The organism is Streptomyces sp. NPDC047117 (genome assembly GCF_040643545.1).
Classification (GTDB): Bacteria; Actinomycetota; Actinomycetes; order Streptomycetales; family Streptomycetaceae; genus Streptomyces.
This window is the reverse complement of the sequence record NZ_JBEYUN010000003.1, coordinates 456,414-511,177: the sequence shown is the minus strand read 5'-3', so window position 1 is coordinate 511,177 and position 54,764 is coordinate 456,414. Positions and strand designations below refer to the sequence as shown.

Here is a 54,764-nt window from a genome sequence, read left to right as displayed (position 1 = left end):
CGATCAGCGAACCATGAGCCTGTGGCACCGGAAGGGTGCGCGGTAGCTCATGGGCGCTCTCCGGGTCGACGCTGTCGGGGGCCTTGAGATTCGCGGGGAAGACCACGCGACCTCCTGGCAGTTGCGGACACCTCCCGTCTCCACTCCCCCGACCTCGGCGGCTACCGGCGGAATCGGCGGTACTGGCCGCGCAGCTTGGGCATCCAGCGCGGCAGCCAGGTCATGAGGGCCGCCGTCGCGGCCAGGCTGCCGAAGACTACGAGGAAGCTCCCCGGATGGACATGGTTGATCCAGCACGGTTCCCACTCTCCGGTGCAGGCCTTCGAGGAATTCCTCCCTCCGGGGATCGCGCGGGCGACGGCCAATCCGCTCACCACGGCCACGGCCGCGTACCCGAGGCCGATCACGGTCCACTTGGTCGACCGCGTGTTCTCCGCTGAGTTGGCCCGGCGGAAAGAGTGTTTGGCGGCCGTGAAAGAGAGCGGAAGCAGCACGCCGACGGTGATACCGAATCCGATGCCGGTCGCCGGCCAGTACGCGGCCAGACCCCACACCTCGTCACCGAGCCACAGCGCCACTCCAAGGAAGCCGACGAGGGCCACGAGTGCGGCGACCTGCTTGGCGTTCTTCTTCCGGCTGACCTTGGAACGGTTCATCCGCGGATCCTCTCGGTGGTCCTGTTCTTGTGCGTGCGGCCGGTGCGTGGTCGCGGCCGCGAGCCCGCCCGTCCGCGAGGCGCAGGGGGTAGACGGGCACGTGGCGGCGCCTGCGGCGGCCGTAGTGCCGGGGCAGCCGCAACGGCTGCGATGAGGCCCCTGTCACCTGGGGGCCGGCGTCGAGGAACGGACACCCCAGCACGCGGCGCGAGGCCGTCGAACCTGTACGCCGTATCCAAAGAACCCCAGGTCAAAGCCCACAAAGTCCGGAACTGCGGACACTCCCGCGAGCTCCCCCACTGCCACCCCCGACGACCCAGCACCTCGCGTCACTCACATTCCGATGACACAACCTAATGATCATCAAGGCTCGCTGGCAAAGATCAATTGATTGAGAGCTTCCTGATCGCCGGCATCGGCGCACCACAGCAGCCGGACTCTGCCCCCCCCAGACGGATCCTTCCGGCCACCCGCCGCGGCCTGGGACACCTTGGACATCAAGTCAGCAAACCGGACAGTCCGCGAGAACGACCCGACCGTGGCGATGGGGCGCATTCCAGTAACGATGAAGCTTGGCGACTCGGCGAACGAATAAGGGGTTGCCTATGGGCGATGGTGGTGGATCCAATGACCGTCGTGATCACACGGGCGCGCCCGCCGCGACGAGACGCGTTGGAGACGTACCGCCGACCCGGCCAGCACGTGCTCAGGGCGTACGGCGACCGCATCGTCCAGGGGAGACACCATCCTATGAACACGTCATCATCACTGTCCGAAGCGGAGCACACGGACGGTTCATCCGTCCGTCTGGGCGCTCTCGTTCCGCTGACGCGGCCAGGCTGGGCCGAGGCGGGCCGGCACCTGCTCGCAGGACTCGAGCTGGCCGCCGGCGAGGTCAACGACGCCGGTGGGATCGGCAGCCAGCCTCTTGAGCTGGTGGTCCGGGACACCGCGGCCGATCCGGAGCGGGCCAAGACGGCCATGAACGAACTGGCCGACCTGGGCGTGGCCGCCGTGGCGGGCGAGTACCACAGCGTCGTCGCCCGCGCCGCTGCCGTCCGGGCCGACGCCCTCGGCGTGCCCTTCCTCTGCTCGTCCGCCGTCCTCGACGCGCTCACCGAACAGCCGACGGAGTGGGTCGCGCGCCTGGCCCCGGCCCAGTCCCATGGCTGGCGGACCTACGCGGACTTCCTCCTCAGCGCGGGTCAGCGGCGGATCGCCGTAGCGACTCAGCCGAGCGTCTACTGGGCGTCCGGGGCCCGCGTCCTGCGGGATCACCTCGCTCCCCGCGGCGGCACCGTCGTCGAACTCGACACGAACGCGCTCACCCCCGAGTCCCTGTGCGACGCACTCGTCGACTACGGCGCTACGGCGCTCCTCCTGCTGGTCGGCCATCCGGAACCGGCGGTGCCGATCGTCAGGGCCGTCCGGGGTGACCGGCGGCTCGCGGAGATCCTGATCGGCGCTCCGGCCGGGCAGCCGGAGTTCGCCGAATGGGCTGCGGCGCTGGGCGAGGACGGCGCCGGGATCCCCTTCCTGCGCTACCTGCCCGAGCGCTTCGGTCCGTTGGGCGAGCGCGTCGGGAAGGAGCTTCACAAGCGGCTGGGCGAAGCGCCGTCGTTCGTCGCCTTCGAGGGCTGGGACACCGTCGCCGTCCTTGCCGAGGTGCTGCGTTCCCACGGCACGGAACGGGCGGCTATCGCCGAGTCGTGGCCACGCGTGGCAGTCGAGGGCACCCGCGGGCCGATCCGGTTCTCGCGTATGCCAGGCATCGGTGTTCGGCAATGGGCCTGGGCGCCGATCCAAGTCGTTGATCGGGACCCGGCGGAACCCGATCGGCTTCGAGTCCTGCACGCCGGCTGAAGGTATGTGGTCCTCGTCTTCGAGCGTACGGGTTGCGGCTCGCCCGGAGTTCCTGAAGGACCGGGCATGGGGCCGGGTCGTGGATCGCCTCGGTCTTCTCCTGCACGGTCTGCGGTGTGTCCGCTTGCCGGCCCGGCCGACGCTTGGCGGCATCGCGGGTCCACCACGCCTCCCCGCTCCGCAGGCCCTCTGGCGGGGCCAGGATGCGCTCGAAGCGGTCGGCGAGCTTCTCCAGGACGCAGTGGGCCTCGAAGGCGTCCCCGTCCGCCCGGTGGTCAGCCATCGTCGCAATCCGCAGGATCACCGACGTGGTCAACCAGGACACCCGCACCTGGCGTGAATCCTGGCTATCAGACTGACCACCGCGAGACGGGCCCCACGGGGTTCCCTGGCGCGGACTTCTGGTGCCAACCGACTTGCGATGCCGCCAAATGAATCACTCGGTCAGGCATCCGTTCACGACGCTGCGTGGACGCCGGCGGGTGCGACGTACTCGGCGACCCGAGCCGCCTCCAACAAGCGTCTCCACGAGCGGACCGTCGGCCGGCGGCGCAGGAGGGCGCGGCGTTCGCGCTCTGTCATGCCGCCCCACACGCCCCACTCGATCCGCTCGTCGAGTGCTTGAGCCAGGCACTCCAAGCGCACCGGACAGCCGCTGCATATCGACTTCACTCGATTCTGCGCTGTTCCTTGTACGAACAGCAGGTCCGGGTCCGCACCTCGGCATACACCGCGCTCGGTCCAGGCGTTCGTCATGGCGCACCCCTCTGTCGTCATCGATCACCGTGTGCATGCGACCGTAAACGCTTTGTGGCCCCTGCATGCATCACCCATACGAGTGGAGTTGGCATGTGCCAGCGGCGCGATCTCCAGGTCGCTCCAGCTCGGGGCAGTGCTGCACCATGAACTCGAACAGGAATTCGCCAGGCAGGCCCTCGGCGTGGCCGACGCGCTTGCCGGCGCCTGCCTCGACCGGAGCCAACTGCGCCCCGGGGGCACAGATTGGACCGGCCGCGACCGGTTCTCGCTCGCCACCGGGCACTACATGATCGTCCTGTACGCCGCACTCGCCGAGGCCGGTACCCACCATCCCCAGCTCAGCTCAGCTCAGTTCGGCTCGGAACGCAGTGACCGCGTCACCCATGATCGAGACCCAGTGGGAGCCGTCTGCTGCCGTCTCGACGGTGGCCTGGACATTTCCTGGCCACCGCATCGCCTCGCCTTGCCGGCCCGTGAACTCCGGCGCCCCCAGAGGCGGGAGCCGGCCGTGTCGCACCGGATAGGCGCCGAGCGGGCCGTGCCCGTTGCCCGTGACCGGGTCTTCCGCGATGCCGACGGCCGGGGCGAAGTTGAAGTTCCGTGCCCAGGTGAGGAGACGGCCCTCGCCCGTGGCGCTGCGTGAAGACCAAGAATCCGTTGCTGCCCACTTCGTGGCTGAGTGCGGTGAGAGCCACCGGGTCCGGGCTCAGCCCATCCACCACGTCGCGTCCGCTCAACTCCACCAGGACCTTCGAGTGGCCGGTCGAGACGATCTGCACCGGTCCGTCGTGCACGAGGTCCGCCCGTGCCGCTCTCGGGGACCGAATCAGCCCGTCGACCTGATCCGGCTTCAGCTCCGGCCGAATTCCGCCCGGTCCTGCCGTATTCCGATCCGGACCCGGTCGGCACGCTGGATTTCCACGTGTTGCCGAAGCTCGGCGCCCGTCTTCTGTACCAGCGGACCCGTCGGCAGACCGTACTCGACGGCCTGGGCGCAGTGGGTCCCGATCGTGGCGTGTCCGCAGGTCGGGACCTCTGCCGTCGGAGTGAAGAAGCGAACCCGCACATCATGGTGGTCCGGTCCGTCCGGCGGCAGCACGAACGCGGTCTCGGAGTTGTTGGGCTCGCCTGCGACGGCAAGTATCTCCCCGCCCTACATCCCGTTCGCGTCCCACACGACTCCCGCCGCATTGCCCGCGAACGGGACGGCAGTGAATGCATCGACACGATAAAGGGGCCTCACAAGCTCGACACCATTTATCAGGTCGGTGGCCGGCGGGGGTCAGAAGTCGTAGGGCTTTTCGGTGCTCCAGTTCAGCACGTCGGCCTCGTTCCAGCTGAACTGCGGCTTCGCGCCCTTGAGAGCGACCGAGTAGAAGGGCCCGTCGTGCCCGTCCGCGCCGCGCAGCGCAAGGGAGAACGACTGCTCCGTGTGATGCCCCGAACCGTAGTCGAAGAGGTTCACCGCGCTGTACACCTTGCCCCCGGGCCGGAGCGTGAGGTGCTTGGTCCCGCCCTCCTTGTCCTTCTTCGAATGCGGAAGCGCGGCCACGTCGACGTCGCCGAGCTTCACGGACGGGTAGGAGGTCACCCAGCACGGCTTGGCACCCTCGTTCGAGGCGGTGACCAGCAGATGGTCGCCCTGCTCGCCGGCGAACCGGTGCACCGCGGTCAGCAGCAGTTCATCACCCCGGCACTGCTGGGCCCCGGCCGCCTGACCCTTGCTCGCGGCCTCCTCCGTCCCGCCCGAGGCGGCCTTCGAGCGCACGTCCTCCTTGGCGCCACCCCCGGTTGCCTGCTCCCCGCCGCTCTTGCCGTCGTCCTTGGACGCGGACGGGCTCTGCGTGGTGCCGGCGGCGCTGTCGCCGCCCGCCGCCGCCTTCGAGCCGCTGTCGTCGGCACCCCCGCAGGCCGTCAGGCCCAGCGCCAGCGCGGCAGTGACTCCGGCCAGAGCGGCGGCACGAATCCGGGAAGTACGCATCATCAGGTTCCCCCTGCTTCTAAAGTGCGGGAGCCTTCTACGTCGTCCCCGCGGTGTGGACACGACTTTTCCCGGAGCCGCTGACGTTCTGGAAACGTCTCACTCACGTCCCGCAAACACACCGCGCACGAACCGGTGGGCCCCAGCCGCAGGCAGCCTGCAATTCCACACCGCCCGGCCCGGGGCTGGGGTTGGGCCGGGCCGGGCGGTCCAAAGACGGGCGACGGCCGAATGCTTGGCTCCGCAAGCGGGACCGCGACGGCAGGGCCTGGGCGTGCGTCAGCGGGCAACGGGTTGGCTGTCCACCTCCTTCCGTGGCTGAGCGTTTCAGTTGCCCTGTGAGCGCTGTAGCGGGTCGGTCGAGCGGCAGTTGCGTCGCTTGCGTCTGAGGAGGAGCGGACGGCGTCAGCCAAGGAGATCCGTCTCAACGGCGGCTTCGTGCCCGGTCGGTGGCATCTGCTCCGAGTGCGGGCGGACGGATGATGGTTGTGGCGGCATGCCGCTGACGCCCAGGTGCCGGGTACTGGACGTCACGGGAGGGCGTCAGAGAATGATGACAGTGCGTTCGCCCGGGGCGTCCTCGTTCGCCCATGCCTTCTCAATGTCGACGAGTGGCATCGGGCGTGGGCGAACCGCCATCGCACCCGAGGTGATCGCGGCGGCGAGCCCGGGAAAGTCCGTGCGGTAGAAGTCGGGTGACACGTTGGCGAATCCGCTTCCCAGGACGCGGATTGCATTGGAGATCAGCGCGAACCCTCGCAATGTGATCTCCGGACCGCCGCCTCCTCCGATCTGTACCCAGTCGAGCGGGCGTGTGTGCTCCGTGCGTGCCCCGAGGACAGCTTGCATGGCGAGCTCCGTGGGCGGTCCCCACACGTAGTCGAGCACCACATCGACTTCCGCCGCGGCCTTGGCGTATGCCGCCGCAGTGGCGTCCCCATCTGGAGTGAGTGCAACCACCTCGTCCGCCCCTTCGGACAGCAGCTCGGTCAGGCGGGCGCGGTTCCGGCCGGCTGCGATCACCCGTCCCGCGCCGAGATGCCGTGCGACCTTGACCGCCATGGAGCCGGCGTTTCCGGTGGCACCGATCACCAGTACCGACTGCCCGGCCGTGAAAGGCACTCGCGCGCGGAGTGCCACCCATGAGGACAGGGCCGGGTTCATGGTGGCTGCGATGACCGCAGGGTCCGCGTCGGCGGGCAGCGGGATCGCGTCGGCGGGGTTGATGACGATGCGTTGCGCGAGCGTGCCGGTGGCGGGAGCCATGACGAAGGCGAGGTCTCCGTCGGGTCTGCGCACGACGGCGTCGACGCCTGCGAGGAACGGCAGCCGGGTGGCGCTTGCGTAGTGCTTCCCCGCCGCGATGCCACGGGTCGCCGGGTGCACTCCCACGGCGATCACGTCGGCTATCTCTTGGCCGGCGGCGGCCTGTGGTTCAGGGATGGCGCGGTAGTGCGGCGGTTCGTCGAAGGATTCCACGAGTGCGGCCTTCATGGTGGTCACGACCCCTCCTTAAGATACAGATGTGTACCTACGCGAAAGCTAGACGGTCGCGGTAAGATACGCAAATGAATCTAAAGTCGGGGCAGCTGACGGGCGCCGGCAGTATGGGCGCGAAGGGCGAGGTGCCGACGGACGGGCATCGTGCCCGCGGCGCCGGCCGCCGCCGCGGGGCCGAGCTGGAGAACGCAATCCTCGACGCCGCGTGGGACGTCCTGGTCGAGCACGGGTACTCCGGCTTCACCTACGAGGCGATCGCGGCTCGCGCCGGCACGAGCCGCCCGGTCCTCTACCGGCGCTGGCCGCAGCGTGAGGACCTGCTGCTGGCCACACTCGCCCGGCACTGGCAGCCCATCGAGGTACCCGACACCGGCAGCCTCCGCGACGACGCGATCGGCTTTCTGCGCAACGCCAGCACAGATCGCGCACAAACGGTGATACTGATGAACATCCAGCTCGGGGACTACTTCCGCGACACGGGGACCAGCGCGAGCGATCTGCGCGAAGCCCTTGGCGGCTCGGACCGGCCGGCGCCCTTCGAGCAGATCGTCGCCCGCGCCGTCGCACGCGGCGAACTGCCCGACGAACAGCGCCCCTCCCGCATCATCAATCTGCCCTTCGACCTGCTCCGCCACGACATGCTGACGACGCTTCGCCCGGTACCGGACGAAGCCGTCACCGAGATCGTGGACCAGGTCTGGCTGCCCTTGCTGAAGCCGTCAGAGCCCCGCTGACCGACTCAACGGTCGATCACCCTGCGCTCGCAGCCACCCGCAACGCTCAACGGGCCAACCGAAGCGCTCAGTCACACCTTCTACAGCTTCCGCTTCTCCCCTGTGCGCGGAGCCCTGGATCCGCGCGGCCGCGCCCACCGCGGTTGCGCGTTTCGCACCCCTCCCACCTCGCCCTGAGTCAGCCCATGCCCGTGGTGGAAAACCAGCGCCTCAGTCATGTCACCCCCTCGTGCCGCGGTACCCAGGTGGCGCCGCAGCACGAATGGCCCGCACCACCGACCCCTGCGGGGTGCAGCCGGACGGATCAGATCGTTGAAGCCGGATCGGTGAGGCGGGATTCGACGTCGGCGACTCGCCGGCCTCGGAAGCGGAGGTTGGAGCGTGCGGCGAGCTTTGGGCGTTCGAGCGGGGCATTGTGGTTCTTGGCTCACTACACGGTCCGCACCGGCTTTGTGTCCGCCTCCGGACCGCACGTAGAGATCCTGACGGAGGGCTGGGATGCCGGCGTCGACGAGGCTGCCGAGGTCCGGCTGGGCGTGCTGCTGCCCAGCACCAAGAGCCGGCGCACCAAGCTCAGCGCGGCCTTCGAGTCCTGCTCGTGTCCCGAAGGATCACTGTCCGGGTGAACCTGTGACCGTTCCGGCTCACACATGCCTGCCTGGCACGTTGCCGGGCCTGCTGCGCTTGCGTCCACACCTCTTCGAACCGCATGCAGGCGCCTTGCGGACCAGTCGGTCAACCGGAGAGAGCGCTGGAGCGCCTCATGGGCCATGAGCCACAGCGAGGCACTGCGTTCGCTCCGTCTTGATGCCGGCTGGGGAACGCTGGCCACCACCGAAGGAGAGCTCGTCACGCGGTCGGGGCCACCGAGGTCGGCCATGGGGAGGGGCGTTCAGGCGCCCGGCAGAAAGAGGCAGAACGGGTGGCCGTGAGGGTCGCGGAGGACGCGTACGTCCTCCTGGGGCTGATGTCCCTCCAGCGTCGCGCCCAAGGCGCAAGCCCGCTCGGTCTCCGCCTCCAGGTCATCGACCCTCAGGTCCAGGTGCGCCTGCATCTGCTGCGCACCCGGACGCTGCGGCCATACCGGAGGCGTGTGGTCGGCCTCCAGCTGGAAGCTGAGGCCGGTGCCTTCCTGTCCTGGGGCCCGCAGACGTACCCACGCCGGATGGCGTTCCACTTCCCTCCAGCCCAGCAGGGCCCGGTAGAAGTCGGCCAACGCAGGCGGATCGGGAGTCCCGAGAACAATGGCACTCAGCGTCGTCGTCATACCCTCACCGTGCCCCCAGCTCTCACCCTCACGCATCAGTCTGGACGCAGGGGCCTACGCCGACGCCGCTGCGACCCTCTCGTCCCCGCCGGGCGTGGAAGGCCTCGGACTTGCCCCGGCGACGTAGCCGCGATGGAGACCATGAGGGCCCGCGCCAGAGGCAGCTGATGCGCGAGTCTTGTACGCGATAGCGCGTTCTGGCACCCACTCGGTGAAAAGTCGTGCTGGTCCTCCTGGCGGCCGCGTGGGGCGCCGGGTGGCACGGTGAGCCTGAAGAAGGGTGCTGGGCGGGCCCCAGTCGGGACGCTCGAAGGCATCCCGCCACCTCTGTCGGGCAAAGCCCCCCGAAGAGGAGTCGGTTGCCGGCCCTGGGCAACTACGGCCTGGCCAGCCAGCGCCCATCGCATCCGGCCCTGCCCCGCGAAGACCGTGCGCATTTTTTCCGGACTAACGGATTTCTGATGCACTTTTGACGTGCATAGGTGATCATCAGCTCACCTGAAGTTCCATCACGGAGGCATGCATCCATGAGACCTGGACCCACACGTGCCGTGCTGCTCGTCCTGGCCACCGCCCTGACGCCAGCGCTCCTCTTCACCGCGCCGGCGTTCGGCGAGAGCCCGGCGGCGTCTGCCCCGGCCACGACCACCACGGCGACCGTGCTCGACACACCGGTGGACGAGATGTCGGAGGCCGAACTGCGTGCCGCGATCGCCGCCATCCTGGCGGACGAGGACAGCGGCCGCGGGGTCGTGCGAGAGGCCAATGAGGCCCTCAACGGCACCGTGGAGGACATGAGGAACTTCTTGAGGACCGGCTATCGGCTGGCCCAGGCCGAGGATGACCGGGTGAGCATCGCTCGCATCCTCCACGTAGCAACACAGAACAAGGACAAGCGAGTCATCGAGGAAGCAAACAAGCTCCTCGACAACAACTCCCCCGAGGAGATGCGCGCCTGGCTCGAGACCGGATACCGGCTGGCCCAGGCCGAGGACGACGCCGTCTATATAGCTCGCATGCTCGCGGACCCGAACATCAGCGACGCCCTCCGCGCCGCTGTCAACGCTGCGCTGGACGACGGCTCGCCCGAGACCCTGCGCTACTTCCGCGAAGTGGGGCAGTACGAGGTGGACGGCTAAGCCGAGCGGGCGCACTCACTCAAGGCGACATGCTGCCCGGGCCCCGCTCCGAAGGCGCCGCCGGCCGGCCAGCAACAGCTCGGGGTACAGCGCGCGGAAGTCCACCGCAGTTTGGGCAGCCTCAGCAGAAGGTCCCGGAGGGGCCCAGCTGGGACCCAATGTCCCGGCGGCATCATCCCGCGTGGCCTGCGCAAGTGACCAACGCGCAGGCACCTCGTCCTCTCCCCTCGCTGTGGTTACAGGTTCGCCCGCATCAACAGCGCGGGCGAACCTGGCTGCTCGGCCGCCCCCGGACTCGATCCGGTTCGCATTTAGCAGCCGGTCGTCGTCGGTCGGCCCCCGCACAAGCGCCGAAACCAGCCTGTCCGGCTCCGGTTCACTCACGGGGATGATCCTCCCCCATGCTGGATTGTCGATCACTCGCCAAGTGCAAGTGTCCCGTCACAACGCAATGCCCACCCTGGACAAAGGGAGTCACGTGCAGCGACGACGACACATGGCCGCCACCCTGGGCACGCTCGCCATGGCGGGAGCCCTGGCCCTCACCGTGCCAAGTTCTGCGTACGCGGCCACCGGAACACTGACCGTGCAAAACCTGCTCACGGGTGCGCAGACCCCTTACGAAAACCCCGGCGACTGCTACACCCTCGGAGTCACCGAGGCCCTTTCCCGCATCAACAACGCAACAGACATGCCTGTCTGGGTCTACGAAGGGCCTGACTGCCAAGGTCCGTCCATTCTGACCCTTGGCCCCGGAGAGTCGAACGTCACCGTGGGTCTCAGCTTCGCCATTCCCTAACGCCTTCACACGCTGACCGCACCGGTTCCAGCAGCCTTTGACGGCAACGGACCCGCCCTGTCGCGCCTGCTGACTGGGCGGGTTCGGCTCCGCCTCGCGCCCCGGGGCTCCGATCGGTGCGCATCGATCAGACGGTGCTTGGCCCTCGACGGGTCCGCGGACCGGTCGGCCGCCCCCGCCCCCAGCCCGACACAGTCTCCGGGGACAAGGCCCAATCATCTCGCAGCAACCGCGTCCACCTGCGTCAACGCGCGATCAGAGCCGTCATCCCGGAGAAGAAGGGCCACGCCGCCAACGGGAAGAAGAAGCTCAGTCGGGGCGGCCGGCCGGCACAATCAGCTGGTCCAGTTCGCTGCCGATCGCTTCCCGCAGCACGTCATGCTGCGGGCCGAGCCTGAATTGCTCGTCGCCCCACCGTTCACGCGGATACAGCCACACCGGAGCGCCCACCACCTCGGCCGGCTCCCACTCGAACCGCGGCCACACATGCGCATGCAGGAACGGGTCCGTGTTCCCCAGGATCTCCAGATTCACCCGCCTGAAAGCCGGGTCCAGCCGCCGGCAGGCCCGCTCAACAGCCTCGCCGAGCTGGTCCATGTCGGACAGGAACGACAGCCGCTTGGCCCTCGGCAAGTCCGACAGCCGCTGCACATCGGGGTCGTCCACGAGGAGAACCGAGTAGCCCGGCAGAAACTGAACATCGCCGATCACCGCGAACCCCGACGTCAACCGCCGCAGGACGGTTGGGTTTTCACCCCGCAGAGCCGCCCCGATTCGGTCCATCCGCCAGTCACCAGTCATGGCCCGAACCTACATGCCGGTGCCCAAGAATCGCTCTCCGCTCCCTGAAGGGCCAAGCCGGTGGAGCGAAGCGCCCCGGCCGTTTTCGAATACCTCCATCGAGTCGGCGCAGGGCCGCGGGGTGGAGCGCCGCAGATGACTGAAGGACCGCGCTGCCGCCTGAAGCCGTACCACTACCTGGGAGGCCGGACGGATGACTTGACGGCCTCATCTTGGCGGATCGCTCATGCGCCACCGGCGCAACTCAACCTGACCAGAACTGAGGCTTTCGACCGGCTCTTCCATGCACCGGATGCTCCCGCAGCCCAGCTGAGACCGACAACGCATTATCGCTGCCGTTGCCCCATGGGCCGGGTGAGACTCCTCGGTCGAGAGTGAAGTCAGCTCTCGTGAACATCTGTGGGGGCTCCGCCCCTCCGTCGCCTCTCAGAGTGGTGGACAAACCTTGCTGCTCGAACCGAACGAAGCCAGTCCCAGCCTCGGCTGGTGAACCGCTGCCACCCATGCGCCTCGCCCCCCGGGGTGAACAGCCTCGGCGCCCAGGACGTGCCCGTACGCTCTTTCTGTCGTTGGCAGCCTGGCTCACCCAGGCCAGAACGCCGCGGTGTCCGGCCATGGCGCTGTGGCGGCGGAGGAAGCGGTGCAGGGCCCTGGCCGGCAACCGGGTGAGGCAGTTGGTTCCCGTAGTCGAGAGGCCCGCCGATGTCCGTTGCCGGGATCAGGCAAGCCGGTGCTCACTGCCTGGGTTCGGATACAGCGTTCTGGGTTGCCGGGGAGAGGACGGCAGCGGTGTTCTGCCGTCCGCGCGTGACCCGGTCTCCGGCAGGCGCCGGTACAGAGTCTTGTTCCACCCAGGCAGGGCCCTCCCCGCGTCAAGCCTGTGGCCTGCGTTGACTTCCTCGGACGACGCGGAGCGCCGCGGCGAGGGCGATGGTGCCGAGCATCCACATCTGGCAGCCCGCTTTGGGGTTGCTGCCGCCCACCCAGCCGCCTTTGATCCACTTTCCGTTCCGGTAGTGCCCCCTGCGCCAGTGCTTGGCCATCATGCCCCCATGTGTCGCTGGTCCCGCAGCAGCAGGGTGCAGGGACGCAAGTGACGGCGGTAGGGCGTGAACACGCCAAAGGCGACCAAGGACTCGCTCACCCGCCTCTCATCACTTCCACCACCGCATCCCCGAGCCGGTGCGAGCGTGCTCCTCCGCACGAGAAGGACGCGCTCGGCGCGGTCCTACGTCTCAAGGACGGGCCACCACTGCGCCCTCGTCCGGCCGATCGGCTTGGCTCGGGCCGGGCCTGCAAGTCCTCCTCACTCACACTCACATCACTCTCTGTGACCGACCGGTGGTCTCAATGATCCACTCACCCTCGACTGCCACACCGTCCGTCGCGCACGGCAGCCGAGCTGGGTACTCTGCCTGCCGGCTGTCACAGACGGGAGGTCACGATCTCAGCATCGGTCCCGATGGACGCAGGTAGCGCGCGGCGGCCGCGCCGGCCACTGCCTGACGCTCGCGGAGACAGTAGTCACCGGCGGCGGCCCGGACACTGCCGGTCAGCATCAGCGCCCTGGCTTCTCGGTAGCGTTCCTGACGCAGGAACGTGAACGTCAGAATCTCCTCGTGATTGTCTTCCGCGGACTTGAAGAGCAGTTCGGGAAGCCTGTTGCGACCGGCGATGAAGTCGCCGATGGGTTCGTGGTGGTCCTCGAAACAGTCCTCGACGTCGTCGCAGATCTGCCGGACGAGCCCGATTGGCTCACCGGCTCTTCCGAGTTCGGGATCCGGGGCGGAGCGGCACCGTGGCCCCCACCCCCGCCCAGGTCATTCCTCCGATCGAGGGGCGCGTCCGAATCCCATGCGGCTGAGGAGCCTGTCGCGTCTGACGAGGGTGTGGAAGAGCACCGCGCACATGTGTGCGGTGAAGAGCGCGAACAGCAGATACGCCAGGAGTGTGTGGGTCTCCCGCAGCACCGCGTACAGGTCCTGGTCGGCGGGGAGCAGTGCCGGAAGGTGCAGCGGTCCCCACAGGTCGACGGGTGTGCCGGCCGCCGAGACCATGCCCCAGCCGACGAGCGGCTGCGCGAACATCAGGGCGTACATGAGGTATTCGGAGCCGGACGCCGCGATCCGTTCCCATGGGCCCATGCTTGGGGGGTGGGGCGGTGGCCGGTGCAGCAGCCGGTTGACGAAACGCAGTACGACGAGGGCGAGGATCAGCGTTCCGAGTGGCTGGTGGAGCGAACGCAGTTCGGCGTAGTGAGCGGGGGAAGTCACCATGGCGACCCCGATGAACAGCATGGCGATCACCGCTGCCGCCATCGCCCAGTGCAGCAGCCGGGAGAACGGTGTGAACCTCGGTGCGGCCGCCGTCTCGCCGAGGCCACCCTCCGTCGTCTCCCCTGGTGTGTTTCCGTCGACATGGTGGTGTGTCTGGTTGTTGGTGGGTGTGTTCACTGCAGCACCTTGGAGACGTCGACGGGGCTGGGCTGCTTGGACTCGCCTGCGCGGCGCTTGTAGGACTGGGAGTAGACGGCCGAACGGGCGCTGAGCAGTGGATCGTCGGATCCCGCGATTCCGTCCGGCAGGACGAGCGGGTCGAAGTTGACGTCGCGGCCGTTCCCCTCGGCCTCGGTGTGTACCGCGTCGAGGGTCAGCGTCCCGGCGTCGATCTTCCTCCGGTCGGCGGGCCAGGGACGGGTGGCGTCGTGCGTGGGATCGCCGGAGTGCCCGACCGTCAGCATCAGCCGCCAGCGCAGCGGCCCCTCGGCAAGCTTGGCGATCAGTGTGTCGAACAGGTGGTTCTTGCTTGGCGCCTTGTCCGCATCGTTCCCCTCGCCCGTGTTGCCCGGTCCGGTCGGCTGCAACGGCGTCAGCGACCAGCGCACGGGGACGGTGGTGCCCGCCGCGTTGGTGAAGCGGAAGGCGTTCAGGCCGTAGAAGGTGCTGTCGTCGAAGCCGGAGGTGGGCGGGTGTTTCTTGTTGTACGCCATTGCCGCGGCGGTCTCCGGGTGTGCGGCGAGGAAGTCGGCCATCCTGCGCGGGTCGGGTTTTCCCGTGGCGGGCAGCGGCTTGGCCGCGAGGATCCGGTCGTAGAAGCCCTGAGGCGTGCTGTCGAGGAAGACCGGAGTGTTGATCATGGCTGTGCGCCACTGCTCTCCGTTGGGCAGGTCGAAGAGCAGGCCGAGCCCTCGTACCAGGGGGTTGGCGTCGGCGACGTCGGGCGCGCCGCCGGAGACGGAGAACCGCCCCGTCACGGGGGTGGTCCGCCCGGGCTCGAACACCGCGGCCTTCGACACTTCGCGCCCGCCGCGGGCGACGAAATGCCCCGAGACGCTCACGCCCTTGGCGTGGTTGCGCCGGAAGCCGGTGTGTTTGCCGGCCACCCGCTCGAAGCGGTCGACGAAGCGGGCTGGGGTCAGTCTGTCCTCAGGGAGCAGGTCGGCGGCGTACGCGAAGGCGCCCACATTCGCCGCGCCGACGCCGACGGTAGCGGCGAGCCCGAGCAGGGCGCGCCGGCTCAGGGCCGGCGTCGGGGCCGGCCGGGGTGAGGGAGGGGGCGTCGCCGTCCCGTTGTCCTCGTTCATTTCCCTCCTCCCCCGTCACTTGCCGGAGTCGAGCTTCACGGCGTGCCAGACGCCCTTGACACCGTCGCCGGTGGTCTGGCCGGGCTTGGTGTCCTTCGCGAAGCGGTACACCGGCTTTGCGTTGTAGGAGACCTGGACGGTGCCGTCCGCGCGCTCGAAGTGTCCGAGCTTGCCGGGAAGTTCCGCTCCCTCGGCGGGGTGCGGTGTCCCGGTCGTCGGCGGCCACAGGTCGGCGCACTTCCCGGCACACGCCGACTTGCCGTCGGAGTCCTTGTCGAAGGTGTAGAGGGTGAAGCCCTTGCCGTCGGTCAGCACCGTGCCGAGGCCGGTCTTCCGGGAGGCCAGTTCGGCCTGCCGGGTGTCGCCGCCGGCCGCCGCCGAGGCCGAGGGCTTTTTCGCGGGCTTGTCGTCCTGCTTCTGCCCTTCCTGCGACCCGCCACCGCCGCAGGCCGACAGCAACAGGGCTCCGCCGACCGCCGTCGCCAGGGCCACGCCCGTCCGCCGGCCCACCATCGCCATGACCGTCCCGCTGAGCATCGCAACTCTCCGTTCGCAGCTGTTGAGGATGAGTAACCAATGGGGGATACGGGCCCTGCGCGGCGCACCTTCACCAACGCTGGGTGTGTGACATGTCACAGGGATGGAGGTGGGTGAGGTGGTGAAGTTTTCGGCGGGCCGGCTCGTATACCCCTGTGAGATCGGGGATTTGGCGCTGTGACGATGTGCTGGGAGGTGGTGCCATGCTGCGGCCGGTTCCGCGCAAGCGAAGAGGTCGGCTCGACGACGAAGTGGTGCTGCGCGAGGCGTACGAGGAACATGCCGAGGAGTTGTTCGCCTTCGCCCGTCGCTCGCTGAGCGATGCGGGGGTGGCCGAGGAGGTCGTGCAGGAGACGTTCCTGCGGGCCTGGCGGTCCGCCGACCGGTACGAACCGGCGACGGCGTCGTTGCGCACCTGGCTCTTCTCGATCTGCCGCAACATCGTCATCGACGCCCACCGCGCCAGGGCTGTCCGGCCCCGGTCCGCGGACACCGACCCGAAGGACGCCGCTCCGGCCGACACCCCGGTCCATGAACCGCTGGAGCAGCTGCTGGTCGGGCTGCAGGTGGAGGAGGCCCTGCGCAGACTCTCCGACCAGCACCGTCTGGTCCTCGTGGAGGTCCATCTGCGCGATCGGCCCGCCGCCGAGGTCGCGGATCAGCTGGGCATCCCGGAAGGCACGGTCCGCAGCCGCGTCTACTACGCACTCAAAGCGCTCAAACTCGTCATGGAGGAAATGGGGTGGCAGGGTGAACACTGACCAGTGTCGGCACAACCGGACCCTGCTCGGCATGTACTCCCTCGGGCGGCTGGATTCCGTCCAGTCCGTGGCGGTGCAGGCGCACCTCGACGGCTGCCTGGACTGCCGCGCCGAACTGCGTGAACTGCGCGGCGTGGCCGCCGCGCTGGGCCAGGCCGACCCCGATCGGGTCGCCGAACCCTCCCCACCCCCTCCCGCCTCTCTGCAATCCGCCATCTTCACGGAGATTGCCAAGGAGCGGACCCGAAGCCGTCGTCCCAGGGCACGAATGCTCGCGGCCGCCGTGCTGGCAGTGTGCCTCGGGGCAGGAGCGGTAGTCGCACACGAGGCTGCCTCCCCCGGCGGCCGACCCGTGTCCTTCACCGCCCAGCCCGCGGGCGTACAGGCGTCGGCGGCGGTCGAGGGCAAGGGGTGGGGCACGATGGTGCACCTCGACATCGCCGGCCTGCCGCAGGGCAAGCGTTACATGGTCTGGCTGGAGCAGCCCGACGGCAGCCGGATGCCCGCCGGCAGCTTCATCGCAGGCGGCACCCGCACCATGTCGATGCAGCTGGCCGTGGGCCTGCCCATGACCGACGCCATGGCCCTGGGCATCAGCACCCCGACCGACAAACGCCCACTGCTGCGGGCGCCACTACGCTCGTAGGCCGCTGGGCCGCGAGCCCCGCTGGGCCGGCTTTTCGCCGCGGTCGGCCGCGGCGGAGTGATCTGTCATGCCTTGTCGCACGATGCCACGCACCACCGAGGCACGTGCGCAGCCGAGTCTTCCGCCGCAGGTCAGCCCCCATCAGAGACCACAGCAACGGCTTGTATCGTCCCCCCTTGGCGCAGGAGACGTATGCAGAGCCGTGGAACGCGGAGGAAAGGAGGCGACCATGTTGTGGTTGGCGGTGCTGTTTCTACTGATGGGTCCCGTCGTGATCGGGTTCGGCATCCGGGAGGCCGCGCTCCAGCGACGCCTCCGCCATGAGGGGATCCGCACCGAGGGCCTGGTGGTCCGCCACCGCCGCAAGAGCTCCAGCGAGGGAGGGCACACCACTTTCGCAGTGGTCAACTTCGTCGATGCGCAGGGAGGCCCGCACGAGTTCCAGGCCCAGTCGTCCGGGGTCAAGGGCCTGCCTGTCGGCGGCCAGGCGCCGGTGCTCTACCTCCCCGGCGCCCCGAAGACCGCACGACTCGATATCTCCTCCAAGCGCGTTGGGCACCTCGTCGCCAGCTCCGTGGGCGGCATCGCATTCATGGCCATCGCAATATGGATGCTCTCCACCGACCGTTGAGCCGGGTCCTCGGAGCCGCAAGAGAATCATCATCAGCCAGCCCACTTCAGGGTCTCCGTCGGCGGTCGCGGCGGTCGTGTTGCCGCAGCGCAGCGAGGATTCCCGGGGCGGTTGACGGCTTCCGGGCGAAAGGCAGGCTGCTGGGCGAGGCCTCAGCGAAGTCCCTGCCCCGCCCAGCACTCGGACGTCGGCCCTCGCCTCTGACCGGTCGATCCGATGGGACGCCCCGAGCCGCGACGGCAGGTCCGTGAGCACGTCGCGTGGGCGCCGGGTTAGCGTGGGGTCATGCGCCATGAAGTGACCGACGTCGACACCGCGGTGGCGGTGGGCAGCGGCGATGTGCCGGTGCTCGCCACGCCGCGGCTCATCGCCTGGATGGAGGCGGACACCGTGCGGGCCGCCGAACCGTTCATCGGAACGGGTCAGACGACCGTGGGCACCGCGGTCCGGATCGAGCACACGCGTGCCACGCGGGTGGGTGGCAAGGTGGAGATCGTCACCGAGCCGCCGGCCGCCGCGTCCGGCCGACGGCTGACCTTCCGCGTGCAGGCGGTCGACGACTCGGGCGACCTGGTCGCCTCCGGCGAGATCGACCGTGCAATCGTCGATCGAGAGCGGTTCCTCAACCGGTGACGATCCCGGCAGCGAGATTGATGGCGGTGGCCAGGATGCTGGTGCCGAAAACGTAGGACAGACAGCCTCGGCGTCGTCTTTCCGATGCCGCTGGCGCTGCTGCTGACCGACCTGGTCGCTCCGGAACCCGCCGGGGCGCTCGTCCAGGCCCGGGCGCTGAGCAGCATTTTCGGCATCGTCGTCGCACTGCTCTGTACGCTGCTGGTGGCTCACGACCATGCGGCGGTCCGTGCGGAGCGTGCGCTGGTCGCGTGCATGGAGCGCCGGGCGCGCTGAACAGGCGCCGACCTACCGGCTGGAGCCGTGGTTCCCCGTTGTGCAGACGCAGCCGGCCGCGGCGGTGGTGGAGCTGCGCGAGGCCGATAACGCCGCGGCGGGCGAGCTGTGGCGGGCGGGGGTCGACCCCACCGAGCTCGCCACCGCGGAGCAGCGTGCCTACGTGTTGCTGGAACGGCTCGCCCGCTGACGGCTGCCATTCCGGGTGGCCGGTTCGACGGTGACCTTGAGGTGCTTCATGAGCGGCTGATCGCTCTGGGTGCTGTAGTCGCGGATCGACAGCAGCACGTTCATCTCCGGCATGTAGCCGGCAGCGCAGCCGCGGGGCATGTCGTAGGGGATGGCGAGGTAGCCGTTGAGGTGGCGCTTGCTGCCGTCCTTGGCGGTGCTGGTGATGTCGACCGGGTCGAACTCGGAGATACCGCGCTCGCGCATGTCGTCCGCGTTCATGAAGACGAGCGTGCGCAGGTTCTTGATGCCGCGGTAGCGGTCGTTGTCGGAGTAGATCGTGGTGTTCCACTGGTCGTGGGAGCGCATGGTGCCCAGCGCCAGTGTGCCGGGGGCGGGGATCACGTCGGGCAGCGGTGCGGCGGAGAACTCCGCGCGTCCGGAGGGTGTGCGGAAGACCAGTTCGCGCGCGGGCTGCTTGATGCGGAAGCCCAGCGGCAGACGTACGCGGCGGTTGAAGTCCTCGAATCCGTCCAGGACTTGAGCCATGGTGTCGCGGATGCGGTCGTAATCCTCGATGTACCACTCCCAGGGGGTGTCGCTGCCGGGGAGGGCGGCACGGGCGATGCCGGAGAGGATGGCGGGCTCGGAGAGCAGATGCGGCGAGGCGGGGCGCTTCATGCCGACAGACAGGTGCACCATGCTCATCGAGTCCTCGACGGAGGTGCTCTGGATTCCGTGGGTCTGGTGGTCCTTCTCGGTGCGTCCCAGACAGGGCAGGATGAGGGCCTGGCGGCCGTGGACGAGGTGGCTGCGGTTCAGCTTGGTGCTCACCTGTACGGTGAGGTCGCAGTTGCGCAGCGCCGCGTACGTGTACGGGGTGTCGGGCGCGGCGAGGGCGAAGTTGCCGCCCATGCCGAAGAACACCTTCACCTCGCCGCGGTGCATCGCCTCGATGGTGCCGACGGTGTCCAGGCCGTGTTCGCGCGGCGGATCAATGCAGCAGACCTCGGCGAGGCGGTCCAGGAACTCCTGGGTGGGTCGGTGGTCGATGCCGCAGGTGCGGTTTCCCTGTACGTTGCTGTGCCCGCGTACGGGGGAAGGTCCGGCGCCCTCCCGTCCCAGGTTTCCGCGCAGCAGAAGCAGGTTGACGATCTCGCGGACGGTGTCCACGCCGTGCTCGTGCTGGCTCACGCCCAGGCACCAGCTGACGATGGAGCGGTCGGCGTCGCGGTAGACCCGTGCCGCCTTGAGGATGTCGGCGCGGCCGAGCCCGCACTGCTGCTCGATCTCCTCCCATGGCGTGGCCTCGCACAGCTCGCGGTACTCCTCGAAGCCCGCGGTGTGGCGGTCGATGAACTCCTGGTCCAGTGCCTTGGGGTCGGTGCCCGACTGCTCCAGGACCGCCTTGGCCATGCCGCGCAGCAGTGCCATGTCGCCGCCGATGCGTGGCTGCAGGTTCAGGGTGCTGGTCCTGGTCGACTTGAAAAGTGCCATGTCCATGAAGTCGTGCGGGACGATGGTGCGGGTGGCGGCCGCCTCGACCAGCGGGTTCACGTGCACGATCTGGGCGCCGCGGTGGTAGGCCTCGGCGAGCGCGGTGAGCATTCGGGGTGCGTTGGAGGCGGCGTTGACTCCCATGATGAACAGGGCGTCGGTGGTTTCCCAGTCCTTGAGATCGGCGGTGCCCTTGCCGGTGCCGAGGGATGCCTGCAGTGCGCGGCCGCTGGCCTCGTGACACATGTTGGAGCAGTCGGGCAGGTTGTTCGTGCCCAGTTCCCGGGCGAGCAGCTGGTAGAGGAAGGTGGCTTCGTTGCCGAGCCGGCCCGAGGTGTAGAACGAGGCCTGATGCGGGCTGTCGAGTTCGCGCAGGGCGCGGCCGGCCAGCTCGAACGCGTCCTTCCAGCCGATGGGGACGTAGTGGTCGGACTCGGGGTCGTACACCATCGGCTCGGTGAGCCGGCCCTGGTCCTCCAGCGCGAAGTCGCTCCACTCGGACAGCTCACTCACCGAGTGGGCCGCGAAGAATTCCCGGCCGACCCGCTTGCGGGTCATCTCCCAGGTGACGTGCTTGATGCCGTTCTCGCAGATGTCGAGGTGCAGGCCCTTGGTGTCGTCCGGCCATGCGCATCCGGGGCAGTCGAAGCCACCGTTCTCGTGATTCATCTTGAGAATGGCCCGCGGCCCGTCCGTGTACGCACCCTCGCGCACCAGGAAACCGGTGACACTCTTGGCGGCTCCCCAGGCCGCGGCGGGGTGGTGGTAGGGCTCGAAGTGCGGCTCCCCCTGCGGCTCGGGTCCCACGCGAGGCTCCCGCTTCTCCTGCTCTTCCGAGGTGGTCACGCGTGTCACCCTTTCGCCCCGGGGGCATGGGCCGAGATACGACATTCTCGATCAGGCTATGCCGGGGCGTGCACTCCCGCGAGGCGACTCGCGTTGCACTCACCCGGGCGGAACGCCTCAGCCCGTCAGTTACGACACGCCCAATGGGCGCGCGAGCGCGACGGTGGTGTTGCTGGGCGGGTCGCAGAAAGGCGACGCCAGGGGGTGACGGCTGCTGACGGTGGCTGTCCACGACTGACGGCGCCGAAGGCAGCCAACGGCCGGAACGGTCAGGGCGTGCTCCCAGAAGCCCCCTCGTCGCCCTCCGCGCTCTCGTCGCCCTGTGCGCCCTGGGTGTCCTTCGCCGTCCCCTTGCGTACGGTGCAGTGCAGGCTGTCGTCCTGCACGTCGGCGACGATCGTGTCACCGGGGTCGGCCTCGCCGCTGAGCAGCAGGGAGGCGAGGCGGTTGTCGAGCTCCGTCTGGATGGTGCGGCGCAACGGGCGGGCACCGAATTCCGGCTGGTACCCGTGGGCGACCAGGAGCTTCTTGGCCGCCTCGGTGACCTCCAGGTCGATGCCCTGGGCGTGCACGCGGCGCTTGCTCTGGTCCAGCAGGTGATCGACGATCCTCGACAGGTCCTCCTGGCCGAGGCCGTGGAAGATGATGATGTCGTCGATGCGGTTGAGGAACTCGGGCAGGAACCGCGCCCGCAGGTCCTCCATCAGCTGGTCCTTGATCTCGGACACATTGCCTTCGTGCGCGAGGATGCGCTGCGCGCCGATGTTGGACGTCATGATGACGACGCAGTGCCGGAAGTCGACGGTACGGCCCTGGGCATCGGTGAGCCGGCCGTCGTCGAGGACCTGGAGCAGCGCGTTGAAGACGTCGGTGTGGGCCTTTTCCACCTCGTCGAAGAGGAGCACGCTGTACGGCTGGCGGCGGACCTTCTCGGTGAGCTGGCCGGCCTCTTCGTACCCGACGTAGCCGGGAGGGGCACCGACGAGCCGGGCGACGGTGTGCTTCTCCTGGAACTCGCTCATGTCGAAGCGGATCATGCGGTCCTCGTCGCCGAAGAGCAGCTCGGCGAGCGTCTTGGCCAGCTCGGTCTTGCCCACACCCGTGGGCCCGAGGAAGAGGAACGAGCCGACGGGGCGGTTCGCGTCACCCATGCCCGCACGGCTGCGGCGTACGGCCTCGGAGACGGCGGTGACCGCCTCGTCCTGGCCGACGATCCTGGCGTGCATCTCCTCTTCCAGCTTGAGCAGCTTCTCCTTCTCGCTGGCGGTGAGCTGGGAGACCGGGATGCCCGTACGCCGGGAGACGATGTCGGCGATGTCGGAGGCGGTGACGGAGACGACGCCCTCGCGGCGCTCCTCGACGCCCGCGAGCTCGCCCTCCACCTCGGCGATCTCCCGCTTCAGCTCGCCGGCCTTCTCGAAGTCCTCGGCGGCGACGGCCTGGTCCTTCTCGCGCCTGAGCTTGGCGATGCGGTCCTCGCGGCTGACGACCTCGGTGGAGCGGCCCGCGCTGCGCAGGCGCACCCGGGCGCCCGCCTGGTCCATCAGGTCGATGGCCTTGTCGGGGAGGAAGCGGTCGCTGATGTAGCGGTCGGAGAGTTCCGCCGCGGCCGTCAGCGCCCCGTCGGCGAAGCGGACCTGGTGGTGCGCCTCGTACGCGTCGCGCAGCCCCTCCAGGATCTGCACCGTCTCCTCGACCGTCGGCTCCGGGATCAGCACCGGCTGGAAGCGGCGCTCCAGGGCGGCGTCCTTCTCGATGTGCTTGCGGTACTCGTCGATGGTCGTGGCGCCCACGACATGGAGCTCGCCGCGCGCCAGGGCGGGCTTGAGCATGTTGCCCGCATCCATCGAGCCCTCGCCCGTCGCACCGGCGCCGACGACCGTGTGCAGCTCGTCGATGAAGAGGATGATGTCGCCGCTGGCGGCCTGGACGTCCTCGATGACCTTCTTCAGCCGTTCCTCGAATTGGCCTCGGTACTGTGCCCCGGCCACCATGCCGGACATGTCGAGCGCGACGACCCGCTTGCCCTTCAAGGTGTCGGGGACCTCCCCCGCCACGATCCGCTGCGCCAGCCCCTCGACGATGGCGGTCTTGCCGACACCGGGCTCGCCGATGAGCACGGGGTTGTTCTTGGAGCGCCGCGAGAGGATCTCGACGGTCTGCTCGATCTCCTCGGACCGGCCGACCACCGGATCCAGCTTTCCCGCCTTCGCCTCGTCCGTCAGATCCCGCCCGAACTCCTCCAGTGTCGTGGCAGGCTTCTTCGCCTCGGTGGGGGAACCCTCCGAGCGGGCCGCCTGCTCCGTGAGCCCCCGCAGCTTCGGTACGTCCGTCTCCTCCGCGCGAAGCAGTCGGCCCGCGCCGCTGTCCGGGTCCGCCAGCAGCGCGCTGAGGATGTGCTCGGGGCCGATGTACGACACACCGGCCGCCTGCGAGTGGGCGTAGGCGGTGCCGAGGGTGCGCTTGGCCGCGGGCGTAAGGCCCGGTTCCGCGGACGGCTCGCCGGACTCCCGGGGCAACACCCTGGCGATCTCGGAGGCGAGGGTGTCGGGGTTCGCCCCCGCCTGGGCCAGCAGACTTCGCGCGGGGTCGACCTGAGTGGCCGCCCACAGAAGGTGCTCGGTGTCGAGATCGTCCGTACCGTCCTCGACCGCCCGCTGCGCTGCCAGGTTCAAAAGCTCCTGTGAGGATTCCGTCAGCAGCCGTCCGATCGGAACGCGCTGCACGGCCGGGGGCGACGACGCCGGTGACATACCAAAGAACCTGTTCAGCAGCTCGCTGAACGGATCATTTGAACTAAAGGATGAGCCGAACGGCACCGTCATGACAGCTCCTCATGCGCAGGGAATCGAAACCCACTCAAGCGCGGGGGCATCCGGCCCGCAAGCGGAAGGGACCCGGTCACGCCACGCTCGCAGCACGTATCCAGCACGCCGGAGAAATTCCCCGATCACCTTCCCCGGACAGGTTCATGATGAGCAGGAATTCATGATGAGGACGAGGTCATGACGAGGAGGTATTGATGTTGCGCACGAGTTCGCGAGGGATTCCGGTGCCCAGTGACTCTGTCACTGGGCACCGGCCATTGCGGTGACCGGTCGTCGATCACGGGCTGGGGGCTGCAGGCGCAACTCCGGCAGCAGTCGGTTCAAGGTCCGTCCGGTGCGGCGGGAAGGCGTACGTCGTCACCCGTCCATACGCCGGTTGCACGCGACGAAAAGCCGGAGTCGAGCTTGTCGCTCTTCGGCGGTAGCCACCTCCGGGGAGGTGGTGAGTTCACTTCGACGGGGAGGGCGCTGTCGGGTCGGTTTGAAGTGTCTTTGTGGTATTCAGGGTGCTGCGTTCCTCCGCAACCAGACCACGTACACGCTCACGCTGCGCACGTCCCCAGGTCTCCTTTGTCGCCAGGATGCCGACGAGCCCGATGACCGCAGCGCCGAGGTAGAGCAGTGCGGCGCCGGGCCAGCCGAAGGCGCCCACGAGAGCGGCGGCGAGAAGGGGGGCGAAACCGCCGATGGCTGCCGCGATTTGGTAGCCGAGCGAGGCTCCCGAAGTGCGAGTCGCGGTGCGGAACTGTTCGGTGAGCAGAGAGCCCTGGGTACCGGTCAGCGATGCGTGGATGAGTCCGATGCCGACGATGAACACGGTCACGACCAGAACTGGCTGAGCCGAGTTGGTGAGCAGATACATCGGGAACGCGAAGAGGACTGCCGCCGTGCAGGCGGTGATGTAGATGGGCCGGCGTCCAATGCGGTCGGTGAGGGCCCCGGCGAGGAAGGTGACTGCGATGGCCAGAATGCTGGCGGCAGTGATCGCGGCCAGGGCGACGGGGCGCAGTTCCGGATTACGTTCGGTGACGTAGCTGAGCAGGTAGGTGGCGGTGGAGTAATAGGCGAAGGATTCGACGACGCGCAGGGCAATGACCCGCAGGATTCCCTGCCAGTCGGCTGCCAGGGTCGCACGGAGCGGGTTCTTCTCGGTCGTGCCGCCGGCCTGGGCCTCCTGGAACTCGGGGGATTCGGAGAGCCGGGAGCGGACGATCAACGCGACGACTACAAGGACGGCGCTGAGCAGAAAAGGGACTCTCCATTGCCAGCTGCCATGGAGAGTGTCGCTCCATGCGAATACGCCACTGGCCAGGGCAATACCCAGTGGATTGCCTGACTGGGGAATGGCTGCGAACATTCCCCGGCGGTGCCAGGGTGCGTGCTCGTAGGCCATCGTGATCGCCCCGCCCCATTCGGCGCCGAATGCCAGGCCTTGGACCATGCGGATGGCCACGAGCAGGATGGGGGCAAGCACGCCGACTTGTTCGTATGTCGGTAGTGCGCCGATGAGGAACGTGGCGGCGCCCATGACGGTCATCGCTGCGACGAGGACGGGCTTGCGGCCGAGCTTGTCCGCGAAGTACCCGCCGATCGCGCCACCGAGCGGGCGCATGACGAATCCGACAGCCAGCGTGGCGAAGGAGAGCAGGGTGCCGACGAGCCGGTCGCTCTCGGGGAAGAAGACGGTTCCGAAGTAGAGCGCGGAGGCGGTGCCGTAGGCAATGAAATCGTAGTTCTCGACGCTGGTGCCGAAGGCTGCGGCAACCGCGGTCTTCACGCGGTCCTTGGAGCCGAGAGCGCTTCGCCCTTCGGCCGTGGCACTGATGGACATGGCTGATCTCCTTGATAGTTCGCCCGATCAATGCCGGCGCGTCTATGGGGTGAGGCAGTGGGGGCCGCGGGCCAAGCGGTCGAGTCCTTTGACTGGAGGTTTGGGGCATGCTGAGGAGGCGCCCGGCGCGGTTCATGACACGGCGTTCGGCGTGCTCGGTGGTTCAACTGCTCCCGGAGTGCTCGGACAGTTGGTCAGGAGGCCGGAGTCAGGGCGTCGAGGGCATTGAGTTTGGCGACCCGCCGGCGGGTGTCTTCGTCGTCGTCGAAGGCGGCGCCGAGGAACTCGCGGACGATGTCGGGCACGAGCGCATGTGGGACCAGCCAGGCCCCCATGGCGATGGCGTTGGCGTCATCGTGTTCAACGGCCTGATGGGCGGAGTAGGGCTCGTGGGCGAGGCCGCAGCGGATGCCGGGCAGCTTGTTGGCAGCCATGACTGCTCCCTGGCCGGTGCCGCACACGAGCAGGGCCCGGTCGGCGGAGCCGGAGAGCACGGCCTCGCAAGTGGTGCGGGTGATGTCGGGGAAATCGACAGGGTCGGCGCTGTGGGTGCCGCAGTCGATCACCTCGTGTCCCAGGGACTCAATGGCTTGGCGAACGGTGTCCTTGAGTCCGTATCCGGCATGGTCGGCGCCGAGGGCGACCTTCATCGGCTACTCCTTGGGGTTGAGGGTGCTCGGGAGCTGGGGGCTGAGGTTCTGGACACTCTGGAGAGCCGGGTGCGGCAGTGGCAGGTGGCGTCAGCCGGACACCGCGGTATGGCGTACGACCACCATGGCCGGACGCACCGCGGCGGCTTGGCGGACGTCAGACAGTCCGCCGAAGAGGTCGGTGTGTGCGACACCCGTGCCCGTGCCCGCGACGGTGATCTGATGGCACATCAGCCGCCTTCCGCGGCCCGGTCGACGAAGGAGGTGGGGACGCGCCGGCCGGATGCGGGTCGGCCGGCGATGAGGTCGACGAGTCCACGTACGCCGAGTCGGCCGATGGACGATGCGTCGTTGCGGACCGCGCTGATGGGCGGCGAAGCGAACTCGAACCAGTCGAGGTCATCGAAGGAGACCATTTCGATGCGGCCGGCCTGCTCTGCGCCGAGCCGCTCGCGCAGTGCGCGCACGGCGCCCAGTGTCGTGAGGCCGTTCGCGCCGAACACGGCGGTGAAGGGGGCGCCGCGGTCCAGGATGCGCCACATGGCCTCGGCCGCCCCGTCGGCGAGGAAATCACCGGCATCGATCAGCCCGTCGTCCGTGCTGATGCCGTGTGCCTGGCGCCCGGCGAGGTAGGCGGCTCGGCGCTCCGCTCCGGTGGAGATCTCCTCGGGGCCGCCGATGAAGGCGACATCGCGATGTCCTCGGCGCTGCAGCCAGGTGAGTACCTGCTCGACGCCCTGCGCGTTGTCCGTGCCGTACAGCGGGGCGTCGATGCCCTCGACCGTCCGGTTGAGGAATACGAGCGGCAGTCCGGAGGCGGCGGTTGCCGCAAGCCGTGGCGAGAGGGTGCTCTGCGGCGAGAAGAGAAGGCCGTCGACGCGCTGGCCGGCAAAGGTCTGAAGGTACGCGTCAGCCTGCTCGGCGTCCTCGTTGGCGTTGGCCAGCAGCACGGTGTATCCGTGGCGGCGGGCTTCCTGCTCGGCGGCGTGAGCGAGCTCGGAGAAGAACGGGTTACGGATGTCCGAGACGACCAGTCCCAGCACATCGGTCCGGGCCCGACGCAGGGAGCGAGCGGGGCCGTTGGCGACGTATCCCAGTTCGGCCGCAGCCGTGAGCACCCGGGACCGGGAGTCGGCCGAGGTCTGACTGCTGCCGCTGAGCACTCTCGAAGCAGTGCCGAGCGAGACCCCGGCCCGTGCCGCGACGTCCTTGATCGTGGCCAATCGCCCCACCTCCCTGTGGAACTCCATGGAAATGATGGAAACGTTTCCATGGCGTGAATGAATTCAACATCGCACATCAACCGCCACATCGACAAGGCCTCTCCCCCACGAAGGCGCAGCCGCTCCGGGGGCAACCGGACACCCCACAGTCGGCCCCGCGGTGTGTCCCGAGTCACGGGAACTCCTCGGCCCGGCCGGAGAGGTAGGTGGTGTGAGAGGTGATGAACAGGGAGAGCACCCGAACGGTGGGCCTCGACGACGGTCCAGGACTGGCTGCGCAAAGTACCGGGCCGCAGAGCCCGCAGACTGCTCGAGGTACTTGTCGCCGTCTCCTCGACGGCCGGCCTCAACCGCTACTCGATGCACGCCTTTGCCGAGGCGGTTCGCTACCAATGCGGACTGCCGACGATGCTGTCGACTGACGGCGGCGCCCAGGAGCGACTGATCGTCGAGGGCGCGGGGACACTCCCGGAACGGCTGTTGGCCGCCGACTTCGGACCGCGAGTACTGACCGATCACGGCGTGACGTCGAGCCTCCTCGTGGCCGGGCCGGAAGCCAGAGAGCTGGACCAACTGAACACCTTCGGCCGCCACCAGGTCCTGCCCAGCCCGCTCGCGCCGCACATCGGACACGAGGGTCGGCGACATTCGCTGGGGGCGGCACCGAGGCCGCGAGCGAACACGCCGGCTACATCGAGGGCGCCATTCAATCCGGCGAGCGTGCCGCTCGCGAAGTGATCGAGAGCATGCCGCGCACCGCCGCCCGGAGCGAGACAGACACGGCATGAACCGCGAGGAAGCCGCGCCCCCCAGCAGCCGACCCACCGAGCTATCGAGCTATCGAACAGAAAAATGCCACGCCATGGCCGGCCCCCTCCCGCTGCGGATCAACGACATGTACAACAGCTGGCACGCCGCGTCGCGCCGTAACCGAAGACAGAAGGTACTTGATGAGCGATCAGAAAGGGCTGGTCCATGACCCTCAGCCGATCCGTGTCTGAATCCGGCAGTGCGAGCGGGGGCGTCTCCCGCCGTGGTTTCCTCGGCTACGTCCTCGCGGCCGGCACCCTGGTCGTCGCCACGGACATCCGGCTCGGCACTCCGGCGTACGCCGCGGTGCCCTCGCCGCCACAGCCGCCCGAGCTGTACGACCTCAATGACCTCCTCACCGATGCTGCCCGCCCCACGTCGCAGCTGATCACGATCACCGTCGAGTCCGACGGCACCGCGTCGTTCGCGATGCCGCGGCTGGAGGTCGGTCAGGGCATCACCACCTCCACGGCGATGATCATCGCCGAAGAACTGGACCTGCCCGTGGACAAGGTACGGGTCACCCTGGCGCCGGCGCGGCCCGAGCTGCTCTTCAATCAGCTCACCGGCGGGTCCAACACCACCATCTCCACGTTCACTCCGGTGCGGGTGGCAGCGGCGATCGCGAAGCACCAGCTCCTCGAAGCAGCGGCGATCGAGCTCGGCTCCACGGTGGCGCTGCTGAAGTCCAAGGCCGGTGTCATCACCGCACCGGACGGCTCCTCGGCGACCTACGGCCAGCTGGCAACCAAGGCAGCCGCACACGACACCAAACAGGTGACGATCGCCCCCGAGCAGCTGAGGGCGACCAGCGACTTCCAGGTCGTCGGCAAGCCGCAGAACAGGGTGGACGCACACGACATCGTCACCGGCAAGAAGCAGTTCGCCATGGACCTCGATATCCCCGGCGCCCTGCCCACCATGATCTGCCGACCACCGACGCTGAACGGGTCCCCGAAGGCGATCCGCAACGCGGCCGCGGTGCTGTCCCTTCCCGGTGTCACCGACGTCGCAATGATCACCACGGGTGTGGCGGTCCGCGCAGAGACGTTCGGCCAGTGCATCGACGCGGTGCGCGCGCTCGACGTCGACTGGGGCCCCGGGAGCGTGGAGGGTGAGGACGACGAGTCGGTACTGGCCGGCCTGCGCAAGGCCGAACTCCCCCTCGCCGTACCGAAAGTACCTGTCCTGACCCGGCACATCGACGCCGACTTCGAGTTCATGTTCCGCTCCAGCGCGGCACTGGAGCCGTACGCCGCCGTGGCCGACGTGCGTTCCGACAGAGCCGAGATCTGGGCCGGGCTGAAGGCGCCCATCGTCGCCCAGGGTGAGGTCGCCGAGGCGCTCGGTCTGCCGCAGAGCAAGGTGAAGGTCAATGTCGTCACCGGTGGCGGGTCGTTCGGGCACAAGTTGTTCGGCGACCACGCCGTCGAGGCCGCGCGGGCATCGAAGGCGTTGGGCAAGCCGGTGCGACTGATGTGGCATCGGGCCGACGAGCCGCGCCAGGGGCGGGTGCATCCGATGGCCACCTCGCGGATCCGGGCAACCTACCTCGCGGGCAACGTGCTCACCTTTGAACAACGGCATACGTCGGTGGAGACCTCGTTCCGGCACGGCCTGGGCGAGATGCTCACCGCGGTCGCGTCCAAACTGCCCGCCGGGGTGGGCAACCTCGGGTTCGCCGAAACCATTTACGCACTCACCCAGGAGCTGCCCTACGACTTCGGTGTCGTCACCCAGACGCTCACCGAAACCGACCGGCGTTTCAACACCGGCTCCATGCGCAACATCTACTCCCCCGACGTGGCCTGCGCCAACGAGTTGGTGGTGGACATGCTGGCCAAGGCGATGGGCAAGGACCCGCTCGCCTTCCGGCTCGGATTCCTGAAGGACGACCGGGCCAAGGCCGTGCTGCGGAAGGTCGCCGAGGTCGGCGGCTGGGGGCGGAAGATGCCTGCCGGCACAGCGCAGGGCATCGCCGTCCACAAGGAGTACAAGGGCGTGACCGCGTGCCTGGTCGAGATCGACTGCCGGCCGGAGACGGTGAACCGGAAGGTGCGCGACGGTGTGGCGGGACCGCGGGTGACCAAGGCCGTCATCGCGATCGACGCCGGGTTGGTGATCAACCCGCGCGGCCTGGAGGCGCAGATGATGGGGTGCTTCGCCGACGGCCTGGCGCTCGCACTGACCGGCAGTCTGCACTTGCGGGACGGCCACTTCCTGGAAGCCAGCTGGGACAACTACTTCTACACCCGGCAGTGGAACGTCCCGCCCGACTTCACCCCGATCGCGATGCCCTCCAGCGGCGACCAGCCGGGCGGCGCCGGGGAGGCCGGCGTGGCCTGCTCCGTCGCCGCGGTCGCCTGCGCATACGCGCGGGCCACGGGGAAGGTGCCGAAGAGGTTCCCCATCAACCACGACGACCCCATCGGCTTCGAGGTCAAGTCGTTCATCCCGCCCGTACCCGAGTCGCCGACCGACGGCCTGAGCTGGACCTACTGAGGAGAGCACGATGAGCAAACACACCTTCGTCGTCAACGGGAAGCCGGTCACCGTCGACGTCGACGACGACGTACGCGTGCTGTGGGTGCTGCGCGACGTTCTCGGCATACGCGGGCCCAAGTACGGCTGCGGCATCAACGTGTGCAAGGCCTGTACCTCGCATGTCAACGGCAAGGCGTTCAACCCGTGCGCGGTGCGGGTGGCTGACATCGGCGAGCACGACGAGATCACCACGATCGAGGGACTCCCCGACACGGTGGGCGCCGACCTGCACCCCATGCAGGAGGCATGGCTGGAGCACGACGTGGCGCAGTGCGGCTACTGCCAGCCGGGCCAGATCATGGCGGCCGTCGCCAAGGTGAAGCAGGTCCGCGCCGAGGGCCGGGAAATCAGCGACGCCGACCTCGACGAGATCCGCAACGTCTGCCGCTGTGGCACCTACTCCCGAATCCGCGAAGCGATCAAGGCCGGCGCAGCGCACATGTAGGCGCACCAGAAGCGCGAGACGCGTCGCGGAGGGGAAAGGACCTCCGCACGCGCCTCGGCGACCGTGGATTCATCGTGGGCGAACGCTCACCCCAGGCCGGCGCCCAGGGTCCGCTCCCTCGGCGCCGACCGAAGCAACGGCCGACGCCGGGGACACTGCGCTCCGGCACGCAGTACGACTACTACCGTCTCCACCGGATCAAGGTCAGGCGGGCGAGAACACGTCGCCGGCCGCGGGAATAGCTGCCGGGCCATTGCCCTTGTCCGAACCATGACTGTCACTGAAGACATCGGCACCATCGGCATCTGGACCGGAGCGTACGGGGCGCGGCACTCGGGCGACGCGGAGCGCCGTGCGGAGATCGCGGACGCCGCGGCGGAGCTGGACGAACTGGGTTACGGAACGCTCTGGCTCGGGGCAATCCGGGCGTGGCGAACGCCGTACCGGTCCTGGAGGCCACCCGGAACCTCCGCGTCGCCACCGGCATCCTCAGCATCTGGGAGCACGAGGCGGCCGCCGTCGCCGCTCAGTTCGCGGAGGCCGACGCCGCCTTCGACCACCGCTTCCTGCTGGGGCTGGGCGTCAGCCACGCGCAGCTCGCCGACGCCTACGCCCGTCCGTACTCCGCTATGAAGGACTTCCTGACCGGTCTGGACGAGGCGCCGGTGCCCGTACCGGCCGGCCGACGGGTGCTGGCCGCCCTCGGCCCCAAGATGCTGAAGCTCTCCCGTGACCGGGCGGCGGGCGCGCACCCGTACCTGGTCACGGTCGAGTACACCGCCCAGGCCAGGGCCGCGCTGGGCGACGACGCGACGCTCGCCCCCGAGCACAAGGTCGTCCTCGACACCGACTTCGCCCGCGGCCGGCAGACAGCCCGGAACTACCTCTCGTTCTACCTGGCGATGCCGAACTACACCAACAACCTCCAGCGGCTCGGCTTCACCGAGGAGGACTTCAAGGACGGCGGCAGCGACCGGCTCATCGACGCCCTGTTCGCCATCGGCGACGTCGACGCGGTCCGCCGGCACACCGACGACTTCCTCGCGGCCGGCGCGGACCACGTCGCGCTGCAGGTCGTCACCGCCGACCCGCTGGGCGACATCCCGCGAGCCGAATGGCGACGCCTGGCGGAGGCACTGCCACTGACCTCCCGCTGAACACTCACCGGCGCAGGGAACATCGGATACGCAGCGAACGGCAGCATCCTGCCACCCGTGCGCCGGTGTGCGGGAGGCCAATAGCCCCGGACACGTGCAGCCGTCCGGGGAGAACAGGCACGTACAGCCCTGGCTCTCAGCCCTTCACACAGAGGGCATGCTCCAGCTTGGCGACGACCGGGACCACATCGCGCCGCTGGGCAGAGACTGTCACGGCCGATGGGGCTGGAACGGTACCGGTACGTAGGCGAGCCCATGCGGCCCGAGCTGGGGCCGGAAGCGGGCCGGCAGGGTTGCGTGCGGCCATGAGCGAGGCAGTGGACGCCTCTGCTCGGGCGGCTGCCATGGGTGGCCTCCTCGAATGGGCCGGGCTGCCCACCCGCACCGCCGCGCGAGCCGCCCGCAGAGCGGAGGCGCTGGGGATGCGGTGGGACGCGGGTGGAGGAACGGCCGTTCAGCTGCCGAGGGTGGCTCGTAGCGCGGGCTGGAGGCGGTCGGCATGGGCGCGCACCATGTCGTCGCAGAGCTGCCAGATCCGCTCGACCGGCAGGGCGGCGGCGGTGGCCGGGTCGGTCATGGCGGCGTGCCGGATGTGGCGCGGATCGTCCTCCACCGCGGCCCGCACGACGAGGTCGTTCATGCTGAGGTACGTGCGGTTCAGGGCCGCCAGCTGCGAGGGAAGCGACCCGATCCGGGTGGGCTGCACTCCCGAGGCGTCGACGAGGCACGGCACCTCCACCACCCCGGTGCGCGGGAGGTTGTCGATCAGGCCGTGGTTGCGCACGTTGCCGTAGACGGTGCGAGGGGTGCCGGTGACGATGCTGTGGATGATCTGCGGGGCGTACTCCATCGTGCCCTCGACCGTCAGTGGCTCGCCGGCGGCCAGCGCGTCGCGGGTTTTCTCGTACGCGGCGACGTTCTCCTCGACGATGCCGAGGTAGGCGCCGACCGGCAGGCGGAGACGCTCGATCTCGCTGTCGTGGTGCAGGTACCAGGGCACGTACTCGGAGGAGTGTTCGCTGGTCTCGGTCGGGTAGTAGCCCAGCCTTCGGTACATGTCGACCCGGACCCTGCGGCGCAGCTGCTCCTCCCCCGCGATGAGTTCACTCTTGATGAGTTCGTCGAGGCGCCCGTACAGGTCGGTCTCTCCGTGCCGCAATTCCAGTACCCACGCCTGGTGGTTGACGCCCGCGGCCCGGTAGGTGACCTCCTGGTAGGGGACCTCCAGCAGGTCGGAGAGGTCGCGGATGGTCCAGTACACCGAGTGGCACAGGCCCACCACCTTGGTCAGGCCGGTGGCCTCGGCCAGGTACTGGACGTTCATCGCCATGGGGTTGGTGTAGTTCAGCAGCCATGCGTCGGGGCACAGTTCGGCGATGTCCGCGCCGAGCGCCCGCAGGTGGGGGAAGGTGCGCAGCGCGCGGAAGATTCCTCCGATGCCGAGGGTGTCGCCGATCGTCTGGCGCAGGCCGTAGCGCGCGGGGATCTCGAAGTCGGTACGGGTGGCCTCGCCCATGCCGATCTGGACGATGTTGATGACGAAGTCGGCGCCGGTCAGCGCCTCGCGGCGGTCCAGGTGGGCGGTGATTCGCGCGCCCGCGCCCAGGTGGCCGGCGATGTGGTGTGCGGCGGCCTCGGCGGTGTCCAGCCGTTCGGTGTCGATGTCGTGCAGCGCGATGTGCGCGTCCTTCAGTTCGGCGAAGGCGAAGAGGTCCGCGAGCAGGCCCTGGGTGAAGACGACGCTGCCGGCGCCGATGAAGGTGATCTTGGGACGGGTCATGACGGGGTCTCTCCGTTGCGGGTGACATGGGCGAGGGCTTCGTCCCACGTGGGTTGGGCTGAGGTGCCGCCGTGTGCCCGGGTGGACAGGGCACCGCAGGCTGCGGCGAACCGGAGGGAGTCCTCCAGGGGGAGGCCGGCGAGCGTGGCGGCGACGAATCCGGCGTCGAAGCTGTCGCCTGCGCCGACGGTGTCCTTGGGAGTGACGGAGGGGGCGGCGGCAGTGACGAGTCGGCGGCCGTCGTGGCAGAGTGCGCCCTCGGCGCCGTTCTTGACCGCGACGAGCGTGCCGTGGGTCGCGAGGTGCTCGGCCGCGGCCTGCGGGGTGCGGGCTATCGGCCCGGCCAGGCGCCCGGCCTCGTAGGCGTTGGGCAGCAGGATGTCCGTCGCGGCGAGGACCGGTGCGAGACGGGCCGCGTCCCACAGGCCCGAGGGATCGTCGTTGGTGTCCAGGGAGGTGACCGCGCCGTGGCCGCGAGCGGTCCGCAGCAGGTCGGGCAGGCTCTTGGCGAGCCGGGGCATCAGGAAGTAGGCGGCGGCGTGTACGTGTCTGCTGGTCATGAGCAGGTGGGCGGGGACGTCGTCGCCGGTGGTGGCGGCCAGTGTGCCGGGCGAGGTGAGGATGGCGCGGTCCTCCCCTCGCGTCACGACCACGGTCAGTGGCGTCGGGAGGGAGGCGTCGAGGTGCAGGAAGTCGGTGTTGACCCCGCGCTCGGCGAGGGTGTTCCGCACGTAACGGCCCGCGTCGTCGTCGCCGACGCGCCCGGCGAAGGCCACGCTCAGGCCGAGGCGTGCGGCGCCGCACGCCATGATCGCGGCTGAGCCACCGAGGGTGAGGCAGCCGGATTCCACCAGTTGCTCGCGTTGGCCGAAGGCGAGCGGTGCGGTCAGTGGGCCGAGGATCACGTCGGGGTTGGCGTCCCCGATGACGAGGAGGTCGAAGGTGTGCGGCATCGCGGATTCCAAAGGTCGTGTCGTTGTGTGAAGGCGTGGGGAGGTCAGCCCTGCTGGCGGATCAGCCCTTGAGGCCGCTGGAGGTGATGGACCGGATGAATGCCTTCTGCGCGCCGAGAAAGGCGAGCAGCACCGGCAGCACGGTGATCACGTTGCCCGCCATCACGGCGGACCAGCGGGTGTGATGCTGTCCCTGGAAGGTGGTCAGGCCCAGCTGGAGGGTGTATTGGGTGTCGTGGTTGATGGCGATCAGCGGCCAGGTGAGGTCGTTCCACGTGCTCAGGAACGTCAGTACGGAGACAGTGCTCAGCGCCGGCCGCGACAGCGGCAGCACGATGCGGAAGAGGACCCGCAGCCGGGAGCAGCCGTCGATCCAGGCCGCCTCCTCCAGCTCCCTGGGCAGGGAGAGGAAGAACTGCCGCAGCAGGAAGACCGCGAACGGTGTGACGAGGGAGGGCACGATCAGCGCGCCCAGGGTGTCGATGAGCCCCAGCCGCTTCATGACCAGAAACGTGGGGATCATCGTCAGCTGGAACGGGATCGCCATCGTGGCGAGCATCAGTACCAGCAACGCTCTGGAACCAGCGAATCGCATGCGGGCGAACGCGTAGCCGCCGAGCGCGCCGAACAGCAGGTTGGAGGCGACCGCCACCGCGGAGACGATGGCCGAGTTCAGCAGCCAGCGGGGGAACATCGCGTTGCCGAGGACATAGCGGTAGCCACCCAGGTCGATGCCCGAGGGCCACAGCGCCGGCGGAAAGCGGTTGATCTCCGCGTTGCTCATCACGGAGCTGAGCAGCAGCCAGATCAGCGGCACCGCGAAGAGCAGTGCAAGCGGCGCGAGCAGCACGTGCCACATGCTGAAGGGCAGCCGCGGGCGGCGGCGCCGCGCCGCCGGTGTGCCGGGTTCGACCGCGGAGCGGTGGGCGGTTTGCGGTGGCGCGGAGGTGGCCGTCATGACGTGGCTCCTTGGGTGCGGTCCCGGCCGCGTACCACGCGCAGCACGACGGCGATCACGAGAAGTGCCAGGGCCAGGACGTAGGCCGCCGCCGCCCCGTAGCCGGCGGTGAAGTTCTTGAACGCCTGCTCCCAGATGAAGTAGACGATCACCGTGGTCGAGCCGAGCGGACCGCCCTTGGTGGTGACGTAGACCAGGTCGAAGACCTGGAGCGACTGGATCGTCTGCCACAGCAGCAGGAACACACTGACGGGCGTGAGCGTGGGCAGGGTGACGTGGCGCAGCAGGTTCACCCGCCCCGCCCCGTCCAGCCGGGCCGCCTCGAGGAGTTCCAGCGGGACGTCCTGGAGGGCGGCGAGGTAGACCACGACGCAGAAGCCGGTACCGCTCCACAGGGTGATGGCGACCAGGACGAGCAGGGCTTGGGTGGGGTCGGTGAGGAAGCCCTGCGGGGAGATGCCCAGGTGGTGCAGTACCGCGTTGGCGGCGCCGAACTGCGGGTCGAGGATGAAGGAGAACAGCACGCCCTGCGCGGTGGCCGAGACGACGAAGGGCACGAAGATCAGTGTGCGGTACACACCGACGAACCTGATGCGCCGGTTCAGCGCGAGCGCCAGCACCAGCCCCAGGACGAGGCTGAGCGGCACGTACAACGCCGTGTACAGCAGGGTGTTGCGTACGGCCTGGCCGAAGTGCGGGTCCTGCACCAACGCCCGGTAGTTGTCCAGCCCCACCCAGCGGCTCGGTGTGACGAGGTCGTTGGCCTGGAAGGACAGCAGCAGCGACCACACGACCGGAACCACGCTGAGCCCGATGATGATGAGCACCGCAGGCGAGATGAAGGCCCAGGCGGTGGCCGACTCGCCACGGCGCCGTCGGCGCAGCGCACGCCGGCCGCGGTCGGCGTCGCTCAAGGTGATCGGCGAGGGAAGAGAGGGCATACGGGACTCCTCAACGCGGGATGAGCAGGGCAGCGTTGGCTTCCTGCGCACAGGAGCGGATCGCCTCGGCCGGCAAGCTCTTGCCGAGCAGTACGGCGACGATCGCCTGCCCGAGCGCCTGCGAGATCTGCGGGTAGGACGGATGCGCGGGCCGTACCCGGGCCGTCTCGACGGCCTTGGTGAACACCGGCAGCCCTGGGGTGTCCCGTGCGTGCCGTTGCCACGCCGGCAGGGCCTGGCTGTGGCGGCTCAGCGGCAGGCTGCCCGCCTCGACGTCCCAGCGGACGTCCTGGGCCGGCTGCGTCAGCCAGCCGATGAAGGTCCGGGCCGCCGCCGCCCGGGCGCCGCCGTTGTCGAAGAGGGTCCAGGTGTCCGGGCCCGAGATCGTCACCGGCCTCCGGCTGAAGCTGGGCAGCGGCACCACGTGGTAGTCGACCCCGGCCTGTGTGATGTCGGGGAGTTGCCACGGGCCGGTGGGGACCATGGCCATCCGGCCGGACAGAAACACCTGGTACATCTGCTCGCTGCCGGGCTTGGGGTCGATGTAGACACTGCGGTCGCGGGCGAGTGCGTGGACGACCTCCAGCGCCCGCACACCGGTCTCGGCGAACCCGATGTGCTTGCCGTCCTCGGCGATCACCTCGCCGCCGAGGTCCCAGATCATCGGCCACAGGCGCCACACGGTGTCCTCGTCGCCGGTGCCCGGCCACCCCGTCCCGAACGTGCCGCGCCCGGCGTGGGTGAGTCTGCGCGCGGTCTCCACGAACTCCTGCCAGGTCCAGCCGGCCTCGGGCAGCGGGAGCCCGACAGCGCGGAAGAGCTTGGCGTTGCAGACCACCGCCAGGGAGTCCAGTACGGCGGGTACGGCCCGGACGCGCCCGTTGACGGTGACCGCCTCGCGCGCCGCGGGCCAGTAGTTCTTCCAGCGGGTCGGCCCCTCCGCCACCATGGACGTCAGGTCGATGACCTGCGGGCTGCGGGCGACGCTGGCGAGGTCGGAGCCGAAGATGTACGCGATGTCGGGGTAGGCACCGGCGGCGAGGGCGGCCGTGACCTTCTGCAGCATCGAGTCCGCCAGGACTCCGCCGCCGAGGTCGACTCTGATGTGCGGGTGGGCGCGCTCGAAGTCGGCGACCAGCTTCTTGATGACGGTGGCGGCCGTGTCGGTCTGACCGTGCCACATCTGCAGGGTGATCCTGCCGTCGGCACCGGCGCCGGCCGCGGTGTCCGCGGCGCAGCCGGCAACGGTGGCCGCGGCCGCGGAGAGCGCCAGCGCACCGCCGCCTCGCAGGACGCCGCGGCGTGTGGGCCGGGGAACCGCGGATGAGACTGCAGCCATCTGTACCTCCAGGAAGAGCGGACGTCGCGATCCGCCGGGAACCAACGCAGCGGTGGCCGCCACGGGCAGGACGGCCCCTTTCCCGCCACACGCCGCACGCCGCACGCCGCACGCCGCACGCCGCACGCCGCACGCCGCGGGACCGTCGCCGTGTCACCGGTCCCGGACGCCCCCTGACGCCCAGGACCGGTACCACGGGATTGGTATCTGCTCAGCAGGTCTCGCGCACGTATCCCTTGCTGCCGACGGGGGAAACGTCCAGGTCACGGCGTACGATGCTCAGCTCGTCGCCCCAGCCCTCGCACGCCGTCGAGAGACCGTCGGCCGTGTACTCGATCACGATGACGTGGTCGCCGAAGGCCGAGGTGTACTGGTCGCACTCGTCCCATCTGCCGCACTCCTCGGCGATGGCGAAGTCGAGCCCGTTGGCGACTCGGTTTCCGGACAGCTCCGAGGTGTTCTTCTGTGCGATGGCCAGCCCCTTGTCGTGGGCGTGGGCGGAAAGCAGCTTGATGTAGGACTGTGCTTGTGCCTTACGAAGCAGCTTGCCCGAGCGGCTGAAGCTGTCGAAGTTGTCGGGCTCCACCGCGTCGAAGCCCTTGCTCGCACACTCGTCGATCCAGGTGTTCACCTTCGCGGCGACGCGCTGCCGCTTGTCGGCGGTGCGCACGTCGAGCAGGGCCTCGCCCCAGTCGTCGTCGTAGACGACTTCACCGTTCGCGTCACGCAGCAGCAGGTCGGAGTCCCAGTTCTTTTCCGCGCCCGGCTGGGCCTGGAAGGCGTTGACGTAGCAGATGTTGTACTTGCCGGCGGCCGGCGAGTCGCTGCGGTCACGGCTCACCACGTCCACACCGGCCGGCGGGGTGTACGCGCCGCCGATCTGGTAGTCGAATCCGGCGTGCGCCGGGGGAAGGGTGACGTCGCTCGGTCCGGCCGAGGCGATGGCCGGTGTGAGGAGGGAGGCCGCGAGGGCCACCGTGCCGGCCGCGGCAAGGCCCAGGGACCTACGGTGACGAACGAAGTTCAGGCTCATCAGGCGAGCTCCACGTGATGAGGGCACGTCCCCGCCTCGGACACAGACCGTGATCCTGGCGACTCAGTCCGGGCTCGTGGCGCAACGCCAACTACCGGCTAGGCGTACCTCTGCGTCGCGCGGTGAACGGCGACGTGACACGGAGTAAATCGAGCACCTCCTGTCATGTCAAGAGCGTGAAGTTGCGCGATACCAGACGGAGTCGCGCATCATCACGCAACTTCGCGGGCCACTCTTCGCCACGCGCAGACCCGGAGGCCGCCCCTGTAGACCACTGCCCGCCGCGAGCTGGATCTACGGTCTCACCCGGCCGGCCCGGGACTCCCGGTAGCGCTGTTCGGCGATGCTGGCGGTGGCCCTCGCCGCGCGCCGGTAGTGTTCGTACGCCCCGGCGCTGTCGCCGGTCTTCTCCAGCAGATGCGCCCGCACTGACAGCAACCGGTGGTGCCCGGCCATCCGGTCATCGCCGTCCAGCGGGGCCGGCAGAGCCAACCCGGCCCGTGGGCCGTTGGTCTCGTCGAGCGCGATCGCGCGGTTGAGGGTGACCATCGGATCGGCGTCGACGGGGGGACGCGCCCTGCCGCTGGCGATGACCGGCATCGCCGTACTGGCGCTGGGCACCGGCCCACTGTTCGCGCTGGGCACCGGGCTGGTACTCGGGTCGGTGCCGTCGGAGCGGGCCGGCGCGGCGGCGTCGATGTCGGAGACCGGCAACTACCTCGGCGGTGCTCTCGGCTTCGCGCTGCTCGGTGTACTGGCAGCGATGGTCTACCGCAGCAGGATGGACGGCACGTCCGACTCGCCGGCCGACGCGGTCGCTGCCGGCCGCCATCCTCCCGACGGCCGGGGCGCGGCACTGCTGCACACCGCGCGGGAGGCATTCACCATGGCTTGCACGTCACCGGCATCGTCGCCGTCGTCCTCTTCACCAGCCTCGCCGTACTGATCCTCACCATGCGCCCGGCAACCCGGACCGCTCCCGCCGGGCTCCCGGCCATGAGACGACTCGCGCATAGAACCAGCCGCGGCAGGCAACTCCTGTCCTCTCGCTGATGCGGGCCAGCAAACACATCGGCTCGGCGGGGCATCGGCACCATGCTCGAAACCCACCGCGCGCCCGCCTCCCCGGCATGCCGCATGACGCTCGGGTGCCGCCGGCGAGCCGGCCATACAAGGCGGAGGGCCCGGGCGCGTTCGCACTTGTTGGGACACACGAGAAAGTGGATGCTCCTGTTTCACATGTTTCTCTGGATCCGCTTGCACATTCGAGGTCCTTTTTCGATTGGCTGGCCCCAAGGGCAAAGGCGCCCTTGAGTGCCGACGCGGGGGGCGAGCACTCCTCAGCCGTTGAGAGGACGACAGTCAGTGCATTCCGACATGGCCGCTCACATACCGACGTGGGCTGTGGGTACACCGCGACGGGTCGCCGCCGATGCACGCACCGCAGGACAGGGGGTGGCCTCCCACGGGGTGGCCTCCCAGGGGGTGGGCGTGCGGACCGGAGCGAGCCGCCTTGCAGCCCAGCCGGGCTGCACCCGCCGCGCCGATCATCGGGAGGGCGCACTGTGACCTCCCGCCACCCCAACCCCTGGAGCGCCGCATCCGTGGCCGAGGCCCACTTTTCTGCGGTCCTCCCGCTGGACTTCACGGCCTTCTTCATGCAGCACCACCGCGCCTACCTGCGCTACGCCTGCCTCCAGCTGGACGAGGAGCGCGAAGCCGAGACGGTGGTCGAGGACGTCTTCGCCGAGCTCGCCGCCGACTGGAGCGAGGTCCTGCGCCAGCCGAATGTGCCGGCCTATGCCATGGCCGCGCTCAAAGAGGCGATCGCGCAACGGATGCCCAAACACAAGCGGCAACCCTTCGTGGCCAGCGCCGCGTTCGCCGCCGCCCGGAAGGCCAGCCGGGCACAGCTGAACATCCTCGAATCCCAGCTGGGCCTGTACGCGGCGATCGCCCGGCTGCCGGAACGGCAGTACGACGTGATCGTCCTGCGCTTCGTGCTCGGCTACAACCCCAAACAGGTCGCCCACATCATGGGCGTCACCTACGCCACGGTCCGATCCCACATCTCCGGCGCACGCCGCCGCCTCGCCCGCGAACTGCGCATCGCCTGGGAAGAACCGCAAGAGGAGGAACAGGCATGAGCCGGAACAACCGCAGGCCTGCCCGCATCGACCAGGAACTGGCCGGCGCAGAGGTCCTGGCCGACGCCTACACCGACTACGACGCGCAGGCGGCCTTGAACCGCATCGCGCGGAAGGTGGTGTGGCGCAAGGCCACCACGCTGGAACAGCGGGCCCGCAACGCCCGCCACTTCAACCACTGCCGCGAGCTGCGCGAGGAGCCTCCCGCCCCCGTCACTCCCCTGCACGCCCGGGCAACCGCCCAGCTGGGCGCGCTCTCGTCCCGGGTGATCCGCAATCCGGCAGCCATCGCTGCCATGGCGCTGCTGGTCGATGACAGACACCGGATCGAGCCGGCCGGCGCGCTGGCGTTCGCCTGCCTGCTTTACCTCGCTGACCGCCAGGAGGCAGCGCAGTTCTGGTGGCAGTTCGCCGCCGGTGCCGGCTCTGCGACCGCCGCCCACTGCCTCTACCTGCACCACGTGCAGCTCGCCGAGCAGTCCGACGCCCTCCACTGGCACCGCCAGGCCCTGCATATGTACGACCAGGAGGTCGACCCCCTGCTGAGTGAGCGGCCGGCGCTGCTGAAACCAACGCCGGACTGCCTGCTCCCCGGGGGCGAGCTCGACGTCGAGGTGGTGGTGGAAGTCAAGCGCTCCACGGCGTCGCGCCGGGCGTACGAGGCCCGCTGGTGGGTGTTCACCACCTCCCTCACCAACGCCGTGCACCGGCTGGAGGCCGAGGGCGACCCTGACGGCGACTTCGACGACATTCCGAAGATCGATCCGGAGCTCGCCGCCGAGCTTGAAGTCTGCACCACCGCCCCCTGATCCGGCCACCGCTCCACCGATGCTGCACAAGGCGGGGCCCGCAATCCGGCGGGCCCCGCCGCAAGGGAGGCTCACAAGAAGTGACCCTGCATATCGACCCCGTCGCGGGCCTGGTCTTCCTCCTCGGCTGCGCCGCGGCATACGGGGCCTACCGACACTCCAAGCGCAGCCGCACCGCAACCTCGGGCACAGGAGATCTCGTGGGGGCGATAACCGCCGGCGCCGCCGTGGTCGCCGTCGCCGGCTTCCTCTTCGGCGCCAGTACAACCGAGGAAGACCAAGGGCAACAACAACCGGTCACCACACAGCACTCGCAACCACCCCGCTGACACGGCCGCAATCCCGCCGCTGATGCCGTGAGCGCCTACGACAAGGTGCCCCGTACGTCTCCTCCCTATTGCTGCCACGCGGCAACGACACAGAGGCGTACTTCGGGCAATCTTGGCCAGCACAGTCAACATGCATGGTGGGCTTGGAGGCGGACTCCACCGTCACCCGCCGCGGCGGCATATCCGTGCAGATCGAGCACGACGACATCAAGGGCTGCACGCCCGAGATGCTCCAGTGGTGGTTCGAGAACCTCGCCGGCATCACCACCTGGAACGGCGAGGAGTTCTCCGGCCCCGAGATCCTCAACTACCACCCGTGGCACCACCGCGACCACATCCGCATGACCCCGCTCACCGACGCCCCCGACGGCACGAAGAACAACGGGTTCCGGGTGGGGCGCTCTCCCGGATCGACGAGCAGTTCAACGACTACCGCGACCGCATCCACCAGGTGATGCGCACCACGAAGCTCGACACCACCGAGTTCTCCTTCGACATCCTCGGCCCCGGCGGCATACCGGGAGGCCGCATCACCCACCAGTACGCACCAGCGCCGGGAGGCATCAGCTTCTACGCCGAGACCGTCATCGAAGTCACCGCTCCCGTCCTCGGCCGGCTGATGAACCGGATCCTGCGCCCCCTCCTCTTCTCCAAGGCGACCGCCGACCACTGGATCCGCCACAACACCCAGGAGACCGGCCGCACCCATGACATCCTCCCCGCCCTCTATGCCGCAGCCCACCCCGAGGGGCGGTAAGGCGCACATTCGCCATGTCTTGGTCAGCGCAGGGACGTTGGGGCCAGACGAATCTCGTGAGAGCGGGTTCGGATCCACAGCGGTGCAGGGGCCGGAGGGGCGGGCCGGCTGGGATGTGATGGGCGCCTCTTGTGCGGCCGCATCAGCCGCCTGGTCACGGGGGTGATCGTGGTCCAGGCGATCTGCAGCCTATCCCGTGCGCAGGACCGCCGCCCGTTGTCTGTCATGCCGGAGGACTTCCCGGAACCGGCCCACTCATGTCGGCTCAGGCCGGCCTCCCGCCTGCCAGCGGGCTGGATGACACGGCCAGCGACATCACTTCACATCGACATTGATCACTCATCGCCGGCGCAAGTGACTCCCGGACTCGTGTCGAAACGACATCCACGGAGAACTACATGGCCAAGCCGTCACGGTACTCCACGCGGTATGGGCCGTCCGTACCGTCGCGCCACGCCTGCAGGAACTCAGCTGGTGCTTCCGGTATCCGTTCCAGCACCACGAAATGGTCGCCGTCGGCGCCGATACTCTCCAGCAGCGCCGTCAACTCGGCGTCCGGCATCCGCACCCGATCCGGCGCGCTCTCGGTTTTCACTGTGATCGGAAGCATGGCCTCATGATGACCGCGCCGACCGCGGTGATGACCACGGGGTGTACCGGGACAAGGTCCGCGGGTCCAGATCACCGCTCACCTCGCCCGGCGCAGGACCGGGCACAGCTCCGGCCTGGACGGCGTGTACTGCTGGGTCCCTGGGATGGCCGATCGCGCTGCTGCAGTGGTGGGCCACCGTCCCGAGAGCTGGTCTGCTCGATGTACCGGAACGCACTCGCCGCAGCCGGGCCAGCGCAGCCTCACATCCGGGATCTCAGCACGTCGACTTCACAACCCGGCGCAAACGGATCGAAGCCATGCTCGACGAGCCAGCGAACCCCCAGCAGGCTTCGCAACGACCACCACGCGCGGATCACGTCGAGGTCGACGTCCGTGCCATAGCCGGCGACGATGTCGCCGAGGCGCTCCTCGTTTCCGAGCGTCAAGGTGGCAAGGTCGTACAGGGCATCACCTTGGCCCGCCTCGGACCAGTCGATGATGCCCGTGACCTCATCGCCCTCGACAAACACGTGAGACACCTGCAGGTCACCGTGCGTGAGCACCGGAGTCCACGACCGGAGCGCGGCCTCGGCGACCTGGCGGTTGCGGGCGACCAGGTCGACGGGCAGGACGCCGTTCGTCACGAGCCACTCGCACTCGCCGTCGAGCTCCGCCGCCAACTCGTTCAGGCCCCGGCCGGCCCGGCCGGTCCGGGCCGGCAGCGGCGCGTCGTGCAGTTTCCGGATGGCGGCGCCTGCCGCGGCCCATGCCGCCGGGGACGCGGTCGACGGCTCGCCGAGGCGGCCGAGCGCCGTCCCCGGGACCGCAGCGATCGCGAGCACGGGCGGCTTGCGCCACAAGACCTTCGGAGTCGGGACCGGCGCCAGTGCCATCGCCTCGACCTCGACGTCCATGCGTGCTTGATCGGCGTCCACCTTCAGGAACACGTCGCCAACGCGCAGGGTCGCGCGCTCGGAATGGGCAACGACCACCTTGACCTCATCCATGCCGACCAGGATCCCGGACAACCGTCCACGTCGCCGGGATTATTGCGTCGGCTGCATGGCTGACCGCTCCGCGCTGCCCGGCGGCCTCATGCAGGGCACCGATGGCCAGGTCAAAAGCACCACTCCTGTTGGTGGTTGTTGACCAACAACATCGCGATCCCTCGGTCGTCCGGGCCGTACGGCTGCGGGCCCGGGGCGGTTCACAGGATCACTGGGCAGGGCAGCTTGCTGCGGCAGCGTGCGGTGTCGGCCCTCTTCGTGGGTGTGCAGAACCAACTGGTGCAGTTGGCCGGTCCCCAGTTCCGCGTCGGCACGGCCATGGGTGGAATGGTCAGTATCTCCGTGACGACTGCGCTGTTACACGGGTTCCCATGTCAGAGCCTGTGCAGCACCGCCCAGGTCGACATGCAGCTGACCGAGTCCGAGCGGGGCGCAGCTGACCGCTGGGTATACGCGATGGGCACCTGACCCCAGGGCAACATCGACTGGTCCCGGGGGGGGAAGTGCCGCTACGACCCGGAGCGTCATCGCGCCACCATCTACGACCAGCAACGGAATCTCGTCGAAGACCTGGTCGTCGAGGCTGCTGAGGTGACGGCCCAGAGCAAGCCGTAACGAAGCACTGATAGGGCAGTCAGACTTCGTGGGCTGAGTTTCGCGCGGCCTGGGGCGGTACGGTCGGGTACGTTCGACGGGTGTCAGTCGTCGTCGGCGATGAAGTCTGCTATCGCGGCAGCGACAGCTTCGGGCTGCTCGTCGGGGATGAAGTGGCCAGCGTCGGGCACGACGATTCCGGTGGTGTTGTCGGCCCATGGGCTGATGGCGGCGGCCATGTCCGGAACGGAGCCGTGGCTGCTGGAGATTCCGAGGATGGGCACGGTCAGGTGCCGCTGCTTGAGCGCCTCGCGGTTCTTACGCGCTGACTCCGCGGCGTCTCGGTAGTACGCGAGAGAAGCGCGCAAGCCGCCGTCGACGGCGATGGCGGCCGCGTAGTGGTCGAGTTCGGCGTCGTCGAATGTGTCGGGAGACAGGGCCTTCACCTGCAGGAACCAGCCGACGTACTCGCGTTCACGGCCGGCAAGCAGCGTCTCGGGCAGGTCGGGCACGGTATGGAACGCGAAATGCCAGGTTTTCCACGCCCGATCCGGGTCGGTGGGAATCGTCTCCGGGAGAGTGATACCGGGAATTCCGGCGTCGAGCAGAGCGACCCCGCGCAGGTGGCTCTCGAAGTTGAGGGCGAGGGAAAAAGCGACCCAGGCGCCGATGTCGTGGGCGACCAGGGAGTAAGTCGACACTCCGAGAGCCTTCACGGCTGCGTGGACGTGCGCGGCGACCGTGTGCGTGTCGTAGCCGCGCTCGGGACGCTCGGAGTGGCCCTGACCCGGCAGGTCGATCGCGATGACGCGGAACCGGTGGGTGAGGCCGGGCATCACCTTTCGCCAGGCCCACCAGGTTTGCGGGAATCCGGCGAGCAGGACGACGGCCGGGCCGCTCGGCCGTCCGCCTTCGACGACATGAAGGCGGACGCCGTCCGCGTCGACCCAGCGGTGGGTGAATCCGGCGAGACGCTGCAGGGGCAGGTCGGGGACGGGGTTGCTTGCGGAGACATGCGGAGTGCTGGTTGCTGGGCCGGTCACGGGGATCCTCCATCGGTGTCAGGTTCGGTGTCAGGTGTGCGGTTGGGACGGTGTGGCTGACGGCGGTGACTGGGACCACGTGGTGTGTTTTCTCGCGCGGTCGCAGGTGCGCGGCATGCCTGGCCATGGCCACGCTTGAAGACTAACGCATCTTGAACTGACCAGTCCAAGATAGAATGGTGCGCAACACAGCCCGAACCATCGACGCATCGGCAAGGAAGTCCCGCGTGGCAGGCAAGAAGCAGTTCGACATGGACACGGCGCTCGACGCCGCGATGATCCAGTTCTGGCGCGACGGCTACGCCGACACCTCATTGGACGACTTGTCCCGGGCAACCGGCCTGAACCGCAGTTCCATCTACTCCTCCCTCGGCGGCAAGGACACGCTCTTCCTACGCTGCCTGGATCGCTACGCCGCGCGCTACGGCGAGAAGTACGACGCCGCCCTGTCGCGTGCAGCCTCGGACCCCGTTGCCGCTGTTCGCGCGTTTTTCGACGTCACCCTCGAGCGCATCGCCGATCCCGAACTACCTGATGGATGCCTGATCGCCCAGTCGGCCATGGCGATCCCGGTGCTGAGTCCGAGCGTCGCCGCGCACGCCAAGCAGTCGCTCGGTTTCCAGCGCCTGCGCCTGCGCACCGCACTGAAGGCCGGCCGACTGACCGACCAGGACGCCGAGACCTTCGCCGTGCACGCGGCGGCTGTGAACCAGTCGCTCGCCGTCATGAGCAGGGCCGGTGCGAGCCCGGCACAGCTCCTGGCCATCGTGGGCGTGACCGTTGACGCGCTGTCGCAGGCGCTGCGCGCATAGCGAATCCGATAAGGCCGTCGGACTCGCAGCCCGGTACGCACAGTCATCTACGGCGACGCCATCGCCACCACATCCGGCATCACCGCCTCCCCCTGCCCTGGTCCCGATGGCGCGCCGGCCGCGGTTCGCACGTCCCCCGTCGTACGTACCGCGACCCGGCCATAGCACGGAGAGCCGACGCCAACCGGCGACCGGCTCGCCCTGCTCGCCGACCTGCGATGCCGGCCTGTCCCTCGTGGTCGTCCCTGTCGACAACAAGCCTCTCCACGCCGGGAGATGGGCAAGTGAATCCCCTGCTATGGTGCGCTGATGTCATCGATCAGGCAGGTCCAGGTCACCTTCGACTGCGCGGAACCTGAGCGCCTGGCTCGCTTCTGGTGTGAGGTGTTGGGGTACGTCGTGCCACCGCCGCCGGAGAGGTTTGCCACGTGGGACGATTTCAAGCGCGCGCAGCCACCTGAGCAGCAGGATGCATGGTTTGCCTGCATTGACCCTTCAGGCGTGGGCCCGCGACTGTACTTTCAGCGCGTTCCCGAAGGGAAGGCAGCCAAGAACCGGGTGCATCTTGATGTGCGGGTCGGCACCGGCCTTGTGGGTAAGGAGCGCCTCGCCGCGCTGGAGGCCGAGTGCGCACGACTGGTACCGCTCGGAGCAGTACATGTGCAAACGCTGTACGACGGCAACGATTCGTGCATCCCGATGCTGGACATCGAGGGCAACGAGTTCTGCATCGACTGAAGGGGCCGCGCAGGCGCCCGTGTCGCTCCCCTCGCAAACAGCTCCAACACGCAATCCGGCCTGCCGCCCCCGCACAGACACTTCCGGGAGTTCTGCCATGCCACGCCTACGACCTCTGTCGGGGCCGATGGCGTGGCCCCCCGTTCTGCCGCGGATGCGCGGGATGTCCTCCAACAGCCCAAGCCGCTCGCGCCGGCCAAGACCGATGCCCAGCTCTGAGTGATGGCCGGGGCACCAACGCCTGCGGTGGCCGCTTGCAGCGCTCAGCTGTCAGCGCACGGCGACCGCCGCACCCGTTCGTTCGGTGGCAATCTTGACGGCGAAGCCCGCCAGCGCGGTGCCCATCACATAGCGGTGCAGGCGCTGCCACAGAGGGTGCCGGGCGAAGAACCCGGCGACGGAGCCGGCCGTCACGATGAAGAACGCATTGCCCGCGACCCCCACCGCGATCTGGGTCAGCCCCAACAGCAGCCCTTGCAGACCGACATGCCCGCGCTCAGGGTCGACGAACTGCGGCAGCAGCGAGATGTAGAGGATGGCCACCTTGGGATTGAGCAGACAGGTGAGGAAGCCCATCAGGAAGAGCTTGCGGGGCCCGTCCTGCTCCAAATCCTGCGTCGCGACCGCGGATCGGCCGCCGGGCCGGATGGCCTTCCAGGCCAGCCAGAGCAGGTAGCCCGCTCCGGCCAGCTTGATCGCCAGGTAGATCTCCGGCACCAGCGCGAAGACCGTGGCGATACCGGCGGACACTGCGAAGAGGTAGGCCAGGAATCCGAGGGCGACCCCGGCCAGCGAGATCAGTCCCGCCCGGCGGCCCTGGCTGATCGAGCGGGAGACCAGGTAGATCATGTTCGGCCCCGGCGTCAGCACCATGCCGAGCTCCACCAACGCGATCCCCGCTATTGCGCCCAGCCCGATCACAGCACTACCTCCGTACACACGTTCGCCTAGAGGCAACCTAGCAGCCCCAGGCCACGTGCGGTGCAGCGTGCCGAGCCGAGACAGCTGTCACCTCGCCACGCCAACTGCCAGCAAGAAGCGAGGTCGCGGCACCAGTTGACCCTCGCGCGGTGGAAGACATGGCACTGAGGACGGGGAAGGGGCCGTCGTGGCTTGTGCCGGACGACCGGTGGGGCCAGGTAGAGCCTTGCGTCCGGTGTGGCAGCAACGGCTTCGCAAGCTCCACCGTTCATCACTCGATGACCGGGGATTGCCTACAGGGAGTCCTGTTCGTGCTGCGAACGAGGAGCTGGCGGGAGTGGCTGCCGCAGGATCCCGGCTTCGGCTCGGGCAAGACCCACTGACGCCGGCTGCGGGACTGGCCCGAGGCCGGGGCTGGGCTCGGTCGCACCGCACCAGGTACTGCTGACCGACGTGCACCGCACCGGGGTCCTGGACTGGTCGCGGGGCCCAAAACGGAGCCAGCCCGGTCGACCCCACACGGCCTGTACCGAGGCAGTGCAGAAAATCAGAAACCGGTCCACGAGGCTCGGGCGGAGTCTCGTGGACCGGTCACCGTCAGGCTTGCTCAGGCGAGGGTGATGTTCTCCGCCTGGGGGCCCTTCTGGCCCTGGGTGACCTCGAAGGTCACGGCCTGGCCCTCCTGTAGCTCGCGGAAGCCGGTGGCGTTGATGTTGGAGTAGTGCGCAAAGACGTCCGGACCCCCGCCGTCCTGCGCGATGAAACCGAAGCCCTTTTCAGAGTTGAACCACTTCACGGTTCCGCTGGCCATGCTCGTGCCTCTCCATCGTTGTCGGGTCCGCACCGCGCGGCCCCGGAGGTGATCGCCCTGGTCCGGCACACACACCAAGACGCCCGCGCCGGAGCACGGGCAGGACCACGACAGCTGACGCTGACGCTACACGCCGAAACCGCCCACCACCAGAGAGCAACGATCTTCAGCCATCAACAATCACCACTACCCACCCGCGCGCCACGCCCGGCACCCCCACCTGGCCGCACACCGGAGGGGATGAAGCGCGGCCGGCTCGGACAGAAAGTGGTGGCGCCGACGGCGTCCTTGTCGAGCGAGGTTCAGAGTTGCTGAGCCACCCGATCAGTTAAGACATTGCGCTGAGCGAGGCCGTGAGCCCACCTGTGCTAACAGAGAACAGATGAGACGTTTGCCGGGCGAGGTAAAGGCGGCACCTGCATGAACGGACCCTTGCCACCTTCCTCGATATCGCGCCTAACTACCCACTCCCGCCAAGCACGGCAGAGCACCCGTGCAATGCGAGCGCGAACCACAGCGCCGTGAAAACCGTCTTGACGGCCGTACCGTTTTTCTGTAGCACAGCCGTATGTTCACGCTTCGCGCCGAAGGGGCGGAGATGAATCAAGCTGATAGAGAGCACATGACTCGCCGTTCATTCTTACGGCGTACCGGAGTATCGCTGGCCATGTGTGCAGGCACTCTGAGCATGACCGCACACGGGTGCCCCGAGCCCCGGCCGCCCCGCCGGGTGAAACCACCAAAACCGCAGCTGCCCAACCCTCAAATCCCACAGAGCCCTACGCCGCTCCGTCCACCTGGCCCGCCCCGCTGATATGTCATGTCATGCCGACAGTAATTCTCCTGCAAGCTGCCCCGACCGCCATCCAGTAGACATCCGGGACGGCTGGAGTTCGTAGGGCCAGCGTTGCCTCGCATCCTCAAGAAGCTCAGGAGGCGGGGAGGTCCCGCTTGCCCCTGGAACGTCGAGGCGCCGACCGGGCATCTTCATTTTGACGACACGTCCCCGCGATCAGCGTCTGCGCATCGTTGCGACCACAACCCCGTCGCCGTCGTCGCGATGACGAGGACAGCCGCCGTCGCACAACTGGTCGCGGCCCAGTGCAGGTACGCCACCCTCCTGCGGCCGATGTCTCGCGCCTGGACGGCGACCAGGACCGCACAGGGGGTCCGCGGCGAACGCCACCGGCTGCTGCCGTTCTCCCACCGTATTGGGCACCGGACGCATGCTGGAGCAACCGTCCAGGACCGGCCCCGCCACCACCGGCAGGAGCCGTCCGGACACCGCCCGCTGAACAGAGGATTCTGCCTACTGCTGAAGGACCTGCAGTTCGGTGTCGCTTGCTTGCCCCGACCGATCGCGGGACCGAATGCAGGCCCTCAGCGGAAACCGCATGGCAATTTGCGGCGCTCGCCCGCTTGTCACCACCTTTCCGACGGCGGTTGCCTGCGTGATCGGATCCAGGCAGCGTGGAGCGATATTGGACACCTTTTCGCGCGCACAGCAAAATCGACGAGAAACTACCCGAGGAGAGGCCATGCCAAGCGGCCCTCAGCGCTACCCCGGAGCGTCCATCCGATATTGGTTCCAGAACAAGTTTCCGGGGGAAGTTCAACAGGTAAATACGGTCGTGCTGCACACCACAGAGGGCACCACAGTTCCGTCATACGCCGGCGGATCCACGGCCCCCAATTTCACACTCATGCCGGATCTGCACACCAAACGGATCGTCATCTACCAGCACTTCGATTTCGACCGTTCCAGCCGAGCGCTCGCCAACAAGCCCGGTGGCGTACAGACGAACACTCTCAACGTCACTCAGGTGGAACTGGTAGGCACCTGCGACCCCGTGACCCGCGATAAGTGGGTGAAAGCGAGCCGTTCGCACATCTTCTGGCCGCAAGCTCCCCTCTGGGCGCTGGAGGGCCTGGCGGAGCTCCTTCTGTGGGCCCACCGGGAGCACGGGGTACCCCTGACGGGACCGGATTCCTGGAAGGCCTACCCCGGTTCGTACGGCGCCACGGCTGCTCGTATGACGGCTTCGCAGTGGAACAACTTCCGGGGGATTTGCGGCCATCAGCACGTACCTGAAAACGATCACGGCGATCCCGGATCTCTAAACTTCCGCCACATAATGGAACTGGTCAAGAAAAAGAAATCCGAGGCCAACTTATAACCATCATGGGAAGCCATGGGAAGCCATCACGGAGAGCATCGTGACCACGTGGATCTGGGCGCGCGTCGGACAGAACGATTCTCGCGCCAGAACGATTCTCGTGACATTCCGGGCAGCGTTCGAGTCGTATAGGACTGTTTGCTGCACGAATTCCCGGCTGCCGGTTACGGTGCCGAACACGGAAGTTCCGCGGGCCGGGAACGAAGCAGGTCTACAGCCGCTGGCAGCGGAGGCTGCGTCTCTCCGGCTCCGACGCGGACGGCGTGCCCGGCAAGTTTTCGTTGACCGCGCTGGCCAAGAAGCACGGTATAGAAATCCGCGGCAGATTCGCCGAGGACTGCGTCGACCCCATCCACACCGGCCAGATCGACTTCTCCGGACGCGGCTCATGGGCCGCCGGCCGTGCCGCGTGCGAGAAGTACATCCGCAAGGCCTTGGACATCATCGGGTTGGCCGAGCGCTACTGGCTGCCGGTCCTGCTGACGATGGCCCTCGCGCGAGACCTCGTACAACGCGCCGGGGCACCAGATGAACACCCGTGACGGCAACGCCAGGAACGTCCCCGAGCTGTTCGGCGGGCGGAGCGCACCGGACGGGTTCAAGGGCATGTGTTTCCGGGGCATGCTCCAGACGATCCCGCAGACCTTCGCGCGGCACCACGCCACGGGGGCCAGCCAAAAAATCTATGATCCGGTCGCCTCGGCGGCCGCCGCGAGCAACTACTTCATGTTCCGTTACAAGGTGGCTCAGGACGGCCACGAGCTCGCCGCGAAGGTGCGACAGGCCAACCCGAATAAGACTGGTGGCGGAATTTTGCGAGAGCCCGGTGACGGTCGTTGAATGAGCCCGGCGCTGATTCCGGACACCGACGCTCGCCCAGGTCCCGTTCGTAGCTGCGAAGCGCATAGCGCGTCTCGGTTGCGGCACACGCTACGACCACGGCCAGCGAGGGCTTCCGCATTGAGGGCCCGGTTACCGCGGCAGGGGGCTCGGTACGCCGCACAGGCGTCCGGAATTGCAGCCGCCCACCAGTGCCGCGATGTCACCGCTCTCTTGACCAGTGGTGTCTGGTTACGAGGCTCTGACCTAGGCGCTGAACTCAATTCTGCACAGCTGAGACCGACGTTCTGCGCACTGGTCTGTTCAGTGCGCAGCCCCCCTTGGCCCTTGGGTGCAAGGGAAGGTCGAGCGATAAGTAGCGGGCGGCGATGCCGTAGTGCTCGTCGAGCGCCCCCTGAAGCCCCCAGGTCGTATTCGTGGTGATCGCGCAGCAGCGCGACCTGGTCCGGGTCGTGGCCAAGCTCAAGCAGGTCGTCTGCGTGAAGGGCCGAGGTCCGGCGCTACGCGTACTCGATGGCCCCGGAGCGGCAAAGCCCGGGGCCATCGCCGTTGGCGTAGCGCCGCACATGGGCGTCAGACGGAGGTGATCTCCAGGGTGACCGTGGAATAGATGCTGCTCACGGTGCCCAGCCCGAGGGTGCACACCGCAGTGTCGGTGGCGGCTCCGACGTTTGTCTGGACCACTGAGTCGCCTGCGAACAGTCCGCTGGTGACAGTGCCGGTCGTGACGACGGTGAGCGTTGCCCCCGCAAGGCTGGATTGCACGTTGGCCTGGACGGTGGAGGTCTGGCCGGTGTTCCAGGTGATCGTGAACGTGATGCGCGTGGGGGCGAGAAGTTCAAGGCAGGAGAGTGTGCCGGTGAGATGAGAACTGCGGATGCCCGAGGTCACGCCCGGCTGGGTGAGCGACGTGCAGGGGCCGTATTGGGTGGTGGTGTCGATGGTCGTCGGCTGTGGCCTGTTGCTCAGCGGCGGGCTGTACCTGATGAGGTTGCTGCTGGGCGGTGTGCAGGTCAGGTCCAAGGGAGCGGCGCTGGCGGGGCCGGCGGTCGTCAGCATCCCGGCGAACGATAAGAGGAGGGCAGCGACACCGGCGAGGACGGTACGTGGACGCACGGGGCTCCATTCCGAGTTGCGGGCAGGACGGGCGAGGGAGAAGGTCGCATGGGGTGGAGCTTCCGGAATCCTGGAGCGGGCACTGCCCGCCAGTGCCGGACACACGGGGGCACCGTGCGGTCTCCTGGTTTGCTCTGGGACCACTCGCCTCATCGCCCACTCAAGCGGCGGCCGACGAGACGGACAAGGGGGCCTCACGGGAGCGTGTGGCGAACCGGCCATCGGGAGTGGCTGCTCCAGACGGTCTTCGGCTACCGCCACAGCGAAGACTTCTTCACGATAGCTCCGGCAGTTCAGCATCAATCCCGGGCCCCTTCAGCCCGAGGCTTATCGATCACGAGCAGTGCTGCAGAACGTTCACCACTACGACGAACCGAAAGCCTTCACGAACCAACGGTCGGACGGGACCAACATGACAGCCGCTTGACACGTTCAGCTCGTCCTATCAGGCCTGTCCCACCTGGTAGCTGGGTGCTGTCCGAAAGCGACTCCGATCGGTCGG

The 54,764-nt window shown here is 68.4% G+C and carries 55 protein-coding genes and 3 pseudogenes; 27 read left to right on the top strand and 31 right to left on the bottom strand.

Annotated elements, in window-relative coordinates; genetic code table 11:
- Positions 1-161 precede the first annotated feature (161 nt).
- Positions 162-656 (bottom strand): hypothetical protein, encoded by a 495-nt coding sequence (locus tag ABZ840_RS08385; protein ID WP_361555232.1) that lies wholly within the window; start codon positions 654-656, stop codon positions 162-164.
- Positions 657-1,406: 750 nt separating this feature from the next.
- Between ABZ840_RS08385 and ABZ840_RS08380 the strand changes: the two genes are divergently transcribed.
- On the top strand, positions 1,407-2,519 hold the full coding sequence (locus ABZ840_RS08380) for an ABC transporter substrate-binding protein (protein WP_361555229.1): 1,113 nt from the start codon (positions 1,407-1,409) through the stop codon (positions 2,517-2,519).
- 88 nt (positions 2,520-2,607) lie between these two features.
- Here the strand turns inward: ABZ840_RS08380 and ABZ840_RS08375 are convergent.
- The 6 genes and pseudogenes from ABZ840_RS08375 to ABZ840_RS08350 form a co-directional block, all read right to left on the bottom strand.
- Positions 2,608-2,802: pseudogene (locus tag ABZ840_RS08375) on the bottom strand (DUF6192 family protein); the annotation flags it as partial.
- A 173-nt stretch (positions 2,803-2,975) separates the two neighbouring features.
- Positions 2,976-3,296 (bottom strand): WhiB family transcriptional regulator, encoded by a 321-nt coding sequence (locus ABZ840_RS08370; protein WP_361555226.1) that lies wholly within the window; start codon positions 3,294-3,296, stop codon positions 2,976-2,978.
- Between the two features lie 325 nt (positions 3,297-3,621).
- Positions 3,622-3,849: a PhzF family phenazine biosynthesis protein gene (locus ABZ840_RS08365; RefSeq protein WP_361555423.1), complete on the bottom strand. Its 228-nt coding sequence runs from the start codon at positions 3,847-3,849 to the stop codon at positions 3,622-3,624.
- A gap of 279 nt (positions 3,850-4,128) precedes the next feature.
- Positions 4,129-4,422: a PhzF family phenazine biosynthesis protein gene (locus ABZ840_RS08360; RefSeq protein WP_361555420.1), complete on the bottom strand. Its 294-nt coding sequence runs from the start codon at positions 4,420-4,422 to the stop codon at positions 4,129-4,131.
- A gap of 138 nt (positions 4,423-4,560) precedes the next feature.
- Positions 4,561-5,262, bottom strand: a complete 702-nt coding sequence (locus tag ABZ840_RS08355; protein WP_361555223.1) for a DUF4232 domain-containing protein — start codon at positions 5,260-5,262, stop codon at positions 4,561-4,563.
- A gap of 540 nt (positions 5,263-5,802) precedes the next feature.
- The gene (locus ABZ840_RS08350; protein WP_361555417.1) at positions 5,803-6,753 is read right to left on the bottom strand and encodes a zinc-binding alcohol dehydrogenase family protein; all 951 of its coding nucleotides are present in this window, start codon (positions 6,751-6,753) and stop codon (positions 5,803-5,805) included.
- Positions 6,754-6,827: 74 nt separating this feature from the next.
- On the opposite strand from ABZ840_RS08350, the gene ABZ840_RS08345 reads away from it, so the two are divergent.
- Together ABZ840_RS08345 and ABZ840_RS08340 are read left to right on the top strand one after the other, a co-directional pair.
- Positions 6,828-7,493, top strand: coding sequence for a TetR/AcrR family transcriptional regulator (locus ABZ840_RS08345; RefSeq protein ID WP_361555220.1), 666 nt, complete (start codon positions 6,828-6,830; stop codon positions 7,491-7,493).
- Between the two features lie 422 nt (positions 7,494-7,915).
- The gene (locus ABZ840_RS08340; RefSeq protein WP_361555217.1) at positions 7,916-8,119 is read left to right on the top strand and encodes a hypothetical protein; all 204 of its coding nucleotides are present in this window, start codon (positions 7,916-7,918) and stop codon (positions 8,117-8,119) included.
- 266 nt (positions 8,120-8,385) lie between these two features.
- Here ABZ840_RS08340 and ABZ840_RS08335 read toward each other — a convergent pair whose 3' ends face one another.
- Entirely contained in the window at positions 8,386-8,760 is a 375-nt protein-coding gene (locus tag ABZ840_RS08335; RefSeq protein WP_361555214.1) for a VOC family protein, read from the bottom strand.
- A gap of 527 nt (positions 8,761-9,287) precedes the next feature.
- Here ABZ840_RS08335 and ABZ840_RS08330 point away from each other — a divergent pair.
- The 3 genes and pseudogenes from ABZ840_RS08330 to ABZ840_RS08320 form a co-directional block, all read left to right on the top strand.
- Positions 9,288-9,899: an ALF repeat-containing protein gene (locus ABZ840_RS08330; RefSeq protein WP_361555211.1), complete on the top strand. Its 612-nt coding sequence runs from the start codon at positions 9,288-9,290 to the stop codon at positions 9,897-9,899.
- A gap of 496 nt (positions 9,900-10,395) precedes the next feature.
- Positions 10,396-10,698 carry a hypothetical protein gene (locus ABZ840_RS08325; RefSeq protein WP_361555208.1) on the top strand — a complete coding sequence of 101 codons (303 nt, stop codon included), beginning with the start codon at positions 10,396-10,398 and terminating at the stop codon, positions 10,696-10,698.
- Between the two features lie 155 nt (positions 10,699-10,853).
- Positions 10,854-11,027 (top strand): annotated as a pseudogene (locus ABZ840_RS08320) (IS5/IS1182 family transposase); the annotation flags it as partial.
- Here ABZ840_RS08320 and ABZ840_RS08315 read toward each other — a convergent pair.
- The 4 genes from ABZ840_RS08315 to ABZ840_RS08300 all read right to left on the bottom strand — a co-directional run bounded on the left by ABZ840_RS08315 (position 11,008) and on the right by ABZ840_RS08300 (position 15,619).
- Positions 11,008-11,499: a diadenosine tetraphosphate hydrolase gene (locus ABZ840_RS08315; RefSeq protein WP_361555205.1), complete on the bottom strand. Its 492-nt coding sequence runs from the start codon at positions 11,497-11,499 to the stop codon at positions 11,008-11,010. The pseudogene ABZ840_RS08320 and the gene ABZ840_RS08315 overlap by 20 nt on opposite strands.
- Before the next feature lie 1,820 nt (positions 11,500-13,319).
- Complete coding sequence (locus tag ABZ840_RS08310) at positions 13,320-13,952, bottom strand: cytochrome b (protein WP_361555202.1); 633 nt, start codon at positions 13,950-13,952, stop codon at positions 13,320-13,322.
- Positions 13,949-15,082: a catalase family peroxidase gene (locus ABZ840_RS08305; protein ID WP_361555199.1), complete on the bottom strand. Its 1,134-nt coding sequence runs from the start codon at positions 15,080-15,082 to the stop codon at positions 13,949-13,951. The genes ABZ840_RS08310 and ABZ840_RS08305 overlap by 4 nt, the downstream gene beginning before the upstream one ends.
- Positions 15,083-15,097: 15 nt before the next feature.
- Positions 15,098-15,619, bottom strand: a complete 522-nt coding sequence (locus ABZ840_RS08300; protein WP_361555196.1) for a hypothetical protein — start codon at positions 15,617-15,619, stop codon at positions 15,098-15,100.
- Between the two features lie 203 nt (positions 15,620-15,822).
- Here ABZ840_RS08300 and ABZ840_RS08295 point away from each other — a divergent pair, with 203 nt between their 5' ends.
- The 6 genes from ABZ840_RS08295 to ABZ840_RS08270 all read left to right on the top strand — a co-directional run bounded on the left by ABZ840_RS08295 (position 15,823) and on the right by ABZ840_RS08270 (position 18,756).
- Positions 15,823-16,380, top strand: coding sequence for a sigma-70 family RNA polymerase sigma factor (locus ABZ840_RS08295; RefSeq protein WP_361555193.1), 558 nt, complete (start codon positions 15,823-15,825; stop codon positions 16,378-16,380).
- A complete protein-coding gene (locus tag ABZ840_RS08290) occupies positions 16,370-17,026 on the top strand; it encodes an anti-sigma factor (RefSeq protein WP_361555190.1) in 657 nt (218 codons plus the stop codon). The genes ABZ840_RS08295 and ABZ840_RS08290 overlap by 11 nt, the downstream gene beginning before the upstream one ends.
- A 229-nt stretch (positions 17,027-17,255) precedes the next feature.
- On the top strand, positions 17,256-17,657 hold the full coding sequence (locus ABZ840_RS08285) for a DUF3592 domain-containing protein (RefSeq protein WP_361555187.1): 402 nt from the start codon (positions 17,256-17,258) through the stop codon (positions 17,655-17,657).
- A 285-nt stretch (positions 17,658-17,942) separates the two neighbouring features.
- Entirely contained in the window at positions 17,943-18,290 is a 348-nt protein-coding gene (locus tag ABZ840_RS08280; RefSeq protein WP_361555184.1) for a thioesterase, read from the top strand.
- A gap of 84 nt (positions 18,291-18,374) precedes the next feature.
- Positions 18,375-18,566 carry a hypothetical protein gene (locus tag ABZ840_RS08275; protein ID WP_361555181.1) on the top strand — a complete coding sequence of 64 codons (192 nt, stop codon included), beginning with the start codon at positions 18,375-18,377 and terminating at the stop codon, positions 18,564-18,566.
- 40 nt (positions 18,567-18,606) lie between these two features.
- The gene (locus ABZ840_RS08270; RefSeq protein ID WP_361555178.1) at positions 18,607-18,756 is read left to right on the top strand and encodes a hypothetical protein; all 150 of its coding nucleotides are present in this window, start codon (positions 18,607-18,609) and stop codon (positions 18,754-18,756) included.
- Here the strand turns inward: ABZ840_RS08270 and ABZ840_RS08265 are convergent.
- The 6 genes from ABZ840_RS08265 to ABZ840_RS08240 all read right to left on the bottom strand — a co-directional run bounded on the left by ABZ840_RS08265 (position 18,726) and on the right by ABZ840_RS08240 (position 27,636).
- Entirely contained in the window at positions 18,726-21,122 is a 2,397-nt protein-coding gene (locus tag ABZ840_RS08265) for an FdhF/YdeP family oxidoreductase (protein ID WP_361555175.1), read from the bottom strand. The two genes, ABZ840_RS08270 and ABZ840_RS08265, sit on opposite strands and share 31 nt — an antisense overlap.
- A gap of 224 nt (positions 21,123-21,346) precedes the next feature.
- Positions 21,347-23,902 (bottom strand): ATP-dependent Clp protease ATP-binding subunit, encoded by a 2,556-nt coding sequence (locus ABZ840_RS08260; RefSeq protein ID WP_361555172.1) that lies wholly within the window; start codon positions 23,900-23,902, stop codon positions 21,347-21,349.
- Between the two features lie 451 nt (positions 23,903-24,353).
- Positions 24,354-25,736, bottom strand: a complete 1,383-nt coding sequence (locus ABZ840_RS08255; protein WP_361555169.1) for an MFS transporter — start codon at positions 25,734-25,736, stop codon at positions 24,354-24,356.
- 194 nt (positions 25,737-25,930) lie between these two features.
- The gene (locus tag ABZ840_RS08250) at positions 25,931-26,386 is read right to left on the bottom strand and encodes an RpiB/LacA/LacB family sugar-phosphate isomerase (protein WP_361555166.1); all 456 of its coding nucleotides are present in this window, start codon (positions 26,384-26,386) and stop codon (positions 25,931-25,933) included.
- A 90-nt stretch (positions 26,387-26,476) separates the two neighbouring features.
- Positions 26,477-26,617, bottom strand: coding sequence for a hypothetical protein (locus tag ABZ840_RS08245; protein ID WP_361555163.1), 141 nt, complete (start codon positions 26,615-26,617; stop codon positions 26,477-26,479).
- Positions 26,617-27,636 carry a LacI family DNA-binding transcriptional regulator gene (locus ABZ840_RS08240; RefSeq protein WP_361555160.1) on the bottom strand — a complete coding sequence of 340 codons (1,020 nt, stop codon included), beginning with the start codon at positions 27,634-27,636 and terminating at the stop codon, positions 26,617-26,619. The genes ABZ840_RS08245 and ABZ840_RS08240 overlap by 1 nt, the downstream gene beginning before the upstream one ends.
- A gap of 333 nt (positions 27,637-27,969) precedes the next feature.
- Between ABZ840_RS08240 and ABZ840_RS08235 the strand changes: the two genes are divergently transcribed.
- The 4 genes and pseudogenes from ABZ840_RS08235 to ABZ840_RS08220 all read left to right on the top strand — a co-directional run bounded on the left by ABZ840_RS08235 (position 27,970) and on the right by ABZ840_RS08220 (position 32,565).
- Positions 27,970-28,347, top strand: a complete 378-nt coding sequence (locus ABZ840_RS08235; RefSeq protein WP_361555157.1) for a hypothetical protein — start codon at positions 27,970-27,972, stop codon at positions 28,345-28,347.
- A 237-nt stretch (positions 28,348-28,584) separates the two neighbouring features.
- Entirely contained in the window at positions 28,585-30,921 is a 2,337-nt protein-coding gene (locus tag ABZ840_RS08230; RefSeq protein ID WP_361555154.1) for a molybdopterin cofactor-binding domain-containing protein, read from the top strand.
- Between the two features lie 10 nt (positions 30,922-30,931).
- The gene (locus tag ABZ840_RS08225) at positions 30,932-31,408 is read left to right on the top strand and encodes a 2Fe-2S iron-sulfur cluster-binding protein (RefSeq protein WP_361555151.1); all 477 of its coding nucleotides are present in this window, start codon (positions 30,932-30,934) and stop codon (positions 31,406-31,408) included.
- 270 nt (positions 31,409-31,678) lie between these two features.
- Positions 31,679-32,565: pseudogene (locus tag ABZ840_RS08220) on the top strand (LLM class F420-dependent oxidoreductase).
- 454 nt (positions 32,566-33,019) lie between these two features.
- Here the strand turns inward: ABZ840_RS08220 and ABZ840_RS08215 are convergent.
- The 7 genes from ABZ840_RS08215 to ABZ840_RS08185 all read right to left on the bottom strand — a co-directional run bounded on the left by ABZ840_RS08215 (position 33,020) and on the right by ABZ840_RS08185 (position 40,118).
- Positions 33,020-34,345 carry an alpha-glucosidase/alpha-galactosidase gene (locus ABZ840_RS08215; RefSeq protein ID WP_361555148.1) on the bottom strand — a complete coding sequence of 442 codons (1,326 nt, stop codon included), beginning with the start codon at positions 34,343-34,345 and terminating at the stop codon, positions 33,020-33,022.
- A complete protein-coding gene (locus ABZ840_RS08210) occupies positions 34,342-35,298 on the bottom strand; it encodes a carbohydrate kinase family protein (RefSeq protein WP_361555145.1) in 957 nt (318 codons plus the stop codon). The genes ABZ840_RS08215 and ABZ840_RS08210 overlap by 4 nt, the downstream gene beginning before the upstream one ends.
- A 61-nt stretch (positions 35,299-35,359) precedes the next feature.
- A complete protein-coding gene (locus tag ABZ840_RS08205) occupies positions 35,360-36,256 on the bottom strand; it encodes a carbohydrate ABC transporter permease (RefSeq protein WP_361555142.1) in 897 nt (298 codons plus the stop codon).
- A complete protein-coding gene (locus tag ABZ840_RS08200; protein ID WP_361555139.1) occupies positions 36,253-37,197 on the bottom strand; it encodes a sugar ABC transporter permease in 945 nt (314 codons plus the stop codon). Before ABZ840_RS08200 ends, ABZ840_RS08205 begins: the two co-directional genes overlap by 4 nt.
- Before the next feature lie 10 nt (positions 37,198-37,207).
- Complete coding sequence (locus ABZ840_RS08195; RefSeq protein WP_361555136.1) at positions 37,208-38,536, bottom strand: ABC transporter substrate-binding protein; 1,329 nt, start codon at positions 38,534-38,536, stop codon at positions 37,208-37,210.
- A gap of 211 nt (positions 38,537-38,747) precedes the next feature.
- The gene (locus tag ABZ840_RS08190; protein WP_361555133.1) at positions 38,748-39,569 is read right to left on the bottom strand and encodes an endo alpha-1,4 polygalactosaminidase; all 822 of its coding nucleotides are present in this window, start codon (positions 39,567-39,569) and stop codon (positions 38,748-38,750) included.
- Between the two features lie 294 nt (positions 39,570-39,863).
- Complete coding sequence (locus ABZ840_RS08185) at positions 39,864-40,118, bottom strand: hypothetical protein (protein WP_361555130.1); 255 nt, start codon at positions 40,116-40,118, stop codon at positions 39,864-39,866.
- Between ABZ840_RS08185 and ABZ840_RS08180 the strand changes: the two genes are divergently transcribed.
- From ABZ840_RS08180 to ABZ840_RS08155, 6 genes are all read left to right on the top strand, one after another.
- The gene (locus ABZ840_RS08180) at positions 40,111-40,515 is read left to right on the top strand and encodes a hypothetical protein (protein WP_361555127.1); all 405 of its coding nucleotides are present in this window, start codon (positions 40,111-40,113) and stop codon (positions 40,513-40,515) included. The two genes, ABZ840_RS08185 and ABZ840_RS08180, sit on opposite strands and share 8 nt — an antisense overlap.
- Positions 40,516-41,173: 658 nt before the next feature.
- Positions 41,174-41,716 (top strand): sigma-70 family RNA polymerase sigma factor, encoded by a 543-nt coding sequence (locus ABZ840_RS08175; RefSeq protein WP_361555123.1) that lies wholly within the window; start codon positions 41,174-41,176, stop codon positions 41,714-41,716.
- On the top strand, positions 41,713-42,525 hold the full coding sequence (locus ABZ840_RS08170; RefSeq protein WP_361555120.1) for a hypothetical protein: 813 nt from the start codon (positions 41,713-41,715) through the stop codon (positions 42,523-42,525). Before ABZ840_RS08175 ends, ABZ840_RS08170 begins: the two co-directional genes overlap by 4 nt.
- An 80-nt stretch (positions 42,526-42,605) precedes the next feature.
- Positions 42,606-42,854: a hypothetical protein gene (locus ABZ840_RS08165; protein WP_361555117.1), complete on the top strand. Its 249-nt coding sequence runs from the start codon at positions 42,606-42,608 to the stop codon at positions 42,852-42,854.
- Positions 42,855-42,988: 134 nt separating this feature from the next.
- A complete protein-coding gene (locus tag ABZ840_RS08160; RefSeq protein ID WP_361555114.1) occupies positions 42,989-43,309 on the top strand; it encodes a hypothetical protein in 321 nt (106 codons plus the stop codon).
- Positions 43,309-43,611 (top strand): hypothetical protein, encoded by a 303-nt coding sequence (locus ABZ840_RS08155; RefSeq protein ID WP_361555111.1) that lies wholly within the window; start codon positions 43,309-43,311, stop codon positions 43,609-43,611. Before ABZ840_RS08160 ends, ABZ840_RS08155 begins: the two co-directional genes overlap by 1 nt.
- Positions 43,612-44,005: 394 nt before the next feature.
- Here ABZ840_RS08155 and ABZ840_RS08150 read toward each other — a convergent pair whose 3' ends face one another.
- The 3 genes from ABZ840_RS08150 to ABZ840_RS08140 all read right to left on the bottom strand — a co-directional run bounded on the left by ABZ840_RS08150 (position 44,006) and on the right by ABZ840_RS08140 (position 46,847).
- Positions 44,006-44,221 (bottom strand): hypothetical protein, encoded by a 216-nt coding sequence (locus tag ABZ840_RS08150; RefSeq protein WP_361555108.1) that lies wholly within the window; start codon positions 44,219-44,221, stop codon positions 44,006-44,008.
- Between the two features lie 242 nt (positions 44,222-44,463).
- Positions 44,464-45,210: an aminoglycoside phosphotransferase family protein gene (locus ABZ840_RS08145; RefSeq protein ID WP_361555105.1), complete on the bottom strand. Its 747-nt coding sequence runs from the start codon at positions 45,208-45,210 to the stop codon at positions 44,464-44,466.
- Between the two features lie 698 nt (positions 45,211-45,908).
- Positions 45,909-46,847 (bottom strand): alpha/beta hydrolase, encoded by a 939-nt coding sequence (locus tag ABZ840_RS08140; RefSeq protein WP_361555102.1) that lies wholly within the window; start codon positions 46,845-46,847, stop codon positions 45,909-45,911.
- Positions 46,848-47,074: 227 nt separating this feature from the next.
- Between ABZ840_RS08140 and ABZ840_RS08135 the strand changes: the two genes are divergently transcribed.
- Positions 47,075-47,659: a TetR/AcrR family transcriptional regulator gene (locus ABZ840_RS08135; RefSeq protein ID WP_361555099.1), complete on the top strand. Its 585-nt coding sequence runs from the start codon at positions 47,075-47,077 to the stop codon at positions 47,657-47,659.
- A 309-nt stretch (positions 47,660-47,968) separates the two neighbouring features.
- Entirely contained in the window at positions 47,969-48,397 is a 429-nt protein-coding gene (locus ABZ840_RS08130; RefSeq protein WP_361555096.1) for a VOC family protein, read from the top strand.
- A gap of 270 nt (positions 48,398-48,667) precedes the next feature.
- Here ABZ840_RS08130 and ABZ840_RS08125 read toward each other — a convergent pair whose 3' ends face one another.
- A complete protein-coding gene (locus ABZ840_RS08125) occupies positions 48,668-49,270 on the bottom strand; it encodes a LysE family translocator (protein WP_361555092.1) in 603 nt (200 codons plus the stop codon).
- Between the two features lie 655 nt (positions 49,271-49,925).
- Complete coding sequence (locus ABZ840_RS08120) at positions 49,926-50,129, bottom strand: cold-shock protein (protein ID WP_361550724.1); 204 nt, start codon at positions 50,127-50,129, stop codon at positions 49,926-49,928.
- A 1,703-nt stretch (positions 50,130-51,832) separates the two neighbouring features.
- On the opposite strand from ABZ840_RS08120, the gene ABZ840_RS08115 reads away from it, so the two are divergent.
- The 3 genes from ABZ840_RS08115 to ABZ840_RS08105 all read left to right on the top strand — a co-directional run bounded on the left by ABZ840_RS08115 (position 51,833) and on the right by ABZ840_RS08105 (position 53,146).
- On the top strand, positions 51,833-52,306 hold the full coding sequence (locus ABZ840_RS08115; protein ID WP_361555089.1) for a hypothetical protein: 474 nt from the start codon (positions 51,833-51,835) through the stop codon (positions 52,304-52,306).
- A 263-nt stretch (positions 52,307-52,569) separates the two neighbouring features.
- The gene (locus tag ABZ840_RS08110) at positions 52,570-52,848 is read left to right on the top strand and encodes a hypothetical protein (protein WP_361555086.1); all 279 of its coding nucleotides are present in this window, start codon (positions 52,570-52,572) and stop codon (positions 52,846-52,848) included.
- Entirely contained in the window at positions 52,835-53,146 is a 312-nt protein-coding gene (locus ABZ840_RS08105; protein ID WP_361555083.1) for a hypothetical protein, read from the top strand. Before ABZ840_RS08110 ends, ABZ840_RS08105 begins: the two co-directional genes overlap by 14 nt.
- A 573-nt stretch (positions 53,147-53,719) precedes the next feature.
- Here the strand turns inward: ABZ840_RS08105 and ABZ840_RS08100 are convergent.
- Complete coding sequence (locus ABZ840_RS08100) at positions 53,720-54,205, bottom strand: hypothetical protein (protein ID WP_361555080.1); 486 nt, start codon at positions 54,203-54,205, stop codon at positions 53,720-53,722.
- Positions 54,206-54,764: the final 559 nt, after the last annotated feature.

What these genes read in the sequence shown, in the direction of transcription:
- ABZ840_RS08385 (WP_361555232.1), bottom strand. Translation starts at nt 656, where the DNA reads ATGAACCGTTCCAAGGTCAGCCGGAAGAAGAACGCCAAGCAGGTCGCC.
- ABZ840_RS08380 (WP_361555229.1), top strand. Translation starts at nt 1,407, where the DNA reads ATGAACACGTCATCATCACTGTCCGAAGCGGAGCACACGGACGGTTCA.
- ABZ840_RS08370 (WP_361555226.1), bottom strand. Translation starts at nt 3,296, where the DNA reads ATGACGACAGAGGGGTGCGCCATGACGAACGCCTGGACCGAGCGCGGT.
- ABZ840_RS08355 (WP_361555223.1), bottom strand. Translation starts at nt 5,262, where the DNA reads ATGATGCGTACTTCCCGGATTCGTGCCGCCGCTCTGGCCGGAGTCACT.
- ABZ840_RS08350 (WP_361555417.1), bottom strand. Translation starts at nt 6,753, where the DNA reads ATGAAGGCCGCACTCGTGGAATCCTTCGACGAACCGCCGCACTACCGC.
- ABZ840_RS08345 (WP_361555220.1), top strand. Translation starts at nt 6,828, where the DNA reads ATGAATCTAAAGTCGGGGCAGCTGACGGGCGCCGGCAGTATGGGCGCG.
- ABZ840_RS08335 (WP_361555214.1), bottom strand. Translation starts at nt 8,760, where the DNA reads ATGACGACGACGCTGAGTGCCATTGTTCTCGGGACTCCCGATCCGCCT.
- ABZ840_RS08330 (WP_361555211.1), top strand. Translation starts at nt 9,288, where the DNA reads ATGAGACCTGGACCCACACGTGCCGTGCTGCTCGTCCTGGCCACCGCC.
- ABZ840_RS08325 (WP_361555208.1), top strand. Translation starts at nt 10,396, where the DNA reads ATGGCCGCCACCCTGGGCACGCTCGCCATGGCGGGAGCCCTGGCCCTC.
- ABZ840_RS08315 (WP_361555205.1), bottom strand. Translation starts at nt 11,499, where the DNA reads ATGACTGGTGACTGGCGGATGGACCGAATCGGGGCGGCTCTGCGGGGT.
- ABZ840_RS08305 (WP_361555199.1), bottom strand. Translation starts at nt 15,082, where the DNA reads ATGAACGAGGACAACGGGACGGCGACGCCCCCTCCCTCACCCCGGCCG.
- ABZ840_RS08300 (WP_361555196.1), bottom strand. Translation starts at nt 15,619, where the DNA reads ATGCTCAGCGGGACGGTCATGGCGATGGTGGGCCGGCGGACGGGCGTG.
- ABZ840_RS08295 (WP_361555193.1), top strand. Translation starts at nt 15,823, where the DNA reads ATGCTGCGGCCGGTTCCGCGCAAGCGAAGAGGTCGGCTCGACGACGAA.
- ABZ840_RS08285 (WP_361555187.1), top strand. Translation starts at nt 17,256, where the DNA reads ATGTTGTGGTTGGCGGTGCTGTTTCTACTGATGGGTCCCGTCGTGATC.
- ABZ840_RS08280 (WP_361555184.1), top strand. Translation starts at nt 17,943, where the DNA reads ATGCGCCATGAAGTGACCGACGTCGACACCGCGGTGGCGGTGGGCAGC.
- ABZ840_RS08275 (WP_361555181.1), top strand. Translation starts at nt 18,375, where the DNA reads ATGCCGCTGGCGCTGCTGCTGACCGACCTGGTCGCTCCGGAACCCGCC.
- ABZ840_RS08265 (WP_361555175.1), bottom strand. Translation starts at nt 21,122, where the DNA reads ATGTCGTATCTCGGCCCATGCCCCCGGGGCGAAAGGGTGACACGCGTG.
- ABZ840_RS08260 (WP_361555172.1), bottom strand. Translation starts at nt 23,902, where the DNA reads ATGACGGTGCCGTTCGGCTCATCCTTTAGTTCAAATGATCCGTTCAGC.
- ABZ840_RS08255 (WP_361555169.1), bottom strand. Translation starts at nt 25,736, where the DNA reads ATGTCCATCAGTGCCACGGCCGAAGGGCGAAGCGCTCTCGGCTCCAAG.
- ABZ840_RS08250 (WP_361555166.1), bottom strand. Translation starts at nt 26,386, where the DNA reads ATGAAGGTCGCCCTCGGCGCCGACCATGCCGGATACGGACTCAAGGAC.
- ABZ840_RS08245 (WP_361555163.1), bottom strand. Translation starts at nt 26,617, where the DNA reads ATGTGCCATCAGATCACCGTCGCGGGCACGGGCACGGGTGTCGCACAC.
- ABZ840_RS08240 (WP_361555160.1), bottom strand. Translation starts at nt 27,636, where the DNA reads ATGGAGTTCCACAGGGAGGTGGGGCGATTGGCCACGATCAAGGACGTC.
- ABZ840_RS08235 (WP_361555157.1), top strand. Translation starts at nt 27,970, where the DNA reads ATGCACGCCTTTGCCGAGGCGGTTCGCTACCAATGCGGACTGCCGACG.
- ABZ840_RS08230 (WP_361555154.1), top strand. Translation starts at nt 28,585, where the DNA reads ATGACCCTCAGCCGATCCGTGTCTGAATCCGGCAGTGCGAGCGGGGGC.
- ABZ840_RS08225 (WP_361555151.1), top strand. Translation starts at nt 30,932, where the DNA reads ATGAGCAAACACACCTTCGTCGTCAACGGGAAGCCGGTCACCGTCGAC.
- ABZ840_RS08215 (WP_361555148.1), bottom strand. Translation starts at nt 34,345, where the DNA reads ATGACCCGTCCCAAGATCACCTTCATCGGCGCCGGCAGCGTCGTCTTC.
- ABZ840_RS08210 (WP_361555145.1), bottom strand. Translation starts at nt 35,298, where the DNA reads ATGCCGCACACCTTCGACCTCCTCGTCATCGGGGACGCCAACCCCGAC.
- ABZ840_RS08205 (WP_361555142.1), bottom strand. Translation starts at nt 36,256, where the DNA reads ATGACGGCCACCTCCGCGCCACCGCAAACCGCCCACCGCTCCGCGGTC.
- ABZ840_RS08200 (WP_361555139.1), bottom strand. Translation starts at nt 37,197, where the DNA reads ATGCCCTCTCTTCCCTCGCCGATCACCTTGAGCGACGCCGACCGCGGC.
- ABZ840_RS08195 (WP_361555136.1), bottom strand. Translation starts at nt 38,536, where the DNA reads ATGGCTGCAGTCTCATCCGCGGTTCCCCGGCCCACACGCCGCGGCGTC.
- ABZ840_RS08190 (WP_361555133.1), bottom strand. Translation starts at nt 39,569, where the DNA reads ATGAGCCTGAACTTCGTTCGTCACCGTAGGTCCCTGGGCCTTGCCGCG.
- ABZ840_RS08185 (WP_361555130.1), bottom strand. Translation starts at nt 40,118, where the DNA reads ATGGTCACCCTCAACCGCGCGATCGCGCTCGACGAGACCAACGGCCCA.
- ABZ840_RS08170 (WP_361555120.1), top strand. Translation starts at nt 41,713, where the DNA reads ATGAGCCGGAACAACCGCAGGCCTGCCCGCATCGACCAGGAACTGGCC.
- ABZ840_RS08160 (WP_361555114.1), top strand. Translation starts at nt 42,989, where the DNA reads ATGGTGGGCTTGGAGGCGGACTCCACCGTCACCCGCCGCGGCGGCATA.
- ABZ840_RS08155 (WP_361555111.1), top strand. Translation starts at nt 43,309, where the DNA reads ATGCGCACCACGAAGCTCGACACCACCGAGTTCTCCTTCGACATCCTC.
- ABZ840_RS08150 (WP_361555108.1), bottom strand. Translation starts at nt 44,221, where the DNA reads ATGCTTCCGATCACAGTGAAAACCGAGAGCGCGCCGGATCGGGTGCGG.
- ABZ840_RS08145 (WP_361555105.1), bottom strand. Translation starts at nt 45,210, where the DNA reads ATGGATGAGGTCAAGGTGGTCGTTGCCCATTCCGAGCGCGCGACCCTG.
- ABZ840_RS08130 (WP_361555096.1), top strand. Translation starts at nt 47,969, where the DNA reads ATGTCATCGATCAGGCAGGTCCAGGTCACCTTCGACTGCGCGGAACCT.
- ABZ840_RS08125 (WP_361555092.1), bottom strand. Translation starts at nt 49,270, where the DNA reads ATGGTGCTGACGCCGGGGCCGAACATGATCTACCTGGTCTCCCGCTCG.
- ABZ840_RS08120 (WP_361550724.1), bottom strand. Translation starts at nt 50,129, where the DNA reads ATGGCCAGCGGAACCGTGAAGTGGTTCAACTCTGAAAAGGGCTTCGGT.
- ABZ840_RS08115 (WP_361555089.1), top strand. Translation starts at nt 51,833, where the DNA reads ATGCCGGATCTGCACACCAAACGGATCGTCATCTACCAGCACTTCGAT.
- ABZ840_RS08105 (WP_361555083.1), top strand. Translation starts at nt 52,835, where the DNA reads ATGAACACCCGTGACGGCAACGCCAGGAACGTCCCCGAGCTGTTCGGC.
- ABZ840_RS08100 (WP_361555080.1), bottom strand. Translation starts at nt 54,205, where the DNA reads ATGCTGACGACCGCCGGCCCCGCCAGCGCCGCTCCCTTGGACCTGACC.